Source organism: Mesorhizobium captivum (genome assembly GCF_033977165.1).
GTDB classification, from domain to species: domain Bacteria; phylum Pseudomonadota; class Alphaproteobacteria; order Rhizobiales; family Rhizobiaceae; genus Mesorhizobium; species Mesorhizobium captivum.
Map to the genome: position 1 here is coordinate 1 of NZ_JAVIJB010000033.1, position 56,516 is coordinate 56,516.

At 64.6% G+C, this 56,516-nt stretch carries 53 protein-coding genes (1 of these 53 running past the window's edge); 17 read left to right on the forward strand and 36 right to left on the reverse strand.

Annotation, left to right across the window (positions count from 1 at the left end; all coding sequences use genetic code 11):
- Positions 1 to 206 precede the first annotated feature (206 nt).
- The 15 genes from RFM40_RS24230 to RFM40_RS24300 all read right to left on the reverse strand — a co-directional run bounded on the left by RFM40_RS24230 (position 207) and on the right by RFM40_RS24300 (position 14,474).
- Positions 207 to 1,226, reverse strand: a complete 1,020-nt coding sequence (locus RFM40_RS24230; RefSeq protein ID WP_320278380.1) for a nucleotidyltransferase family protein — start codon at positions 1,224 to 1,226, stop codon at positions 207 to 209.
- 377 nt (positions 1,227 to 1,603) lie between these two features.
- Entirely contained in the window at positions 1,604 to 2,590 is a 987-nt protein-coding gene (gene dhaK / locus RFM40_RS24235) for a dihydroxyacetone kinase subunit DhaK (protein WP_320278381.1), read from the reverse strand.
- Between the two features lie 23 nt (positions 2,591 to 2,613).
- Positions 2,614 to 3,045 (reverse strand): hypothetical protein, encoded by a 432-nt coding sequence (locus RFM40_RS24240; protein ID WP_320278382.1) that lies wholly within the window; start codon positions 3,043 to 3,045, stop codon positions 2,614 to 2,616.
- 7 nt (positions 3,046 to 3,052) lie between these two features.
- On the reverse strand, positions 3,053 to 4,627 hold the full coding sequence (ptsP, locus tag RFM40_RS24245) for a phosphoenolpyruvate--protein phosphotransferase (protein WP_320278383.1): 1,575 nt from the start codon (positions 4,625 to 4,627) through the stop codon (positions 3,053 to 3,055).
- A 41-nt stretch (positions 4,628 to 4,668) separates the two neighbouring features.
- Positions 4,669 to 4,971 (reverse strand): HPr family phosphocarrier protein, encoded by a 303-nt coding sequence (locus RFM40_RS24250; RefSeq protein ID WP_320218493.1) that lies wholly within the window; start codon positions 4,969 to 4,971, stop codon positions 4,669 to 4,671.
- Between the two features lie 19 nt (positions 4,972 to 4,990).
- The gene (dhaM, locus tag RFM40_RS24255) at positions 4,991 to 5,380 is read right to left on the reverse strand and encodes a dihydroxyacetone kinase phosphoryl donor subunit DhaM (protein ID WP_126056833.1); all 390 of its coding nucleotides are present in this window, start codon (positions 5,378 to 5,380) and stop codon (positions 4,991 to 4,993) included.
- On the reverse strand, positions 5,380 to 5,979 hold the full coding sequence (gene dhaL, locus RFM40_RS24260) for a dihydroxyacetone kinase subunit DhaL (protein ID WP_320278384.1): 600 nt from the start codon (positions 5,977 to 5,979) through the stop codon (positions 5,380 to 5,382). The genes dhaM and dhaL overlap by 1 nt, the downstream gene beginning before the upstream one ends.
- Before the next feature lie 10 nt (positions 5,980 to 5,989).
- Positions 5,990 to 7,630, reverse strand: coding sequence for a dihydroxyacetone kinase subunit DhaK (locus RFM40_RS24265; protein WP_320278385.1), 1,641 nt, complete (start codon positions 7,628 to 7,630; stop codon positions 5,990 to 5,992).
- Positions 7,631 to 7,696: 66 nt separating this feature from the next.
- The gene (locus tag RFM40_RS24270; protein WP_320278386.1) at positions 7,697 to 8,710 is read right to left on the reverse strand and encodes an ABC transporter ATP-binding protein; all 1,014 of its coding nucleotides are present in this window, start codon (positions 8,708 to 8,710) and stop codon (positions 7,697 to 7,699) included.
- Complete coding sequence (locus RFM40_RS24275) at positions 8,703 to 9,809, reverse strand: ABC transporter ATP-binding protein (RefSeq protein WP_320278387.1); 1,107 nt, start codon at positions 9,807 to 9,809, stop codon at positions 8,703 to 8,705. The genes RFM40_RS24270 and RFM40_RS24275 overlap by 8 nt, the downstream gene beginning before the upstream one ends.
- Before the next feature lie 2 nt (positions 9,810 to 9,811).
- Positions 9,812 to 10,015, reverse strand: a complete 204-nt coding sequence (locus RFM40_RS24280) for a hypothetical protein (protein ID WP_320278388.1) — start codon at positions 10,013 to 10,015, stop codon at positions 9,812 to 9,814.
- A gap of 190 nt (positions 10,016 to 10,205) precedes the next feature.
- Complete coding sequence (locus tag RFM40_RS24285) at positions 10,206 to 11,156, reverse strand: carbohydrate ABC transporter permease (protein WP_320278389.1); 951 nt, start codon at positions 11,154 to 11,156, stop codon at positions 10,206 to 10,208.
- On the reverse strand, positions 11,153 to 12,100 hold the full coding sequence (locus RFM40_RS24290) for a carbohydrate ABC transporter permease (protein WP_320278390.1): 948 nt from the start codon (positions 12,098 to 12,100) through the stop codon (positions 11,153 to 11,155). Before RFM40_RS24290 ends, RFM40_RS24285 begins: the two co-directional genes overlap by 4 nt.
- Positions 12,101 to 12,208: 108 nt before the next feature.
- Positions 12,209 to 13,540 carry an ABC transporter substrate-binding protein gene (locus RFM40_RS24295; protein WP_320218502.1) on the reverse strand — a complete coding sequence of 444 codons (1,332 nt, stop codon included), beginning with the start codon at positions 13,538 to 13,540 and terminating at the stop codon, positions 12,209 to 12,211.
- Positions 13,541 to 13,775: 235 nt separating this feature from the next.
- Complete coding sequence (locus RFM40_RS24300) at positions 13,776 to 14,474, reverse strand: PIG-L deacetylase family protein (protein ID WP_320278391.1); 699 nt, start codon at positions 14,472 to 14,474, stop codon at positions 13,776 to 13,778.
- 23 nt (positions 14,475 to 14,497) lie between these two features.
- Between RFM40_RS24300 and RFM40_RS24305 the strand changes: the two genes are divergently transcribed.
- The 5 genes from RFM40_RS24305 (at position 14,498) to nhaA (ending at position 22,023) form a co-directional block, all read left to right on the forward strand.
- Positions 14,498 to 15,388, forward strand: a complete 891-nt coding sequence (locus tag RFM40_RS24305) for a DMT family transporter (RefSeq protein ID WP_320218504.1) — start codon at positions 14,498 to 14,500, stop codon at positions 15,386 to 15,388.
- Positions 15,389 to 15,436: 48 nt separating this feature from the next.
- On the forward strand, positions 15,437 to 18,010 hold the full coding sequence (gene hrpB, locus RFM40_RS24310) for an ATP-dependent helicase HrpB (RefSeq protein ID WP_320278392.1): 2,574 nt from the start codon (positions 15,437 to 15,439) through the stop codon (positions 18,008 to 18,010).
- A gap of 402 nt (positions 18,011 to 18,412) precedes the next feature.
- Positions 18,413 to 19,738, forward strand: a complete 1,326-nt coding sequence (locus RFM40_RS24315) for an ActS/PrrB/RegB family redox-sensitive histidine kinase (protein WP_320226206.1) — start codon at positions 18,413 to 18,415, stop codon at positions 19,736 to 19,738.
- Positions 19,739 to 19,948: 210 nt separating this feature from the next.
- On the forward strand, positions 19,949 to 20,512 hold the full coding sequence (locus RFM40_RS24320) for an ActR/PrrA/RegA family redox response regulator transcription factor (protein WP_320226193.1): 564 nt from the start codon (positions 19,949 to 19,951) through the stop codon (positions 20,510 to 20,512).
- 320 nt (positions 20,513 to 20,832) lie between these two features.
- Entirely contained in the window at positions 20,833 to 22,023 is a 1,191-nt protein-coding gene (gene nhaA, locus RFM40_RS24325) for a Na+/H+ antiporter NhaA (RefSeq protein ID WP_320278393.1), read from the forward strand.
- A gap of 273 nt (positions 22,024 to 22,296) precedes the next feature.
- Here the strand turns inward: nhaA and RFM40_RS24330 are convergent, their stop codons facing one another.
- Complete coding sequence (locus RFM40_RS24330; protein ID WP_320278394.1) at positions 22,297 to 22,797, reverse strand: MmcB family DNA repair protein; 501 nt, start codon at positions 22,795 to 22,797, stop codon at positions 22,297 to 22,299.
- Between the two features lie 108 nt (positions 22,798 to 22,905).
- Between RFM40_RS24330 and RFM40_RS24335 the strand changes: the two genes are divergently transcribed.
- Positions 22,906 to 23,154 carry a hypothetical protein gene (locus tag RFM40_RS24335; RefSeq protein WP_320278395.1) on the forward strand — a complete coding sequence of 83 codons (249 nt, stop codon included), beginning with the start codon at positions 22,906 to 22,908 and terminating at the stop codon, positions 23,152 to 23,154.
- A gap of 105 nt (positions 23,155 to 23,259) precedes the next feature.
- On the opposite strand, the gene RFM40_RS24340 is transcribed toward RFM40_RS24335, so the two are convergent.
- The 3 genes from RFM40_RS24340 to cueR form a co-directional block, all read right to left on the reverse strand.
- Complete coding sequence (locus RFM40_RS24340; RefSeq protein ID WP_320278396.1) at positions 23,260 to 23,403, reverse strand: DUF1330 domain-containing protein; 144 nt, start codon at positions 23,401 to 23,403, stop codon at positions 23,260 to 23,262.
- 39 nt (positions 23,404 to 23,442) lie between these two features.
- On the reverse strand, positions 23,443 to 23,559 hold the full coding sequence (locus tag RFM40_RS33855) for a DUF1330 domain-containing protein (RefSeq protein ID WP_488259961.1): 117 nt from the start codon (positions 23,557 to 23,559) through the stop codon (positions 23,443 to 23,445).
- A gap of 86 nt (positions 23,560 to 23,645) precedes the next feature.
- Positions 23,646 to 24,035 (reverse strand): Cu(I)-responsive transcriptional regulator, encoded by a 390-nt coding sequence (cueR, locus tag RFM40_RS24345; RefSeq protein WP_292425038.1) that lies wholly within the window; start codon positions 24,033 to 24,035, stop codon positions 23,646 to 23,648.
- Between the two features lie 226 nt (positions 24,036 to 24,261).
- Here cueR and RFM40_RS24350 point away from each other — a divergent pair, with 226 nt between their 5' ends.
- Entirely contained in the window at positions 24,262 to 24,879 is a 618-nt protein-coding gene (locus RFM40_RS24350; protein WP_320278397.1) for a L,D-transpeptidase, read from the forward strand.
- Positions 24,880 to 24,998: 119 nt separating this feature from the next.
- Here RFM40_RS24350 and RFM40_RS24355 read toward each other — a convergent pair whose 3' ends face one another.
- From RFM40_RS24355 to RFM40_RS24380, 6 genes are all read right to left on the reverse strand, one after another.
- On the reverse strand, positions 24,999 to 25,568 hold the full coding sequence (locus tag RFM40_RS24355) for a NifU family protein (RefSeq protein ID WP_059189708.1): 570 nt from the start codon (positions 25,566 to 25,568) through the stop codon (positions 24,999 to 25,001).
- 145 nt (positions 25,569 to 25,713) lie between these two features.
- Positions 25,714 to 28,035 carry an amylo-alpha-1,6-glucosidase gene (locus RFM40_RS24360; protein WP_320278398.1) on the reverse strand — a complete coding sequence of 774 codons (2,322 nt, stop codon included), beginning with the start codon at positions 28,033 to 28,035 and terminating at the stop codon, positions 25,714 to 25,716.
- Positions 28,036 to 28,169: 134 nt separating this feature from the next.
- Positions 28,170 to 28,661 carry a universal stress protein gene (locus RFM40_RS24365; protein WP_059189807.1) on the reverse strand — a complete coding sequence of 164 codons (492 nt, stop codon included), beginning with the start codon at positions 28,659 to 28,661 and terminating at the stop codon, positions 28,170 to 28,172.
- 138 nt (positions 28,662 to 28,799) lie between these two features.
- Positions 28,800 to 29,867, reverse strand: a complete 1,068-nt coding sequence (trpS, locus tag RFM40_RS24370; RefSeq protein ID WP_320228205.1) for a tryptophan--tRNA ligase — start codon at positions 29,865 to 29,867, stop codon at positions 28,800 to 28,802.
- 132 nt (positions 29,868 to 29,999) lie between these two features.
- Positions 30,000 to 31,604 carry a murein biosynthesis integral membrane protein MurJ gene (murJ, locus tag RFM40_RS24375; protein WP_320278399.1) on the reverse strand — a complete coding sequence of 535 codons (1,605 nt, stop codon included), beginning with the start codon at positions 31,602 to 31,604 and terminating at the stop codon, positions 30,000 to 30,002.
- Between the two features lie 46 nt (positions 31,605 to 31,650).
- Positions 31,651 to 34,455, reverse strand: coding sequence for a [protein-PII] uridylyltransferase (locus tag RFM40_RS24380; RefSeq protein ID WP_320278400.1), 2,805 nt, complete (start codon positions 34,453 to 34,455; stop codon positions 31,651 to 31,653).
- Between the two features lie 188 nt (positions 34,456 to 34,643).
- On the opposite strand from RFM40_RS24380, the gene RFM40_RS24385 reads away from it, so the two are divergent.
- The 4 genes from RFM40_RS24385 (at position 34,644) to RFM40_RS24400 (ending at position 39,396) form a co-directional block, all read left to right on the forward strand.
- Entirely contained in the window at positions 34,644 to 37,154 is a 2,511-nt protein-coding gene (locus RFM40_RS24385) for a heavy metal translocating P-type ATPase (RefSeq protein WP_320278401.1), read from the forward strand.
- Positions 37,155 to 37,197: 43 nt separating this feature from the next.
- Positions 37,198 to 37,587: a CopM family metallochaperone gene (copM, locus tag RFM40_RS24390; protein WP_320278402.1), complete on the forward strand. Its 390-nt coding sequence runs from the start codon at positions 37,198 to 37,200 to the stop codon at positions 37,585 to 37,587.
- A 109-nt stretch (positions 37,588 to 37,696) separates the two neighbouring features.
- On the forward strand, positions 37,697 to 38,542 hold the full coding sequence (locus RFM40_RS24395) for an aldo/keto reductase (protein WP_320278426.1): 846 nt from the start codon (positions 37,697 to 37,699) through the stop codon (positions 38,540 to 38,542).
- Positions 38,543 to 38,586: 44 nt separating this feature from the next.
- Entirely contained in the window at positions 38,587 to 39,396 is an 810-nt protein-coding gene (locus RFM40_RS24400) for an MBL fold metallo-hydrolase (RefSeq protein ID WP_320278403.1), read from the forward strand.
- Between the two features lie 9 nt (positions 39,397 to 39,405).
- Here RFM40_RS24400 and RFM40_RS24405 read toward each other — a convergent pair whose 3' ends face one another.
- The 3 genes from RFM40_RS24405 to mutS form a co-directional block, all read right to left on the reverse strand.
- On the reverse strand, positions 39,406 to 39,975 hold the full coding sequence (locus RFM40_RS24405; RefSeq protein ID WP_320278404.1) for a TetR/AcrR family transcriptional regulator: 570 nt from the start codon (positions 39,973 to 39,975) through the stop codon (positions 39,406 to 39,408).
- A 5-nt stretch (positions 39,976 to 39,980) separates the two neighbouring features.
- Positions 39,981 to 40,445, reverse strand: a complete 465-nt coding sequence (locus RFM40_RS24410; RefSeq protein WP_320228212.1) for a nuclear transport factor 2 family protein — start codon at positions 40,443 to 40,445, stop codon at positions 39,981 to 39,983.
- Positions 40,446 to 40,537: 92 nt separating this feature from the next.
- Complete coding sequence (gene mutS / locus RFM40_RS24415; RefSeq protein WP_320278405.1) at positions 40,538 to 43,276, reverse strand: DNA mismatch repair protein MutS; 2,739 nt, start codon at positions 43,274 to 43,276, stop codon at positions 40,538 to 40,540.
- 240 nt (positions 43,277 to 43,516) lie between these two features.
- Here mutS and RFM40_RS24420 point away from each other — a divergent pair, with 240 nt between their 5' ends.
- A complete protein-coding gene (locus tag RFM40_RS24420; RefSeq protein WP_320278406.1) occupies positions 43,517 to 45,796 on the forward strand; it encodes an NADP-dependent malic enzyme in 2,280 nt (759 codons plus the stop codon).
- 86 nt (positions 45,797 to 45,882) lie between these two features.
- Here RFM40_RS24420 and RFM40_RS24425 read toward each other — a convergent pair whose 3' ends face one another.
- The 3 genes from RFM40_RS24425 to RFM40_RS24435 form a co-directional block, all read right to left on the reverse strand.
- The gene (locus RFM40_RS24425; RefSeq protein WP_320278407.1) at positions 45,883 to 47,016 is read right to left on the reverse strand and encodes a porin; all 1,134 of its coding nucleotides are present in this window, start codon (positions 47,014 to 47,016) and stop codon (positions 45,883 to 45,885) included.
- A 384-nt stretch (positions 47,017 to 47,400) separates the two neighbouring features.
- Positions 47,401 to 48,105 (reverse strand): antitoxin Xre/MbcA/ParS-like domain-containing protein, encoded by a 705-nt coding sequence (locus RFM40_RS24430; protein ID WP_320278408.1) that lies wholly within the window; start codon positions 48,103 to 48,105, stop codon positions 47,401 to 47,403.
- A 376-nt stretch (positions 48,106 to 48,481) separates the two neighbouring features.
- On the reverse strand, positions 48,482 to 49,474 hold the full coding sequence (locus tag RFM40_RS24435; protein ID WP_320228218.1) for an adenosine kinase: 993 nt from the start codon (positions 49,472 to 49,474) through the stop codon (positions 48,482 to 48,484).
- A 378-nt stretch (positions 49,475 to 49,852) separates the two neighbouring features.
- Between RFM40_RS24435 and RFM40_RS24440 the strand changes: the two genes are divergently transcribed.
- The gene (locus RFM40_RS24440; RefSeq protein WP_320218524.1) at positions 49,853 to 50,755 is read left to right on the forward strand and encodes a DMT family transporter; all 903 of its coding nucleotides are present in this window, start codon (positions 49,853 to 49,855) and stop codon (positions 50,753 to 50,755) included.
- A 65-nt stretch (positions 50,756 to 50,820) separates the two neighbouring features.
- Positions 50,821 to 51,516 (forward strand): sulfate transporter family protein, encoded by a 696-nt coding sequence (locus tag RFM40_RS24445; RefSeq protein WP_320278409.1) that lies wholly within the window; start codon positions 50,821 to 50,823, stop codon positions 51,514 to 51,516.
- Position 51,517: 1 nt separating this feature from the next.
- Here RFM40_RS24445 and RFM40_RS24450 read toward each other — a convergent pair whose 3' ends face one another.
- From RFM40_RS24450 to RFM40_RS24470, 5 genes are all read right to left on the reverse strand, one after another.
- Positions 51,518 to 52,324 carry an isocitrate lyase/PEP mutase family protein gene (locus tag RFM40_RS24450; protein ID WP_320228220.1) on the reverse strand — a complete coding sequence of 269 codons (807 nt, stop codon included), beginning with the start codon at positions 52,322 to 52,324 and terminating at the stop codon, positions 51,518 to 51,520.
- A gap of 80 nt (positions 52,325 to 52,404) precedes the next feature.
- A complete protein-coding gene (locus RFM40_RS24455) occupies positions 52,405 to 53,259 on the reverse strand; it encodes a hypothetical protein (protein ID WP_320228221.1) in 855 nt (284 codons plus the stop codon).
- A gap of 64 nt (positions 53,260 to 53,323) precedes the next feature.
- Positions 53,324 to 53,983 carry an HAD family hydrolase gene (locus RFM40_RS24460; protein WP_320278410.1) on the reverse strand — a complete coding sequence of 220 codons (660 nt, stop codon included), beginning with the start codon at positions 53,981 to 53,983 and terminating at the stop codon, positions 53,324 to 53,326.
- Entirely contained in the window at positions 53,983 to 54,468 is a 486-nt protein-coding gene (gene dut / locus RFM40_RS24465) for a dUTP diphosphatase (RefSeq protein WP_320228223.1), read from the reverse strand. The genes RFM40_RS24460 and dut overlap by 1 nt, the downstream gene beginning before the upstream one ends.
- Before the next feature lie 88 nt (positions 54,469 to 54,556).
- Positions 54,557 to 55,027: an Lrp/AsnC family transcriptional regulator gene (locus tag RFM40_RS24470; RefSeq protein ID WP_320218529.1), complete on the reverse strand. Its 471-nt coding sequence runs from the start codon at positions 55,025 to 55,027 to the stop codon at positions 54,557 to 54,559.
- Positions 55,028 to 55,143: 116 nt separating this feature from the next.
- Here RFM40_RS24470 and RFM40_RS24475 point away from each other — a divergent pair, with 116 nt between their 5' ends.
- The 3 genes from RFM40_RS24475 to RFM40_RS24485 form a co-directional block, all read left to right on the forward strand.
- Positions 55,144 to 55,398 (forward strand): DUF6356 family protein, encoded by a 255-nt coding sequence (locus RFM40_RS24475; RefSeq protein WP_320278411.1) that lies wholly within the window; start codon positions 55,144 to 55,146, stop codon positions 55,396 to 55,398.
- A 16-nt stretch (positions 55,399 to 55,414) separates the two neighbouring features.
- Complete coding sequence (locus RFM40_RS24480) at positions 55,415 to 56,212, forward strand: class II glutamine amidotransferase (RefSeq protein ID WP_320278412.1); 798 nt, start codon at positions 55,415 to 55,417, stop codon at positions 56,210 to 56,212.
- Positions 56,213 to 56,433: 221 nt separating this feature from the next.
- Positions 56,434 to 56,516, forward strand: partial view of a class II glutamine amidotransferase gene (locus RFM40_RS24485; protein ID WP_320278413.1) — the 5' portion only. 718 nt of this gene lie beyond the right edge of the window; only the first 83 of its 801 coding nucleotides appear in the window; it begins with the start codon at positions 56,434 to 56,436; its stop codon lies off the right edge, out of view.

Consider the following 56,516-nt stretch of genomic DNA (forward strand, 5'->3'; position numbering starts at 1 on the left):
TGCGCCAAGCCGCATGACCAGCTTCATGGCCGCCCCTTTTTGCAGAACTTGACGCACACAACCGACGTAGCCTTCATAGGACGGAGACATTTATGAGGGCTTCGGCCGGCGAAGGCCGGAGCGGAGCGTACGTTTGAGTACGTGAGCACCGGAAGCGCAGAAAATGCCTTCAGATGGCCGCAGGAGTGGAGTTTCCAAATGGGCTCTCAGGCCGGATAGGGCCTCGGCCGGGCGAGCCGCTGAACCCAACGGAAGGCGTCGCGGCTGAGGCGCGAGCGCATCTTGTCCCGGGAATTGACGCGAAGCAGCATGTTGCCGGTGATCAGCCATTTGGCGAGCCGTATCGACAGATCGGGCTTGATGCGGTTGGCGAGCTCGATCGCGTGTGGCTCGTCGAACAGGCGTCCGGTCACGTTGAGGACGGTCGCCAGTTCGAGCTCGATGCCGGTCATGCGCGCGGCCTCGAGCAGCCGCGCTTCCGCCTCTGGCGACTGCAGCGCGCGTACCCCCTGCAGCACGTCGACACAGAGCTGCAGCCGGTGGAATTTGTGGCCGCCGGCGGCGTGAACGATGGCGATGGTGAGTAGCGACGCCGGCGTATCGGTCTCGCCGCCGTCGATGACCTGCAGCTCACGAAAGCCGAGAGACAGGCGCCGCCGCATGCCGGTGTCGTGCACCAGATTGCCGTGCAGTTCGATCAGCAGGCTGGAATTCTCCTTCTCCAGCCATTTGAATTCCTGCAACTCATGCGATTGAGCCTCGCCACTGGCCAACTCGAAGCCGCATGCGGCGATCACGCCGTTGGCCGCGGCGATGCTGGCTGGATCGACCAGGATGTCGATATCGGTGAACGGCCGGTCGGCGGCATGGCGGTAGAGTTTTCGCGCGAAGACCGGACCCTTGACGATGCGGGCCGGAACGCCCTTCGCCGCCAGCGCCTTCATGATGCGGTCGCCGTGATATTGCAGCAGCATTGATTGCCCGGTCGCGATCGTCGCCTGGTCGCGCAGCTCGGAGAGCCTCTGCTGCAAGGCGGGATCTTCCGGCAGCTTGGCGTCGCCGATTTCCCGAAGTTTGCGCAACATGATCGGCAGCACGCCGTGGAACTCGGCATTGGCAAGAAGCGCCATAAGGGGCCCGGCCGACAGCGCCCAGGTTACCCGAGCCTGGGGGTCGGCAAAGGATAACAACAGCTTTTCATCGGCAGGCGAAAGAGGTGGCAGCATGAACCCGGTCGAAGCGTGGGCACTAGAGCGGTTCACCGTTTCACCGAAACGCTGAACCGCTCTATCTCTTTGTTTTTACGCAATTCCAGACGGAAAACCGTTACACACTTTTCCTGGAATTGCTCTAACAGACAATACTGCGAATATGTCTGCGGAAAAAGCATCGTGGAAAGTGGCGTAAGCCGGCGGAACCGGCCGCGAATTGACTTTGCGAGGGGTTTTCCTTCATTCTTGACCTGGATTCGGAGGGTGATGAAATGACCAGGAAGAAGTACGAGGCGCCTGTCCTGCGCAAGGCTGGGAAGCTGTCCAGCGTCGTGGCCGGTGCGCCGTCGAAGGCGGTTTAACATTACGCGGCTTCGGTCTGGCTGAAGCCGCTACATACCCCAGCGCAGCGCCGCCGTGTGAACCGGCGCATCCCATAGCGCCGTCATTTCATCGTCGAGCATGGTCAGCGTGATCGAGCAGCCGGCCATGTCGAGCGACGTCACATAGGAGCCGACCAGAGAGCGGGTCACCCTCACGCTGCTCCTCTCGAAGATTTTGCGGGCGCTGTTGTACATCAAATAAAGCTCCATCGACGGCGTGCCGCCGAAGCCGTTGACGAACAGCAGCGCCGGCCCCTTTGCCCGTCCGCCAAGATCGCCGAGGATCGCCGCGCAGATCTCCCCGGCGATGGCGTCGGCGCTCCTCAGTGAATCGCGCCGTCGGCCGGGCTCGCCATGGATGCCGACGCCGAACTCCATCTCGTTGTCGCCGATTTCGAAAGTCGGCCTGCCTGCCGCAGGCACCGTGCAGCTTGTCAGCGCCACGCCCATCGAGCGCGTCGCGCCGTTGACGCGATCGCCGAGCGCCTTGAGCTCGGGCAGCGCCATGCCTTGCTCGGCCGCGGCGCCGACGATCTTCTCCACCACCAGCGTGCCGGCAACACCGCGCCGGCCCGTGGTGTAGGACGAGTTCTCGACTGCGACGTCGTCATTGGTCACCACCTGCTGGACGCCTTCCGACATCTCGGCGGCCATGTCGAAATTCATCACGTCGCCTTCGTAGTTCTTGACGATGAACAGGCAGCCGGCGCCGGTGTCGACGGCCTGCACCGCCGCCAGCATCTGGTCGGGCGTCGGCGAGGTGAAGACCTGGCCGGGGCAGGCGGCGTCCAGCATGCCGTGGCCGACCAGCCCGCCATGCAGCGGCTCGTGGCCGGAGCCGCCGCCCGAGATCAGCGCAACCTTGCCCGGCTTGAGCTCCTTGCGGCGGACGAATTTGTGCTCCTCGCCGAGCGCGAGGATGTCGGAATGCGCGGCGACGAAGCCGTCGAGGCTTTCGGTCAGAACCGTGTCCACCGAATTCAAGAATTTCTTCATGGCAGTCCTCCCGATTGAGTCGCTTAGCCGCTGCCCTTGCCGGCGATACTGGTGATCTTCTGGATGAATTCGTTGATCGCCCGGTCGAGCGCGGCGTTTTGCTTGTCGTCGCCGAAATCCGGCACGATGAGCGAGACATGGCGCGTCTTGCGCGGACCCGAAGCCGCCGGCAGCTTGCCCGGATGCGCCTGGTGATAGGCGGCGAGGAACTGGTCGCGCTCGGCCGGGCTGAAATGGCAGACGGAAAAGATGGACGGCAAATGCTTCGACGGAATCGGGATCGAATAGGCCGGGCTTGAGATCTGCGTGACGAAGCTGCGGTGCTTGCCGAGCGCATCGGCAAGCCGCTGGCGCATGCCCGAAGGCCGCTGGTCGATGACCTGCGACAGGATCGTCTTGTAGGCGCGGATCGCATCTTCCGAGCCGGCTTCCTGTATCTTGGCTGCCTTGGGCATGCCGCGCTTATACCGAGACGTCCGCGATGGCCGCCTTGGCCATTGCAAGTTGCGCCGGCGCGACCGAAAGATCGCGCAGGCCGGCCTCGAGCAGCGCCGGAATGGCGGCCGGATCGCCGCCGGCATCGCCGCAAAGGCTGACCGGAATCCCTTTCTTCCGTCCGAAAGTGGCGACCGAAGCGATCAGTCGCAGGACGGCCGGGTGGCGGACCGAATTCAGATACCCGACGGCGGCATTGTCGCGTGCCGCCGCCATCACATATTGCGTCAGGTCGTTGGAGCCGACCGAGAAGAAGGCGACATTGGCGAAGGCTTCCGGCGCGATGGCGACAGCCGGCACCTCGACCATGATGCCGAGTGGCGGCAGCTTGTGCGTAACACCGCGCGTCGCGAGAGCGGCCTGCTCTTCGGCGAACAGCGCTGCGGCTTGGGCATACTCCTCGGCCGTGGCGATCATCGGAAACATCACCTTCAGATTGCCGTGTATGGCGGCGCGCAGCAATGCCCGGATTTGCACCCGGAATATCTCGCGCCGCGCGAGCGACAGCCTGATGCCGCGCAGGCCGAGAAACGGGTTGGTTTCCTCGACGGTGAAGCCAGGAACCGGCTTGTCGCCGCCGGCATCGACGGTGCGGATGGTCACCGGTTTTTCTCCGGCCCACTCCAGCACCTTGCGATAGGCCTGGTACTGCGTTTCCTCGTCCGGCAGCGTCCTGCCGAACAGGAACTCCGTCCGCATCAGGCCGACACCGTCGCAGGTATCGATGTCGATGCCGTCGACATCGGAAGGATAGGCAATGTTCACTTGCACCCGCACGGGGGTGCCGGCTTTGGTCACCGCCGGCTGGGTGAGAAAAGTCAGCGCCTTGCCCTGGCGCGCCGCGAAGGAGGAGGACGACTGCCGGAAGGCCTCGATCTCCGCCGGCGAGGGCGAAACCACGATGGCGCCATGCTCGGCGTCGAGCAGTGCGTTCCCCGTGGGTTTATCCGCAAAAGCGCCAAGCCCCACCACCATCGGCACGCCGCGCGAGCGCGCCAGCATGGCGACATGGCTGGCCGTGCTGCCGCCCTTGAGCGCGATGCCGCCGCCTCTGCTCCAATCGGTTTCGAGGAAGCGCGTCGGCGCGATGTCCACGCCATGGAGGATGGCGCCCAAAGGCGCAGCGGCCTCGCTGTCGTCGCTCAGCGCCCGCAGCACCTGGTCGCGGATGTCGCGCAGGTCGGCGGCGCGCGCGCGGAAATAGTCCTGGTCGGACGCCTCATAGCCGGCGATTTCGGCGTCCAGCGCCTGCCGCCAGGCAGCATCGGCCGGCTGCCCGGAGCTGATCGCCGCGAGGGCTGGACCGCTCAGCGCGTCGTCCTCCAGCATGGCGATGTGGAATTCGAGTATGCCGGCGGCGTCGCCATCGGCGGCTTCGATCAGCGTGGTCAGCCGGCTCACCGCCTTGCCGATCGCCGCCTTCAGCGCCGCTTTTTCCTCGGCCGCGCTCGCCTTGCCTCTATAGGCAGCCGGGGACTGGTCGAGGTCGAACAGCGGACCTTCGGCATAGCCGGCCGAGGCGGGAATACCCTCAATCCGCATGGCCCGCATTCCTTGCGGGTTCGAGGCCATATTCGTCGGTCTCAAGCGGACCGGGCATGGTCCCTGTCCTCGTCGAAGTCGCGCTGCACCAGGTCGACCAGCGCGCCGACCGCTTGCTCAGCGCCGTCACCTCGCGCCCTTATGTGCAGCACCGTTCCCTTCGGCGCCTTGGCCGCCATCACCTTGACGATGCTCTTGGCGTCGAACCAGGGGCCGTTGGCGGCGACGGCCACTTCCACCTCGGCCGCGAACGATTTGGCGAGCTTGGTGAACTTCACCGAAGGGCGCGCGTGCAGGCCCACCTCGTGGGTGATCAGAACCGTGGCTTCGGCGGATGCGGACATTCAGTCGGTTCCCGTTCACTCACGACGGCGACAATTCATGCGCCGTCGCCACCACTTCCTTCAGCGAGGCGCCGCCGGAGGCTTCCGTCGCCGCCATCACCGCGCCCTCGACGATCGGCGCGTTGCAGACGACTATTCTGTGGGAGCGCGGCTCGCCGATCATCTCGACCGCCATCTCGCTGTTGGTCTCGGCGCCGCCGAGATCGACCAGGATGGCGACGCCCGCTTCCGACCAGGCCTTGTCGATCGCGCCCATGATCGCCTCGACGCTGGTTCCGAGCCCGCCATGGCCGTTTCCGCCGCACCACGCAAGCGGCACTTCGTCGCCGACCATCTGGCGCACCATGTCGGCCGTGCCTTCGGCGACCAGCGGCGAATGCGATACGATGACGATGCCGACATTGCTCATCAAGAACCCTCGATCGCTTCAGCGACTGCGCGCACCAGCAACGCGGTCGAGCGCGCCCCGGCGTCCATATGCCCGATCGAGCGCTCTCCCAGGAAGGAGGCGCGCCCGCGCAGGGCCTTCATCGGCACGGTAGCCTCAGCCGCGTGATCGGCGGCGTCGGCGATTTCGTCAGCCGTCTTGCCTTGCGCAAGCGCCTCATACACCGGTTGCAGCACGTCGAGCATGGTTTTTTGCCCGGGCTGCGATTTGCCGCGCGCCGAAACCGCCTCGATCGCCTTGCTGAGCGCCGCCGTCAGCGCGCCTCGGTCCGGCGCTTGGGGCAGTTCCTTGCCGAGGGCCATGAACAGCGTGCCGAACAGAGGGCCCGAGGCACCGCCGACGGTCATCACCAGCTTGGTGCCGACCGCCTTCAGCGCGTCCGGCAGCGGTTTTGCCGCGATTGCGTCCTTTTCGGCGCGCACCGCCTCGAAGCCGCGCTTCATATTCAGCCCATGGTCGCCGTCGCCGATCGCCTGGTCGAGCGCGGTCAGCTCCTCGGCATGCGTTGCGATCGTGTCCGCCGCCGCCGCGATCAATCGTGAGAAATCGGATGCGGCCATCGCCTGTCCTTCAAGCCGGGGCGAACATGGCCGCCACGGCCGCGAACGCTTCGGCCACCGCAAAGGCGCCCGGATCAACTATGTCAAGCTGCCGGCCGATATAGGCGGAGCGGCCGGCCTTCGCCTTCTGGATCGCGGCGGTAGACTCGGCACCATGCCGCGCGGCCTTGGCTGCTGCCTCCAGCCCGTTCGCGTCGAGCGCTTTCAGCGCCGGCTCCAGCGCATCGACCATGGTGCGGTCGCCGACCTTGGCGCCGCCGTAAAAGGTCATGCGGTCGAGGCCGGCGAGCAGCGCCTTGCCGAGCGGCGCGCCGCCGCCGAGCGACTGCGCCGATGCTGTGAAGAAGATCGACAAAAGCACGCCGCTGGAACCGCCCATCGAGGTGCCCAGCGTTTCACCGATCGCGGCAAGCGTTTCGGCCTTGTCGGCAAGCGGCAGCGTGCCGATACGGTCGAGCACGCTGCGCGCGCCTGTCGTCACCGTCGACCCGGTGTCGCCATCGCCGGCCTTCGCGTCGAGGCCGTTCAGCGTCTCCTCTAGCGAGATCAGCTTTTCGCAGACGGCGGTGATCAGCCGCTCGGCGCCGGTGTCGCGGCTGGCCGCTCCGGCGGCATCGCGGCTTGCCGGTTTGGCCGCTGCCACCACAACCGGCGGGCTAACCGGTCTCGCCGGCAGCCAGGCATGCGGGCCGACCGGCGCCCGCAGCGCGGCTTCGCGCTCCGCGTCCAGCTTGATCAGCGACAGCGAGAAGCCGTTCATGTTGAGCGCGGTCATCAGATGCCCGGGACCCATCGTCATCGTCACTGACTTGGCCAGCGGCGAGGATAGCACCGCATTGGCGATGAGCGACATTTCGAGCGGCGGCACCGATCCGAGATTGTTGATCAGCAAGGCGTAACGGCTGCCGGCGTCGAGCCGCGCGGCGAGGCGCTCGGCCATGATCGCGACCAGCTTGCTGGCGCTCTGCAGGGCGATGCGTTCGACGCCTGGTTCGCCATGGATGCCGAGGCCGAGCTCGCCGTCGTCGGCGCCGAAGCGGTCTTCATGCGTCTGTCCCGGGATCGAGCAGGAGGAGAGCGAGATGCCCAGCGAAACAGTGTCTCTCGCCGCCGCGCGGGCCGCCGCGGCGACCGACGCCAGGTCATGCCCGGTTTCAGACAGATGCCCGGCGATCTTGTGCACGAACAGTGTGCCGGCGACGCCGCGCGGCTGCGCGATGTCGGGCAGTGCGATGTCGTCGCCGACGATCACCATCTCGACCGCAAAACCTTCGGCGCGCGCTTTTTCTGCGGCCAGCCCGAAATTGAGCCGGTCGCCGGTATAGTTCTTGACGATCAGCAGGCAACCGGCCGGCCCCGTCGTCGCGCGGATCGCCTGCAGCACCGCCTCGACGCTGGGCGAAGCGAAGATCTCGCCCGAGACGGCGGCCGTCAGCATGCCGGCGCCGACGAAGCCGGCATGCGAGGGCTCGTGCCCAGCGCCGCCGCCCGAAACGACGCTGACCTTCGTCTTGTCCCAGTCGGCGCGCAGCACGACCTTGACTTCGGGATAGCCGTCGAGGCGCGCCAACGTGCCTGCGCCTGCGGTCGCAAGAAAGCCGTCGAGCGCTTCGGTGACGATCGTCTCTTTGCGGTTGAAAAAGTGCTTCATGGATTTCGTCCAGTCCGTATATGCGGTCGTCAATCGGAATGTGGCGGATGCGAGAGTGCGAGCCGGCTACATCAGTCGTTGCCCGTCCAAGCCAAAATAAAGCGGCGAGCGGTAGCGGATGGTCACCCTGTCCCCCTTTTCGAGCGGCGTGTCGGGATCGGTGAGTGTTACCAGCTTCTTTGTTCCGACCGTCACATGCAGATGGTTCTGGTCGCCGAGATGCTCGACCCAGTCGACGACACCATCAGCATGACCATTCGCCGCCTTCTCGATCGACAGATGCTCGGTGCGCGCGCCGATCGTCGTCGTGCCGGTCGGCGCACCGCCGTCGGGCAGCAGCCCGGCCGGCAAAAGGTTGATAGCCGGCTGGCCGAGGCGGGCCGCGACATGAAGGTTTGCCGGCTCAGAATAGATGGCGCGTGGCGTGCCGATCTGCACCAGCACGCCATCGGAGAGGATGCCGATGCGGTCGGCCATGGTCATCGCCTCGATCTGGTCATGCGTGACATAGAGCATGGTGGCGCCGAGCTCGGACTGGATGCGCTTCAGCTCCAGCCTGAGGTCGGCGCGCAGCTTGGCGTCGAGCGAGGACAGCGGCTCGTCCATCAGGTAGATCGCGGGTTTCCGCACCAAAGCGCGGCCGATGGCGACGCGCTGCATCTCGCCGCCCGACAGCTTGGTCGATCGATTGCCGAGCTTGTGGTCGATGCGCACCATGCGCGCCACTTCCTCAACGCGGCGGCGGATCGCCTCTTCGGGGAAGCGCCGCGCCGGCGAACGCAGCGGAAAGGCGAGATTGTCGAAGACCGAGAGATGCGGGTAGAGCGAATATTGCTGGAAGACGAAGGCGGTGTCGCGCTCGGCCGGCGACAGCGTCGTCGCGTCGCGGCCGCCGATGCGGATCGCGCCGCTGTCCGGCCGCTCCAGCCCGGCGATCAGCCGCAGAGTCGTCGTCTTGCCGGCGCCGGTCGGGCCGAGCAGCACGACGAATTCGCCGTCCTTGATCTGCAGGTCGAGATTGCTGACCGCGACGGTCTCGCCGAAGCTTTTGGTCACGCCTTGAATATGGACGTCAGCCATGGCGCGCCTCCGCGGCCTGATCGTGCATGGCGGTTTTCACCGCGCGTCCAGTGCCTTTCTCGAACAGCGACAGCCGCGCGCTGCTCAACGCCAGCCCGACCTGCTCGCCGGGATTTAGATGGATGCCGGCCGGCACGCGGGCCTTGATGATGCCGTCCGCCGTCTCCACCGCGACGATCTGCGTGGTGCCGAGATATTCGGTGCCGTAGATCGCGCCGCGCAGCTTCGAGGCGTCGTCGAAGCGGATGTGCTCGGGCCGGATGCCGAGCGCCATGTCGGCGGGTGCCACGTCCTCGCGCACCTCCGGCACCGCGACCTTGGCGCCCTGCACGACGATCTCCTTCGCGCCCCTGGCGAGCCCGCCGCCGAAGCGCAGGAAATTCATCGGCGGCGAACCGATGAAGTCGGCGACGAACATCGTCGCCGGCCGGTCGTAGATTTCGCGCGGGCTTCCGAACTGCTCGATGACGCCGTGGTTCATCACCGCTATTTTGTCGGCCATCGACATCGCTTCCATCTGGTCGTGCGTGACATAGACGGTGGTGGCGTGGATGCGGTTGTGCAGTTCGCGCAGCTCATGGACCATGAGGTCGCGGAACTCAGTGTCCAAAGTGCCGAGCGGCTCGTCCATGAGAAAACATTTCGGCCGCCGCACGATGGCGCGGCCGAGCGCGACGCGCTGGCGGTCGCCGCCGGCAAGGCCGGAAACCGATTTGTCGAGCAAATGGTCGATGCGCAGCAGCCTCGCGGTCTCTTCGACCCGCTCGCGGATCTCGGCCGACGCCATGCCTTGCGCCAGCAGCGGGAAGCCGATGTTCTTGCGCACATTCATGTGCGGATAGAGCGCGAACAGCTGGAAGACGAAGGCGATGTCGCGCTCGCGGGCGCGGCGCATGGTGACGTCCTCGCCGCCGAGCAGGATCTTGCCGCCGGTCGGCAGTTCGAGGCCGGCGATCATTCTGAGCGTCGTCGTCTTGCCGCAGCCCGACGGCCCCAGCATGACGAAGAACTCGCCGTCCTCGACGACGAAATTGGAATCCTGCACGGCGACGAACTCGCCGAAGGCTTTTCTGAGGTTCTGAACACGGATCTCGGCCATGTCTATTCCGGGAATTTCGAGACGATGATGAACATGGCCGTGCCGGCGAGCATGGTGACGAAGGAATAGCTGTAGAGCGACAAGGCGAAAGGCTGGAACAGCATCAGGAAGCCGATGGCGATGATCGCGGTGGCGATGTTTTCCACAAGGCCGCGCCTTGCCCAACGAGGCCAAGAAGAGCGCTTGGAGACTATGGGACGGTTCATGCCGCGCCCCCTTCCTTCTCCCCGTTCACGGGGAGAAGGTGGCCCGAAGGGTCGGATGAGGGTCGGCGCAAACGCGCCAGACTAACGCAAACGTTGGAGCTGCCCCTCATCTGCCTGCCGGCATCTTCTCCCCATAAACGGGGAGAAGGGACGCTGCCGCAGCGTCGGTTCCATACTTGCTGAGAATTCATCATTTGCGCACCGCGCCGAAGGTGATGCCGCGCAGCAATTGCTTGCGGAGCAGGATGGTGAACACCAGGATCGGCACCAGGAAGATCGTCGTGCCCGCGGCCACCGCCGGCCAGTCCTGGCCGCCTTCGCCGATGATGGTCGGGATGAATGGCGGCGCGGTCTGCGCCGTGCCGGAGGTCAAGAGTGCCGCGAACGCATATTCGTTCCAGGCAAAGATCAGGCAGAAGATGGCGGTTGCCGCAATACCGGTCGTCGCTTGCGGCAGCACGGTGCGCCAGAAGGCCTGCAGCCGCGTATAGCCGTCGATCATCGCCGCCTCTTCATATTCGCGCGGGATCTCGTCGATGAAGCCCTTGAGCAGCCACACCGCGAGCGAGACGTTGACCGCGGTATAGAGCAGGATCATGCCGAGCGCGGTGTCGGAGAGGCCGATCTCGCGGTACATCAGGTAGATCGGGATCGCCACCGCGATCGGCGGCATCATGCGCGTCGACAGGATGAAGAACAGAAGATCGTCGGCCAAAGGCACCTTGAAGCGCGAGAAGCCATAGGCCGATAGCGTGCCGAGGAACACAGCGCAGAAGGTCGAGCCGAAGGCGATGATCAGCGAGTTGACGAAGCGCGGCAGGAAGTTCGACGGCCCGGCGATCACCATGTTGCGCTTGCGCACCGTCTCGTCGCAGAAGCCGGTCGCCGGCCCGAGCGAGTTGATGTATTCCGGCGTCTGGCGGGTTCTTGTCGTGAACAGGTTGCAGTAGCCCTCGATGCTCGGCTGGAACACGATCTTCGGCGGATAGGCGATCGAATCCGGCGGCGTCTTGAAGCTGGTGGCGAATATCCAGAGCAGCGGCACGATCGAGATCAGCGCGTAGCCGACGACGAGCGCGCCGGCGATCCGTTTCGAGTTCGCCGAAGGTGCGACGACGGAATGGGCGGTGGTCAGGCTCATCTCTGCTTCACCTTGTTGAGCGCCTTGACGTAGATGTTGGCGAGACCGAACACCGCGACGAAGAGGATGATGGCGAAGGCCGAGGAATAGCCGGTGCGCCAGCTTTCGAAGGCCTGCCGCTTCAGCGTGATCGAGGCGACCTCGGTGGTCGAGCCGGGCCCGCCGCCGGTCAAGAGATTGACCATGTCGAACATCTTGAAGTTCTCGATGCCGCGGAACAGCACCGCCAGCATGATGAAGGGCAGCGCCATCGGCAGCGTGATCGACCAGAACTGCCGCCAGTTGGAGGCGCGGTCGACCTCGGCCGCTTCATAGATGTATTCGGGGATGGAGCGCAGGCCGGCGAGGCAGATCAGCATCACGTAAGGCGTCCACATCCAGGTGTCGACGATGATGATCGCCCATGGCGCCAGCTCGACATTGGACAGCATCTGCACATTCGTCGGCGGGATGCCGGTGAGGAAGGAGACCGCATAGGCGAACAGCCCGATCTGCGGCTCGTAAAGGAAGCGCCAGAAATTGCCGACCACCGCCGGCGACAGCATCATCGGTACCAGGATGATCGTCGTCCAGAAGGCGTGGCCGCGGAATTTTCTGTCGATCAACCAGGCCAGCGTGAAGCCGATCACCGTCTGCAGAAGGATCGTCCAGAAGACGAAATGCGCCGTCGTCTGCATGGCGATCCAGATGTCCTGGTCGCCCAGGATGCGCCGGTAGTTGGCGAGGCCGAGATTCTTCACCACCTCGTTGGGACGGTTGGCGCGGTAATTGGTGAAGGAGAGATAGATCGCCCAGAACAGCGGGAAGATGTTGACTGCCAAAAGCAGAAGGATCGTCGGCGAAATGAACAGCCAGGCGAGGCCCTTGTCGCTGATGCCTCGGATCTTCTTGGCCAACGGCTCCGGTGTCGCCCGGGCAACATTGTCCGCGGTCCGATTGAGCATGGTTAGTCCTGCATCGGTCACTGGTCAGTCTCGGCGATGGAATTTATCTGAACTGCGTCCCGTGCCAAGGGCGGCACGGGACGCGTGGTCGCGCTCGGGAGGAGCCGCTCACATCTTGCCGTCGTCCTGGAACACTTGCGTCCAGTCCTTGACGAGGCCGTCCAGCGCGTCCTTGGCCGAGCCCTGGCCGGCGACGACATAGTCATGGAAGCGCTTCTGCGAGGCCTGCAGCAGCGGCGCGTAGCTCGGCTCCGCCCAGAAGTCCTTCACGATGGCCATCGAGTCGAGGAAGGCCTGCGCATAGGGCTGGCTGGACGGGAACTTCGGATCCTTCACGACCGAGTTGAGGCAGGAGTAGCCGCCGAGCGACCACCATTTGGCCTGCACGTCCTTGTTGGCGAACCACTTGATGTATTTCAGCGCCGATTCCTGCTTGTCGGAGTAGGAAACCACCGAAATGCCCTGGCCGCCGAGCTGCGCGAACTGGTCGCCGTCGGGCCCTTTCGGATTGACGAAGTAGCCGATTTTGTCGCCGCCGACATTCTCGTCCTTCTGCAGGCCGGGCCAGGTGAAGGCGAAGTTCATGTGCATCGCCACCTGTCCGGATTTGAAGGCGTCGACTCCTTCGCCCATGTAGCTATTGGAGGCCCCGGGCGGCGTGCAGCAATCATAGAGCGCCTTGTAGAATTCCAGCCCCTTTACCGACTTCTCGGAATTGACGAAGCCTTCCATCTCGTAGGGCTTCTTCGGATTCTCGTACTGGAAGCCGTAGCTGTAGAGCACGTCCATGGCACCCATGGTGATGCCTTCCGAGCCGCGCTCGGTGTAGATCGAGGCGCCGTAGACGGTCTTGCCGTCGATCTGCCGCTTCTGGAAGAATTCGGCGATCTGCTTCAGCTGGTCGAAGGTGGTCGGCGGGGCGAGATCCCAGCCATATTTTTCCTTGAACTCCTTTTGCAGCTCCGGCCGCGAGAACCAGTCCTTGCGATAGGTCCAGCCGACGACGTCGCCCATGGCCGGCAGCGCCCAGTAGTTCGGCGTGTTCTTCGGCCATTCCGAATAACCGACGACGGTCGCCGGCACGAAGTCGTCCATGCTGATCTTCTCCTTGTCGAAGAAGTCGTTCAGCTTGACGTAGTGGCCGTTCTCGGCGGCACCGCCGATCCACTGGCTGTCGCCGATGATCAGGTCGCAGAGCTTGCCGTGCGAGTTGAGCTCGTTGAGGAAGCGGTCGGCATAGTTGGTCCACGGCACGAACTCGAACTTCATGCCGATGCCGGTTTCCTTGGTAAAATCCTTGGACAGTTCCACGAGCGCGTTGGCCGGATCCCAGGCCGCCCAGCAAAGCGTCAGGTCTTCCGCATGCGCGACGTTCGAGACGGCGGTCGACGCGGTGATCGCCGAGGCCAGTCCCAACGCCAGTTTCCAGGTCGATTTCATGCCTTACCTCCCATTTGCGAAACACGTCCGGATGACGGTTTCAAAAGCCCCTCGACCCTCGCTCCTCCGAGGGCCTGAACATGACGCGCGATGCGCCGCCGATGTTTAGTAATTTGTTTAGTGATGCTCTTTTTACTAAACAACGCAAGCGAATTCGTTGCTGCGCCGCAGCATGGCGAAACGGGCAGTTGAAATCGTTGAAAAATAGTCGCCGGCCGATCCGGCCGGTCGCTTGTCAGCCGGCTTGCCTGACGATCTTCGTGCTCACCATGACCGGCCGGATAGCCGGCGCCGGCGGCAGCAATTCGCAGATGTCGGCGAAGTGAAAGACGGGCTCGAAGCGGAAGGCCTCGGCCAGCGCGCCGGGCGCGCCATTGCACTGGCCGGCGCGAAATTCGTTTTGCGTGCGCGCGCCGTCGACGAAGCGCTCGGGATCCTGCGAACGGTGCGCGCGGATCGCTTTCGCCTTGATGTCCCAGTGACGCGAGATCTCGACATAATGCGTCGGCGAAAAGCCCGTGCCGCCGAGCGTGTCGGCATGCAGCACCGGCACCGCGAAGGATGCCGCGATGCGCACGCCATCCGACAGCGCGCGGTGGTCGCCGTGATAATCGTTCGGCGCATGGGTGATCGCGAGATCGGGCTTCACCTCGCCGACCAACGCTTTCAGCGCGCCGATGAGCGCGGCGTCCGCAACCAGCGCCCCGTCGGGGAAGTCGAGGAAGCGCGGCGTGACATCGAGCAGGCCGGCCGCAACGGTCGCCTCTTTGCGCCGCGCCTTGGCAAGCGCCGCCGGATCGCCCTTGCCGCCCTTGGCGCCGTCCGTGGCTATCGCAAAAGTGAGCTCTGCGCCTAGCGCCGCATAGGCGGCCAGCGTACCGAACATGAATATCTCGATATCGTCGGGATGAGCCCCCAGCGCCAGTATCTTCACTTCTCTTCTCCCGGAATGGAAACGTGCCGAACGGAATCCTGCTCGCCCTGATCGCCTATGCAAGCTATTCATGCAGCGATGCCGTCATCAAGAGCCTGGGCGGGCAGTTCACGGTCTTCGAGATCGGCTTCTTCGTAACTTTATTTGCCGGCTGTTTCCTGTTCTTCACCCGTCCGGCCGATGAGCGCTGGCGCGACTTCTGGCGCACCAAACGGCCGTGGGCGGTGCAGGCGCGCGCCTGGGCGGGCATCGCGTCGGGCGTGCTCAGCGTCTATGCCTTCACCACCATCCCGCTGGCTGAAGTCTATGCGCTGATCTTCCTGGCGCCTTTGCTGGTGACCATCCTGTCGACCGTCATCCTGAAAGAGAGCGTTGGGCCTTGGCGGTGGCTTGCCGTCGTCGCCGGCTTTGCCGGCGTCATGCTGGTGGTGCGGCCAGGCTTTCGCGAATTGCATCTCGGCCATCTTGCCGCCTTCGCCAATGCCTTCCTCGCCGCCACTAGCGTCATCCTGATGCGCTCGCTCGCCCAGCAGGAAAGGCGCACGACGATCCTCGGCGCGCTGGTCGGCTATGGCCTGCTGTTCAACGGGGTCGGCACGGCCGCGACGTCGTTCTCGCTCCCCAGTGCCGGGCAACTGATTTGGCTGATGCTGGCCGGCATCTTCACCGCAGGTGGACAATTGCTGCAACTGCTTGCCGTCAAATATGCGCCGGCCAACCGGATCGCGCCGACGCATTATTCGCAGATCGTCTGGGCCGTGGTGCTGGGCGCGTTCTTTTTCAACGAATATCCGGACATGCTGACGATGGTGGGCCTGGCCGTCGTCGGCGCTTCCGGACTGCTCACCATGGTGCGTGAGGAAGTGCGGCTTGGCACGGTGCGCTGGAACCCGTTTACGAGGACAAGGCTCTGATTTGCTGAGCGGTTGCGCGCTGACCTTGGCCGCTGATATGCGGACGCCATGAAGACAGGATTTCTGCCGGAGCTTCCGGTTACCGCCGTGCTGCCGGCGCTCGGGCAGGCACTCGCCGAGCGCAACGGCGCCGTGCTGGTGGCGCCGCCCGGCGCCGGCAAGACCACGCTGGTGCCGTTGGCGCTGCTCGACGCGCCATGGCTGGGCGCGGGCCGGATCGTGCTGCTCGAGCCGCGCCGGCTCGCCGCCCGCGCCGCCGCCCGCCGCATGGCAGAGCTGCTCGGCGAGGAACCCGGCGGCATCGTCGGCTACGCCATGCGCATGGAGAACCGCACCTCGGCGCGGACAAAAATCCTTGTCGTCACCGAAGGCGTGCTCGCGCGCATGATCCTCGACGATCCCGAGCTGCCGGGTGTCTCGGCCGTGATCTTCGACGAATTCCATGAACGTTCGCTCGACGGCGATTTCGGCCTCGCGCTGGCGCTCGACGTGCAGGGGGCATTGCGGCCGGACCTGCGTCTGCTGGTCATGTCGGCGACGCTCGACGGCGCGCGCGTTGCGGAATTGTTGTCGGGCGCGCCGGTGATCGAAAGCGAGGGCCGCTCCTATCTGGTCGACATCCGCTATAACGAGCGGCCGGCCGGTGTGGCGATCGAGGACGCGATGGCCAAGGCGATCCGCGCGGCTTTAGCCACCGAGCAGGGCAGCGTGCTCGCTTTCCTGCCTGGCCAGCGCGAGATCGAGCGCACGGCGGAGCGGCTTCTTGGCAATCTCGGCGCCGATACCGACATTGTTCCGCTCTACGGTCAGCTCGACAACAGGACCCAGGACGCGGCCATCAGGCCGGCGCCCCCCGGCCGCCGCAAGGTGGTGCTGGCGACCTCGATCGCGGAAACCTCGATCACCATCGACGGCGTGCGCGTCGTCATCGATTCCGGCCTGTCGCGGCTGCCGCGCTACGAGCCGGCAAGCGGCCTGACCCGGCTTGAGACGGTGCGCGTCAGTAAAGCCTCCGCCGACCAGCGCGCCGGCCGCGCCGGGCGCACGCAACCCGGCGTTTCCATTCGGCTGTGGCGCGCCGAGCAGACGGCGGCGCTTCCCGCCTTCACGCCGCCGGAAATCCTCGAGGCCGACCTTTCCGGCCTGCTGCTCGACTGCGCCGCTTTCGGCGTCGCCGATCCGACGAGCCTCTCCTTCCTCGATCCGCCGCCGGGGCCGGCGCTCAACGAGGCGAGGGTGCTGCTCAAGGCGTTGCACGCCCTCGACGATGCCGGCCGGCTGACCGAAGCGGGCGCGGCGATGCGCAAATTGGCGCTGCCGGTGCGGCTCGCACATATGGTGGCGGAGGCGGTGAAGAGCGGCCAGGCGCTCGAAGCGGCGACGCTGGCCGTACTGCTCACCGAGCGTGGGCTGGGCGGCGACAGCGCCGATCTGGAACGGCGGCTGATGCGCTTTGGCGCCGAGAGATCGCCGCGCGCCAATGCCGCCCGGCAGCTTGCCGAGCGCCTGGCCAAACCCTCCCCCTTGAGGGGAGGGTCGGCGATCGCGCAGGGCGACGTTCAGCGCGAGAGCCGCGGCGGGGTCGCCGGTCGCGTGCCCGAACCGACCCCACCCCGAACCGCTGCGCGGCTCGACCCTCCCCTCAAGGGGGAGGGTAAAGGCGCTGGCGCGCTCCTCATCCATGCCTGGCCGGATCGTGTCGCCAGGGCTCGCGGCGAGCGCGGCCGCTTCGTGCTCGCCAACGGGTCGGGCGCGATGGTCGACGCCGCCGATCCCCTGGCCGGCGAAACCTGGCTGGTCGTCGCCGACCTTCAAGGCAAGGCGCAGAACGCCCGCATCACCGCCGCCGCGCCCGTCGACGAGGCCGATATCCGCGCGGCGCTCGCCGACCGGATCGAAACACGGCGCGAAATAAGCTTCGACCGCGAGCGGCGCGCCGTGCGCGTGCGCGAGTCCGCGCGGCTCGGCGCCATCACGCTCGCCGAGCGCATGCTGCCGGCGCCGTCGGGCGCCGACGCGGATCGGGCCATTCTGGATGCCTTGCGCGAGCACGGCCTGGCGCTGCTCGACTGGGGCAAGGAGGCCGAGACGCTCCGCCAGCGACTTGGCTGGCTCAATCGCGGCCTCGGCGCCCCCTGGCCCGATGTCTCGGACCAGGCGCTTCTCGACCGCCTCGAAGACTGGCTGCTGCCCTTTCTTGCCGGCGATGCTTCATTCGCGGCGATCAAGCCGGCCGCGCTCGCGGCCGGGCTGATGTCGTTGGTTCCACACGACCTGCAGCGCAAGGTCGACGCGCTGGCGCCGACCCATTTCGATGCGCCCTCGGGCAGCCATGTGCCGATCCGCTATGACGGCGAATGGCCGGTGCTTGCGATCCGCGTGCAGGAGCTGTTCGGCCTCGACCGCCATCCGGCGATCGCCAACGGCATGGTGCCGCTGACGCTCGAGCTGTTGTCGCCGGCGCATCGCCCGATCCAGACGACGCGCGACCTGCCGGGCTTCTGGCGCGGCTCCTGGGCGGAAGTGCGCACCGACATGCGCGGCCGCTATCCAAAACATGTCTGGCCGGAAAACCCGCTCCTTGCCGCCGCCACCAGCCGCGCCAAGCCGCGCGGGACGTAGGCTTGGGCAGGAGCTTTGACGGGCCGCTTGCGTTGGCGGACCGCATACGTTGACGATTGGCGTAAACGCGGATCGCCTCGTCATCCACGGGCGGAGCAAGGAGCGAAGCGACGCAGCGCAGACCCGAGGATCCATTCCGTGACTTCAAAGCGTTGCTACGATGCAGAACTCTGCTTCGCCGCACTTCACGGCCAAGGTAACGGAATGGATCCCAGGGTCTCCGCGACGGAGCTTCGCTCCTGCTCCGCCCTGGGATGACGAAGTTGGGACGCACCAACCAATCCCGAATGTTGACGATAGCGCATCGAAGCTAACGTTAGATCCCCGCCGCCAACGGGCTTCGGACCCGTCAATCCGGAGCGATACCTAGCGCTCTCCCTCCTGCGGCTGTAATCCTTGGCGATGATCAACATTCTGCGCGCGCCCGATACCCAGCAGAGCCAGCGGCTGCGGCTCAACACGCTGATCCGCCTGCGCTGGCTGGCCATCGTCGGCCAGAGCATCGCGGTGCTCGTCGTCGCCTATGGGCTGAAATTCCCGCTGCCGGTCTCGATGTGCTTCGCGCTCATCGCCTGCTCGGCCTGGATGAACCTCTGGCTGACCTTCCGCTATCCCGCCGCGCACCGGCTGACCCCGCTCTCGGCCTTCGTGATCCTTACCTTCGACAGCCTGCAGCTCGCCGGCCTGCTCTATATGACCGGCGGGCTGACCAATCCGTTCTCGGTGCTGCTCTCCGTCCCGGTCGTCATCTCCGCCGCGTCGCTGCCGCTGCGCATGACGGCCGTGCTGGGCGCGCTGGTCATCGTGGCGGCCACGCTGCTGGTGTTCTTCCATTTGCCGCTACCCTGGTACGAGGGCGCGCCGCTGCCGATGCCGTTCATCTATGTCGCCGGCATGTGGATGGCGGTGTTCGCCTCGATCGCCTTCACCGCCATCTATGCGTTCCGCGTCGCGGCCGAGGCGCGCCTGCTTGCCAACGCGCTCGCCGCCACCGAGCTGGTGCTGCAGCGCGAGCAGCATCTTTCAGCGCTGGACGGCCTCGCGGCAGCCGCCGCGCATGAGCTCGGCACGCCTTTGGCCACCATCACCGTCGTCGCCAAGGAAATGGAAAAGGCGCTCGGCGAGGATCCGAAATTCGCAGAGGACGTGAAGCTGCTGCGCTCGCAGAGCGAGCGTTGCCGCGAGATCCTGAAGCGGCTGACCAGCCTGTCCACGGAAGGCGAGGCGCATCTTTCACGGCTGCCTCTGACCTCGCTGGTCGAGGAGGTGACGGCGCCGCACCGCGATTTCGGCATCTCGATCCGGCTGCGTCCCGGCGAGCGCACCGGCCCGGAGCCGGTCGGGCAGCGCAGTCCCGGCGTCATCTACGGGCTCGGCAATCTGGTCGAGAACGCCGTCGACTTTGCCAGGAAGACCGTCACCGTCAGCTGGAACTGGAATAGCGAGGAGGTCTCCTTCTCCATCATCGACGACGGACCGGGCTTTCCGCCGGAGATCATCGACCGCATCGGCGAGCCGTATATGTCGACACGCCAGGGGACCGAGGCCGGCGGCGGCCTCGGCCTCGGGCTTTTCATCGCCAAGACCTTGCTGGAGCGCTCCGGCGCGACGCTCGACTTCCGCAATTCGAGCGGGATCGGCGAGGGCGCGGTGGTGCAGATCACCTGGCCGCGCGGCGTCTTTCTCAACCCCCAGCAGCTGTCCGGAACCATGTTCGACAATGCCTGAGCCTTGCGTCTGCTGCATGGCAGCTCTGTTGCCGGCTGTAAAAATTGGACATTGCTGTTGCAGAATTGTATCTGCGTAAAAGTAAGGCATGTCGCCCAAAACCGTGCAGCGGTTTTGGGATAACGACATGCCGGGAAACAAGAACTTGAAGAGCGTTCGCTACAATCTGTTTCGGCGCGGCGCGCTTTAAGTCGGTAGGATGCTGACGAAATGAGCGCGGACGAAACCACTGGCGCAATGGTTGAAGGCGAGGACACCTCGCTGCTGATCGTCGATGACGACAAGCCGTTCCTCACCCGGCTGGCGCGGGCCATGGAAACCAGGGGCTTCGCGGTCGAGACGGCGGAGAGCGTGGAAGAGGCAGTCGCCAAGGCGCGCGCCCATCCGCCGGCCTATGCGGTTGTCGACATGCGGCTGGGCGACGGCAACGGCCTCGACGTGGTCGCCGCCATCCGCGAGAAGCGCGACGATTCCCGCACCATCATCCTGACCGGCTACGGCAACATCGCCACCGCGGTGACGGCGGTGAAGCTCGGCGCCCTCGACTATCTGTCGAAGCCGGCCGATGCCGACGACGTCTTTGCGGCGCTCACCCGCACCGCGGGCGAGCGCGCGGCGCCGCCCGAAAATCCGATGTCGGCCGACCGCGTGCGCTGGGAGCATATCCAGCGCGTCTACGAAATGTGCGACCGCAACGTTTCCGAGACCGCGCGCCGGCTCAACATGCATCGCCGCACTCTGCAGCGGATACTCGCAAAGCGGGCGCCGCGGTGAACCAGCGTCGTCATCCTAGGGCGAAGCAGGAGCGAAGCTCCGTCGCGAAGACCCTAGGATCCATTCCGTGACCCCGGCCGAAGAACGCAGTGGAGCAGAATTCTGCACCGTTGGCACCGTTCCGATGTAACGGAATGGATCCTCGGGTCTGCGCCGCGTCGCTTCGCTCCTTGCTTCGCCCGTGGATGACGAAGGGGCGGCGTTTCAGCTAATTTTCGAAGCATGCGCCGCCGTGTAACTCGTAAGCCTTGCATCGCCACTGACGCTGCGCATCATTGGACTATAGGTTTCCGGCCAACAGGCTGGGTCAGGGAGGGTCCATGCGAGACGAGCGGCCGAAATCGATCCTTCGCGAATTCCTCGACGGCGAGGCGGCCGGCGGCATCATCCTGATGGCGGCAGCGGCGTTGGCGCTGATCGTTGCCAACTCGCCGCTCGCCGAAACCTATTTCGCCGTCCTTCACGCCTATCTTGGGCCGCTCAGCGTCTCGCACTGGATCAATGACGGGCTGATGGCGGTGTTCTTCCTGCTGGTCGGCCTGGAGATCAAGCGTGAGATGCTGGACGGCCAGCTTTCCACCTGGCCGCGCCGCGTGCTGCCGGGCATCGCCGCCGCCGGCGGCATGGTGGTTCCGGCGCTGGTCTATGTCTTGATCAACCGCGACAATCAGGCGGCACTCTCCGGCTGGGCGATCCCGACCGCTACCGACATCGCCTTCGCGCTGGGCGTGCTCTCGCTGCTCGGCAGCCGCGTGCCGGCCTCGCTGAAGGTGTTCCTCACCGCTTTGGCCATCATCGACGATCTCGGCGCCGTCATCATCATCGCGTTGTTCTATACCGGCGGCCTGTCGCTCGCCTATCTGGCGGCGGCCTTCGCGGCCATCGTCGTACTGATCGTGCTCAACCGTATGCGGGTGATGAGCCTCGTGCCCTATCTCCTGATCGGCGCGGTGCTGTGGGTGCTGGTGCTGAAATCGGGCGTGCACGCCACGCTCGCCGGCGTGGCGCTCGCGCTCACCATCCCGCTCGAGCGTTCTCCCGGCATCGGCCACGATCTGGAGCATTCGCCGCTGCACCGGCTGGAACACGGCCTGCACAAGCTCGTGCCTTTAATCGTCATCCCGATCTTCGGTTTCGCCAATGCCGGCGTCTCGCTCGGCGGCCTGAGCTTTGCCGCCTTGGTCGAGCCGCTGACACTGGGTGTTGCGGCGGGCCTTGTGCTCGGCAAGCTGGTCGGCGTGTTCGGCTCCTCGGCCATCGCCATCCGGCTTGGCCTCGCCGACCTGCCGGTCAATGCCGGCTGGCTGCATATGCTGGGAATCTCGCTACTCTGCGGCATCGGCTTCACCATGAGCCTGTTCATCGGCCTGCTCGCCTTCGCCAACGACGCGGCGCTTCAGGACGCGGTGAAGGTCGGCATCCTCACCGGCTCGCTGGTCGCGGCGCTGCTCGGCGCCGCCGTGCTGCTCACGGCGCCGGCGGCGGGTGGGGCGGAGGAGGACGTGGAATAGGGGCCGGGCCTCGACGCTCATTTCCTCGCCCCCGCGAAAGCGGGGGAGAGGTGGCCCGGCGAAGCCGGGACGGAGCGGGGGACGACCTCCGCGACGCCAAAGCCGATACAAGAAGGGGCGCAAAGCCTGTGCGATACGGAACCATAGAGGCAGCTTGATTCCCAAACGCCGCGCAGGCCCCTCTCCGACCCGGCTTCGCCGGGCCACCTCTCCCCACTCCGTGGGGCGAGGAACCCAAGTCCTGCGAAGCCGCCGCACCCGATCCGTCGAGGATTACTCGCTCTCGCCATCCAGCGCCGGCACCGCCACGCCGGCAAGCTCCGCCGCCAGCAGCCTGGCTGCGCCGGCGCGGGCGATTCTGAGCATCAGCGCCTTGCGCGTCGCGGCGGCCATGCGGTGCTCGGGCGCCTCGCGCAGGATCTCGGCGCCATAGCCGTCGGAGAGGATGAAACCGCACTCCTCGGGAAAAATCTGCTGCGGCACGCCGGGATGCGTGGCGAAGAAAAAGCGGTCGGAATGCAGCCGGTAGTCCGGCCATTTGCGATCGACGCGAAAATCCTCGATCGAGGATTTGATCTCGATGATCCAGATGTCGCCCTGCCGGGTCAGCGCCACGAGATCGGCGCGCCGGCCGGTGGCCAGGGACAGCTCAGGCAGCACATGCGCCCCCATTTCGGTGAGCAAGCGCTGCACGCCGCGCCGCACCAGCATGGCGCGCTCCGACTGGCGGCCGTCGATCAGCGGGTTGAGGGGAATCGGGGAAACGATAGGCATGGCAGCCACCATGCCAGATTTTGTTCACGGTTTGAACCCGTCTAAAGCGGGCGATTGTATATTTGACAAACCAAGCCATGCTGCCTATCGCGAATTCAGGGGGCAGCCATGGCCGACAACAATCAGTACTCGCCAATCATCAAGGGCATTTTTGTCGCGCAAATGCTCGTGGGCAGCGCTTTCGTTTGCTTTTGGCTATGGGCCGGGCAAGCCACAATTCCCAAGCACGGCGGCGGCTTTCAGGTGCTGGACCGTAGCGACGACCCCTTCCTTTACTGGCTTCTTCTGTTAAGCATTGCAGGCGCTCTGATAGCGCTGCCGCTCTGGCATCTCCACAAGGGATCGCCCAAGCGCTAGCGCGACCAACCCCAAACCACTGGACGAAATCAGCAAGGTGTCCATGCCCGTCGGCCGAAGGCCAACCGGTTTTGTGAAGCGGGTTACGCGCCCGATTGTAGAGCCTCACGCCGGCTCCCCGAGGTCCCCTTCGAAGATGAGAAGGACGCGGTTTGACGCCTGTAGCGCAAACCTCCGGGCTTCTTCGTAAGCCGGGTCGTCATAGCAGGCTTTGGCCATTTCCAATGACGGGAATTCGACGACCATCACGCGGCCGGCATCGCGCCTCTACCAGCAAAGGCGGTTCTTTCATGGATTGCTGCGCGCCTGATACTTCTCGCCGATGGGCTTCCACAGCCTGGCGTACTCGGCTTGCGCTTCCTGATCCGAAATCTCGGTGCCGATGATGAGCCAGTATCCCTTCACGGTGAAGCGCTCCTTGCCGCTAAAGTGTTGCTGGCTCGTGAGCTAAGATGAGGATCGGACGCTTGTCCAGATCCGGCACGATGCCATCAGGCAACCCCAGCCATATCGTCCAGTATCGGACACTCCGGCCTGTCATCGCCGTGGCAGGCGTGGATCAGCTTCTGCAGCGTCGCGCGCATCGACTGCAATTCGCGCACCTTTTCCTCGATCGCCCTGACATGGGCGCTGGCGATTTCGCGCACGTCGTGGCTGGCGCGGTCACGGTCCTGATAGAGCGCCATCAGCTGCCTGCAATCGTCGATTGAAAAGCCGAGGTTGCGCGCACGGCGCAGGAAGGCCAGCCGGTGGACGTCGTCGCCGGAATAGTCGCGGTAGCCGTTGTCGGCCCGCGCCGGCCGGATCAGGCCGATCTCCTCATAGTAGCGGATGGTCTTGGCCGGCAGGCCGGAACGCTCGGCGGCATCACCGACATTCATGGCGCTCTCCTTGGTCTCCGGCAGCACTTCCAGCCGCCCCATTGATTTTGCTTCACAATCCTGTGAGCCCTGTTGCCGAAATGCCGCAGTTCGGCACTTACCGGCAGGGAAGGTCTTGCATATAGGCAGTGCGCGCTTGGCAAGCAAAAGAAATGCCAGCATGAATGATGGCGACAAAGCGGCCGACTCGTGCCGCTGATATTTAGGCGGGGCGTCGGACCTATTCATGCGCTTGAAGTCTTTTGCAATCGTCGCTGCTCTTGCGCTCTCGACCGCGGTCAGCGGCTGCAGCACCATCGGCGGGCAATTGTTCAACAACAACTATGGCGCGATGACCGATGCCGGCTATCAGCTGCCGCGCATCCCGATCGAGAAGGTTCCGGCGCGCTACCACCGGCAGGAAGTGCGGTACGATACTTCGGAGAAGCCGGGCACCATCATCGTCGACACCCAGAACAAGTTCCTCTACTTCGTCGAGGGCGACGGCATGGCGATGCGCTACGGCATTGGCGTCGGCCGCGAGGGGTTCGAATGGCACGGCTCCGCCCATATCGCGCTGAAGCGCGAATGGCCGACCTGGACGCCGCCGGCGCCGATGATCAAGCGCCAGCCCGAACTGGCCAAATTCGCAGGCGGCATGGAACCGGGCCTGAAGAACCCACTCGGCGCGCGCGCCATGTATCTGTTCAACAAGGGCGGCGACATGGGCTACCGCCTGCATGGCAGCCCGGAATGGTTCTCGATCGGCAAGGCGATGTCGTCGGGCTGCATCCGCCTGATGAACCAGGACATTATTGATCTCTACGACCGCACTTCGGTCGGCGCCAAGGTCATCGTGTTGTGATCACGAGGGCCGAAGGCAAAAGCTTTCGTGCGCGGACCGTCTAGGCAACAACAAGACGTCCACAGACAGAAAACCGGGCTGTTGGGGCCCGGTTTTTTGTTTGTGCGTTTCTTGCTTGATCAGGCGACTTGCTCGACCTGTTGCACTTCCGGCACGAAATGACGAAGCAGGTTCTGGATGCCGTGCTTCAGCGTCGCCGTCGATGACGGGCAGCCGGCGCAGGCGCCCTTCATGTGCAGGAACACGGTGCCGTTCTCGAAGCCGCGGAAGGTGATGTCGCCGCCATCCTGCGCGACCGCCGGGCGCACCCTTGTGTCGAGCAGCTCCTTGATGGTCAGCACCAGCTCCTCGTCGGCCTTGTCGTAGAACTCGCCCGTCTGGCCGGCCTCGCTCGAAGGAGCCGCCGACGCCATGACAGGGGCGCCCGACATGAAATGCTCCATGATGGCGCCGAGGATCGCCGGCTTCAGGTGCTGCCAGTCGGGACCGTCCTTGGTCACGGTGATGAAGTCGTAGCCGAAGAAGACGCCGGTGACGCCAGGAATCTCGAACAGCCGGCCGGCCAGCGGCGAGGCCTCGGCTGCCGTTTCGGCGTCGCGGAAATCGGCGGTGCCTTGCACGAGCACTTCCTTGCCGGGCAGGAACTTCAACGTCGCCGGGTTCGGCGTCGATTCGGTCTGGATGAACATGGGTATCTCCAAGCCCTTCCCGGGCCGATAGTTTGGAATAATTCTAAATAGGCTCTATCGGCTGGACATTCAAGCGAAACGCGTCGCCCGAACGTCTGGCTGGCGGAATGTTTTTGCCTGGCGAAGCGCTCCAGCCATGGCGCACCTATCCTCCGACTTCCACGCTGAGTTGTCCACTCGTCTTCTGGATGTTCACCTCGGCCCCGTCGGCCGTCCGCCTGAATTCGAGATCGGCACTTGCCTCGCCGACGCGCAGCCCGCGAAGCACGATGCGGTTGACGAAATCGGGCAGCCGCGGCCGCACGATCCGAAGCTTGCCTGCGAGGGCATCGGGTTCCAGGCCGAGGCAGGTGGTCACCATGAATGGCACCGCGCCGGCCGCCCAGGCTTGCGGGTGACAGGCCACGGGATAATGCACCGGCACCTGAAAATCCTTGCGCGGAAAGCCCGCCATCGCCTCGGGCAGCCGATGGTGGCGGAAGTGCATGGCTGCCTCGGCAATTGCAGTGAAGATACGCAGCGCCGCATCGTCCTCGCCATAGCGTCGGCAGCCGGCTGCCAGCAATGCGTTGTCGTGCGGCCAGACGGTTCCGAGGTGGTATCCCACGGGGTTGTAGCGTCGCTCCACGGTCGAAAGCGTGCGCACGCCCCAACCGTTGAACATGTCGTCCTGCATCAGCCGCCGCACCGTTCGGCGGCCCTTGCCATGATCCGCGATGCCGGTCCACAACGCATGCCCGGGATTCGAGGAAACGACCGCGACCTGGCGGCCACGCGCTTCGAGCGCCAGCGCAAAGGCGCCCAGGTCTTCGCACCAGAAGTCGTGGTTGAACCGTGTTCGAAGCCGTTCGGCCTCGCCGCGAAGCTCTTTGGCGCGATCGCGCTCGCCAATGCGTTCGTAAAGGTAGGCGACGGCATGTTTGGCGGCAAACACATAGCCCTGCGCCTCGACAAGCGCGATCGGCGGCTTGGCGATGCTGCCGTCGGTCCTGACGATCGCGTCGGCCGAATCCTTCCATCCCTGGTTGACGAGGCCGCTCTCCGATATGGTCCGATATTTGAGATAGCCTTCGCCATGATTGTCTCCGGCCTTGGCGATCCAGCCCAAAGCCCGTTCCACCGGCTCCTGCAGTTCGCGAAAGAGTCCCAGGTCGCCTGTCCACGCAACATAGCGGCCGAGAAGCAGCAGGAAGAGCGGGGTCGCGTCCACGGTGCAGTAGAACCTGGCATGCGGGACATTGCCTGCGCGAGCGAGCTCGCCGACGCGCAGCTCATGCAGGATCTTGCCGGGCTGCTCCTCTCGCCATCGATCCGTTCGACGTCCCTGATAGCTGGCAAGAAGGCGCAGCGTCTGGGCGGCGATCTCCGGCTGAAAGGCGAGCATCTCATGCGCGACGACCAGGCTGTCTCGCCCGAAAAGGGCGACGAACCAAGGCACGCCGGCGGCGAAGTATTGCCTGTTGCCAAAATCCGATCTGAGCACCGCGAGGTCGCGCAGCGAGCGGTCCATGATGCTGTTGAGCAGCAGGCTGTCGCTGTCGAATTTCGTATGTTGCTCCAGCCATTCTTCGGTGTCCGCCTGAACCTTCCCGGCAAAACCGTCGAGAGCGAACGTCGGGTGTTGGCTCAACTGCCCGGCTTCTGGCCCTTCTGGCAGCTCCTTCACTTCTATGGTGATTGCGATGGTGCGCTTTTCGCCCGACGGCACATCGAACCGGAACTCGGCCGTCGTCTTGTGCATGGCATCGGGTGCCGGCGAGAAGACGATTGTTGCCGTTCTGCGAACGTGATCGGCGCCGTGATAGACAAAATGCAGCCTGCCCTCCCGCCAGACGGGCCGCTCGGACCTGCCGAGATATTTCGGCACCAGCCCGCGCACGTTGAAAATGTCCTCGAAACCGGCGCCGAAGTGCAGGGCGAGCGGAAAGCCATGCGACCCGTTGCCGGAATTCTGGATAGTCAGAACCTCCCGCACGCATGCTTGCTCCGCGTCCAGAATGCGCTCCCAGCGGATGCCGAGCTCGTCCTTGGGGATCAGTCGCCCGCCATCGCAATGGAGGTCAGGATTGGCCAATTCGAAAAGCGCGGCGTAACCCTTTTGCGCAGTCGAAGCCAGCACGATCGGGGGCAAGCCGCCCAATGTCATCTCGTAGCCGCCGAGGAAGCGGCAGTCGTGGAAATAGAGCCCGAAGCCGTGCCCGCCTTTCAGGGGAATCTGCGCGTCGGAAGCGACGACATAGTAGAGATCGAGATTCTTCACGGTAACCGCGCCGGCTATGCTGTCCACCATGGCCGGATGGCCCTTGGCCAGCACGCGGCGCTTGCGCTCCTGCTGCGCATGAGGCGTCTGCCGGGCTCTTTCCTGGGATCGCGCTGCCTGCGAGCGGGGCTGCACCGATGGTCCGGTCGCCTCGCCTTGATGTGTCGACTTTTTGCTTCGGCTTGCCCCGCGCTTCGGTTTGGCCATCAGCCCTCCATTGGAATATCGCCTGTATGACGATTCCAAAATGGCGCGCTGCAAAGCCAGGCCAAGGGGCCGCAATATGGATGCGGCCGCATCAATATGTGTTATGCGAGTGCTTGCCTCGGAACCGCCGCCGGTCAGGCCAGGCTCTCGATTTCCTCGTCGGAGAGGTTCTGCGGCACCACGGTGACCGGGATGGGGAAGGCCGCGCCCCGGCCGGCCACGGCGCTCACCAGAGGTCCCGGACCTTCCTTGCCGGCGCCGGCCGCCAGCACCAGGATGGCGATGTCCTGGTCTTCCTCGATCAGCTTGTGGATTTCTTCCGTCGGTTTGCCTTCGCGCACCACCAGCTCGGGCTCGATGCCGACCTTCTGGCGCGCCTTGTTGGCGTAGCTATCGAGCGCCGCGCGCGCGGTTGCGTTCGCTTCCTCGCGCATGATCTTCTCGACCCCCAGCCAATGCTGGAAATCGTCCGGCTCGATCACATAGAGCAGCACCAGCACGCCGCTGGTGCTCTGTGCCCGCTTCGAGGCGTAGGCGACGGCGCGCTCGCATTCGGGCGTGTCGTCGATGATCGCCAGGAACTTGCGGCGATGGCCGGCTTCGCGGCTGAGGCGTTTAGAGACCATGTCTATCTGCTCGGTATCAATTCGGCCGCAATCTGCCACCGCCACGGACCGGCGGCAAGCCGCCGGCTGGGATGGCGATGCCCCGGACCGGCGCAAGCCGGCTGGGCACGGCGATGGAAGTCAGCGAGGCAGGAGCGATCAGTCCTGCAGCAGGCCGATAATGTCGCGCACCGTCTTCATCGTGCCCTCGGCGATCGCGCGGGCGCGGTCGCCGCCATCCTTGAGCACGGCATCGACATAGGCGCGGTCGCCTTCGATGCGGCGCATCTCGGAAGCGATGGGCGCGAGCTTCTCCACCGCAAGGTCGGCGAGCGCCGGCTTGAATACCGAAAACTGCTGGCCGCCATATTCCTTCAGCACATCGGCCTTCGAGATTTCGGCAAGGCCGGCATAGATGCCGACCAGGTTTTCCGCTTCCGGCCGGCTCTCCAGCCCGTCGACTTCGCTCGGCAAGGCTTCCGGATCGGTCTTGGCCTTGCGGATCTTCTTCGAGATGGTGTCGGCATCGTCCGTCAGGTTGATGCGCGACAGATCCGACGGGTCGGACTTCGACATCTTCTTCGAGCCGTCGCGCAGGCTCATGATGCGCGCCGCCGGGCCGCCGATCACCGGCTCGGTGATCGGGAAGTAGCCGTTCACCGTCTCCTCGCCTATCCTCATCTCGACGCCGACGCCGAGCGCCGCAATGCGCTCGGAGAAGTCGTTGTTGAATTTTTGCGCGATGTCGCGGGTCAGTTCCAGATGCTGCTTCTGGTCCTCGCCCACCGGCACATGGGTGGCGCGGTAGAGCAGGATGTCGGCCGCCATCAGGCTCGGGTAGGCGAGCAGGCCGAGCGAGGCGTTCTCGCGGTCCTTGCCGGCCTTGTCCTTGAACTGCGTCATCCGGTACATCCAGCCGATGCGCGCCACGCAGTTGAAGATCCAGGCAAGCTCCGCGTGCTGCATGACCCGCGACTGGTTGAAGACGATGTGCTTCTTGGGGTCGATGCCGGAGGCGAGGAACGCCGCGGTGATCGACCGCGTCTGGTCGCCGAGATCCTGATAGACGAGCTGCGCCGTCAGCGAATGCAGGTCGACGACGCAGTAGATGCAGTCGGATTGTTCCTGGAGGGCGACGAATTTCTTGATGGCGCCGAGATAATTGCCGAGATGCAGATTGCCGGTCGGCTGGACGCCCGAAAAGACGAGTGGCTTGAAGGCGGACATGAGTTCCTCATGGCTTGTGGAGGGCCGTTTCGCGCGCGGCGAAAGTCTTTCGACGGCGGGCTTATGGACCAATGCAACCGCCAGAGCAAGAGCTTGCTCGGCAGCGAACGCCGTGGCGGAAAGTCTGGCTGACTACTCGTCGAGACTGGGTTTGGATGCAGCCCCGTTCTTACCCGAGCCGCGCTTGACGTTCCTCCGGATCATGCCGAAATCGGCGCCGCCAGTGCCGAAGGCGGCGATGAAGTAGAGCGCAGCACCGCCGGCGACCAGCGCCAGCACCGTCGTTGCTTTCACGACCAGCGGTGACCCAGGTCCGATCTGCGTCGCAAAATGGCGCTCCGCGAAGTAAAGCGCCGCGGCCATGATCACCGCCGACAGCACCAGTCGTGGAATGCGCTTGAGCAACGGGATGTCGCGGCCCCAATGGCCGCGCCTTATCAGCATGCCGAGCAGCATCAGCGCGTTGACCCAGCCGGCGACGGCCGAAGCGACCGCGATGCCCGGCGCACCCATCGACGGGAATAAGGTGAGCGCGGTGGCGACGTTAACGCCGACCGAGATGGCGGCGAAGACCATCGGCGTGCGCGTGTCCTCGCGTGCAAAATAGCCGGGGGTGAAGGCCTTGATCAACACGAAGGCCGGCAGGCCGAGGCCGAAGATCGCCAGGATCGAGGCGACGATCGGGGTCGAATGGTTGGCGGCGAACGCACCGCGCTCATAGACCAGCCGCACGATCGGTTCCGACATCACCCAGAGCGCCGCCGCCGCCGGCAAGGTCATGAACAGCGTGAACTCGACCGAGCGATTCTGCAAATTGGCCGCCTCGATCAGGTTGCCAGATTTCAGCGCCCGCGACAGTTCCGGCAACAGCACGATCGCCACCGCAACGCCGACGACGCCGAGCGGCAGCTGGTAGATGCGGTCGGCATAGGCAAGCGACGACACGGCGCTGTTCTGCCCCGAGGCAATCGCCGTGCCGATCAGCTGGTTGATCTGGGTGATGCCGCCGGTGATCGCGGCCGGCAGCGCCAGGATCAGGAGCCGCTTGACGTTCGGCGTCATTTTCGGCCGGCGGAAGCCGATCGAGATACCGGCATGGCGCACCGCCACCCAGACGATGGCGAGCTGCACGATGCCCGCCGCCAGCACGCCCCAGGAAAGCCCGAAGCCGACATCATGCGCGTCCAGCCCGTGATACCAGGCATAGGCAAGCACGCCGATCAGGATGATGTTGAGGAAGGCGGGCGCGATCGCCGCCGCGAAATAGCGGCGCAGCGAGTTCAGCATGCCCGCCATCATGGCGCCGAGCGACATGCAGATCAGATACGGGAACATGATCGTCGCAAGCCGGACCGTCGTCTCGAACTTGCCCGGAATGCCGGCGAAGCCCGGCGCCACCAGGTAGCGGACGATCAAAGGCATCGCCAGCTCCATGGCGATGGTCAGCGCCAAGAGGGCCGAGAACAGCACGCCGAACACTTCCTCGGAAAAGCGCTTGGCGCCGTCGGTGCCGTGCGTCTCGATCTCCTTGGCGAACAGCGGCACGAAGGCGGCGTTGAAGGCGCCTTCGGCGAATAGGCGGCGGAAGGTATTGGGAAACTGGAAGGCGGCGTTGAAGGCGTCGGCGACCGGCCCGGTGCCGAGGGCCGCCGCCATCAGCATCTCGCGGCCGAAACCCAGCGCGCGGCTCATCAGCGTGCCGGAAGCGACGGTGGCGAATTTCTTGACAAGGCTCATGCGGTGGATGACTGCCTGCGCAATTGCGTCAAATGGATGGTGATGGTCACTCGGCGGCCGCCGCCTTGGCCTTGCCGTTGCGTTCGGGCACGTTGCCTTCCAGTGTGTCGATCAGCCGTTTGTGGATGGTGGCCGTCCGCGTCGGGCTATCGATCTTCTGTCCGGTGAGGTCGGTGACATAGAACGTGTCGATGACCTTCTCGCCGAAAGTGGTGATGTGCGCCGAGGCGATGTCGAGCGACAGGTCGGACAGCGCACCGGTGATCTCGGAAAGCAGGCCCGGCCGGTCCAGCCCCTCGATCTCGATCACGGAAAAGCGGTTCGACAGCGTGTTGCGGATCTCGGCGCGCGGCTGAATGCGGAAGGCCTTGGCGCCGCGCTTCGGCTTGGTCCGCTTCTCGATCATCTCGGGCAGCCAGCTCTTGCCTGACAGCACATCCTCGATCAGCCGGCCGACGCGCTCGGCACGCCGCCGTTCGTCCTCGTCGCGGTCGAATTCTCTGGAGATCAGGATGGTGTCGAGCGCCCGTCCGTCCGAGGTGGTGAAGATCTGCGCGTCGACGATGTTGCCGCCGGCCGAGGCACATGCGCCGGCAATCACCGAAAGCAGGCGCGGATGGTCCTGCGCCAGCACCGTAACCTCGGTCACCGCCTCGAACTCATGCGTCTTCACCATCGTGGCAAGCTTCCTGCCGGCCGCATCCGCCTCGCGGATGAATTCGGCGTGCCGCAACTGGTCGGGCAGGTCGACGGCGAGCAGATAGTTTTCGTAGTGCTGGGCGACATAGCGCTTGCGCTCCTTCGCCGGCCAGGCGGCCAGCGCCTCGGCCAGCTGCTCGCGCGCCGCTGCTGTGCGCTGGGCGCGCGAGACCTCGGAGAAGCCGCCGGTCAAAAGCAGCTCGGTCTCGAAATAGAGCGTGCGCAGCAGCTGCCCCTTCCAGCCGTTCCAGACGCCCGGCCCGACGCCCCTGATGTCGCAGACTGTGAGGATCAAGAGCAGCTTCAGCCGCTCGACCGACTGCACGATCGATGCAAAGTCCTCGATCGTCTTGCGGTCGTTGAGGTCGCGCGTCTGCGCCGTCATCGACATCACCAGGTGGTTCTCTACCAGCCAGGCGACGGTCTCGGTGTCGGCCGCCGACAGTCCCATATGCGGGCAGATGCGCCGCGCGATCCTGGCGCCGGCTTCCGAATGGTCCTCCGGCCGGCCCTTGGCGATGTCGTGCAGCAGCACCGCGACATAGAGCGCCTCGCGACTTTTCTTCAACCCCGGCATCAACGAGTGCGACAGCGGATGCACTTTCGCGCCGTCGCCGCGCTCGATCTCGGCCAGCACGCCGATGCAGCGGATGAGATGCTCGTCGACCGTATAATGGTGGTACATCGAGAACTGCATCATGGCGACGATCTTGCCGAAGTCGGGGATCAGCTTGCCGAGCAGTCCCGCCTCGTTCATGCGCCTGAGGTTCAGCTCGGCATTGCGATCCGAGGTCAGGATGTCGAGGAACAGCCGGTTGGCCTCCTCGTCTCGCCTCAGCGACTTGTTGACCAGGCCGAGCGAGCGGGTGAGCAGCTTAAGCGCGTCCGGATGGAACTCCAACCCGTGCTTGTCGGCGAACCAGAACAGCCTCAGCAGATTGACCGGATCGCGCTCGAACACCGTGTCGTCGGCGATGTTGATGCGGTGGTTGTCGACAATGAAATCGCTTGTGCCGGCAAGCTTGCGCTTGCGCCGCGAGAAGGTGAGGAAGATGCGGTTGAAGCCGGGCACATGCTTGGCCTGCTCCTCCTCGAGCGCAGCGCAGAAGATGCGGGTGAGGTCGCCGACATCCTTGGCGACCAGGAAGTAGTGCTTCATGAAGCGCTCGACCGCCGACAGGCCGGGATGCGTGGTGTAGCCCAGCCGCTCCGCGATCTCGCGCTGGATGTCGAAATGCAGCCGCTCTTCCGCCTTGCCGGTGAGGAAATGCATGTGGCAGCGCACCGCCCACAGGAAATCCTCGGCCTTCTGGAATTCACGATACTCGGCCTCGGTGAAGACGCCTTTCTCGACCAGCTCCTCGCCGGTGCGGACGCGGTAGAAATACTTGCCGATCCAGAACAATGTCTGCAGATCGCGCAGGCCGCCCTTGCCGTCCTTGACGTTGGGCTCGACCAGATAGCGGCTCTCGCCTGCCTTGGCGTGGCGCTCGTCGCGCTCGGCGAGCTTGGCCTGCACATATTCCGGCCCCGTCGTGCGCACCACTTCATGGTCGAAGCGGGTGAGCAATTCGTCATAGAGCTTGCGTTCGCCCCAAAGGAAGCGGGCCTCCAGGATCGAGGTGCGGATGGTGATGTCGGTGCGCGACAGCCTCAGGCATTCCTCGATGTTGCGGGTGGCGTGGCCGACCTTCAGCCCCATGTCCCACAGCATGTAGAGCATGTATTCAACGATCTGCTCGCCCCACGGCGTCTGCTTGTAGGGAAGCAGGAACAACAGGTCGATGTCGGAGCCCGGCGCCAGAGTGCCGCGGCCATAGCCGCCGACCGCGACGACCGCCATGCGCTCGGCCGCCGAGCGGTTCTTGACCCGGTAGACATGGGTCGCCGCGAAATCGTAGAGCGCCCGGATCAGCTCATCCATCAGATGCGACAGCCGCTCGGCGCAGGCATTGCCGCCGCCATCCTCCTTCAGCATCGCCTCGGCGTTTTTTCGTCCTTCGCCAAGCCTGCCCTTGAGCAGCTGGAGAACGGCCGTGCGCGTGGCCTTGCCGGAGCCGTCGCCGGCGCTTGCCGCCGTCAGCGCCGTCATGTCGCGGCACAAGGCGTCGGCGTCGATGATTTCGTCGAGTTTCAGGGGGATCTTTGCCATTTCGGCGGCGTCTATAGCGTGTTTTCGCGGCGCTGTGTATGGGGCGGACGAACGCGCCTGTATAGTATGGGAGGAGCACGATCTGCGGCCGCCCGGCCAATTTTCCAAAAATCGAAACCGGCCCTTGACCTTCCAGTTACTGGAAGGACTACCTCCGCCTCAATTCGAGAATTCCGAGGCATTTGATCATGAGCCATTCCGACCATAACCATCATCATGCGCATGGCGCAGCCTGCTGTTCCGCAAAGAGTGCCGCACCTGCAGCCGAAGCGGTGGTCCGCGATCCGGTCTGCGGCATGACGGTCGATCCGGCCGCCGGCAAGCCGACGGCCGAGCATGCCGGCCGGACCATTCATTTCTGCAGCGAGCGCTGCCGCACGAAGTTCCAGGCCGAGCCGGATAAATATCTGACGGCCACAGATCCCGTCTGCGGCATGAATGTCGACCGCGCCAGCGCAAAGCATTTCATCCGCCACGAAGGCCAGGGCTTCTATTTCTGCTCGGCCGGCTGCCAAGGCAAATTCGAAGCCGAGCCGGCAGAATACCTTGCTGGCCGGCCCGCACCGCAGCCGATGCCGAAGGGCACGCAATACACCTGTCCGATGCATCCCGAGATCATCCGCGACAAGCCCGGCGCCTGCCCGATCTGCGGCATGGCGTTGGAGCCGATGGGCGTGCCGACCGGCGACGAGGGGCCGAACCCCGAACTGGTCGACTTCACCCGGCGATTCAGGGTGAGCGCGGTGCTCTCGCTGCCCCTCCTCGTCATCGCCATGGTGCCGATGCTGGGCGTGAGCTTCGAAAGCTTCATCGACGGCCGCACGAAAACATGGGCAGAGCTGGCTCTGGCGAGCCCGGTGGTGCTGTGGGCGGCGTTTCCGTTCTTCCATCGCGGCTGGGAGTCAGTGCTCAACCGCAGCCCTAATATGTGGACGCTGATCTCGCTCGGCGTCGGCGCTGCCTATCTGTTCAGCCTTGTCGCGACGCTGTTCCCGGATGTCTTCCCGCATCAGTTTCGCGGCCATGACGGCACCGTGCCGGTTTATTTCGAGGCGGCCGCGGTCATCGTCGCGCTGGTGTTCCTCGGCCAGGTGCTGGAACTCAGAGCCCGCGAACGCACGGGCTCGGCCATCCGCGCCCTGCTCGACCTTGCGCCGAAGACGGCGCGCCTGATCGGCGCCGACGGTTCCGAGAACGACGTGCCGCTCGACAGCGTCCAGGCCGGCGACCGGCTGCGCATCCGCCCCGGCGACGCGGTCCCGGTCGACGGCATCGTGCTGGACGGCCGGTCTTCGATCGACGAATCCATGATCACCGGCGAACCGCTTCCGGTCGAAAAGACGGAAGGCGATCCTCTCACCGGCGGCACGCTGAACAAGAACGGCTCGCTGATCATGCGCGCCGAGAAGGTCGGCGCCGAGACCACGCTCTCGCGCATCGTCGAGATGGTCGCCAAGGCACAGCGCTCGCGCGCCCCCATTCAAGGGCTGGCCGACCGCGTCTCCTTCTATTTCGTCCCGGCGGTCGTGCTGGTGGCGATCATCGCCTTCATCGCCTGGGCGGTGTTCGGCCCCGAACCCAGCCTGATCTTCGCCACCGTCTCGGCGGTTTCGGTGCTGATCATCGCCTGCCCGTGTGCGCTGGGCCTCGCCACGCCGATGTCGATCATGACCGCGACCGGGCGTGGCGCACATGCCGGCGTGCTGATCAAGGAAGCCGCTGCCTTGGAGCGCTTCGCTTCCGTCGACACGCTGATCGTCGACAAGACCGGCACCTTGACCGAGGGCAGACCGAAGCTGACCGACGTCGTCGCGGCCGAGGGTATCGACGGGAATGACCTGCTGGCGCTCGTCGCCACCCTTGAAAAAGGCTCGGAGCATCCGCTCGCCGAGGCAATCGTTGAGGGTGCCGCAGAACGCGGCGTCAAGCTTGCCGATGCCGCAGACTTCGAGGCGATCACCGGCAAGGGCGTTGCCGGCACGGTGTCCGGCAGGAAAGTTGCGCTCGGCAATGCGGCGATGATGGCCGATCTCGGCGTCGACACCGCAACGGTTTCCGCCGAAGCAGAGACGCTGCAGGCCGAAGGCAAGACGGCGATGTTTGTCGCCGTCGACGGCAAGCTCGCCGGCTTCGTTGCCGTCGCCGACCCCGTCAAGGCAACCACGGCCGTAGCGATCAAGGCGCTGCATGGCAAGGGCTTGAGGATCATCATGGCGACCGGCGACAACGAGCGCACGGCAAAAGCGATCGCCCGCAGGCTCGGCATCGACGAGGTTCGCGCCGGCCTGCTGCCGGATGAGAAGGGCGCGCTGGTCGAGGAGTTGCGCGCCAGGGGCGCCGGCGTCGCCATGGCTGGCGACGGCGTCAACGACGCACCGGCGCTGGCTGGCGCCGATGTCGGCATCGCCATGGGCACCGGCGCCGATGTCGCGGTCGAAAGCGCCGGCATCACGCTGGTCAAGGGCGACCTCAACGGCATCGTCAGAGCCCGCACATTGGCCCAGGCGACGATCCGCAACATCCGCCAGAACCTGTTCTTCGCCTTCCTCTACAACGTGCTCGGCGTGCCGGTAGCTGCCGGCGTGCTCTATCCGCTCACAGGCACGCTGCTGTCGCCGATGATTGCGGCGGCGGCGATGAGCCTGTCGTCGGTCTCGGTCATCAGCAACGCGCTTCGGCTGAGGACGTTGAAACTCTGAGCAACGTCCCCAGATACGAAAATCCAACCATAAGGAGACCTGAATGACCCTGGCCAAGAAGATCATGCTGCTGTTGATGGCGGCGGGAATGCTGTTAGCGGTGTTCCTCGAAAGCGTTCCGGCGCAATCCGAGGAGATGAAGCACGACATGTCGGGCATGGCGATGGGCGCGGACAGCCCCGCCACCGTTGGCTACAAGGCGGCGATGGACAAGATGCACAAGGACATGATGCTCAACTACACCGGCGATGCCGATGCCGACTTCGTCCGCGGCATGATCCCGCACCATCAGGGCGCGATCGACATGGCCAAGGTGGTGATCGCCAACGGCAAAGACCCGGAAATCCGCAAGCTCGCCGAGGGCGTGGTCAAGGCGCAGGAAGCCGAGATCAAAGAGATGCAGGACTGGCTTGCCAAGCATCCGATGAAATAATTTCCCGCGTCGGGAATCCGGGCGAAGGCGAGGACTTCGCTCTGGATTTCCGGCCTTGGCTGTGCTGCGATCCGGCTTCACGCGGAGCAGGCCCATGTCCTCCAAGCCCATGTCTTCTGAAATCAGAACCACCACTCTACCGTCAGGCGAAGCTGTTCCGGTGTTGGGTCAGGGCACGTGGAAGATGGGGGAGGATCGCCGGCGCCGCGCCGATGAGGCCGCGGCGCTGAAGCTCGGGCTGGACCTCGGCATCACGCTGATCGATACGGCGGAAATGTACGCCGGCGGCGGTGCCGAGGAAGTGGTTGCGGAAGCCATCGCCGGGCGCCGCGACGAGGTCTTTCTGGTTTCCAAGGTGCTGCCGACCAACGCCTCGCGCGCCGGCGTGACGCGAGCCTGCGAGAACAGCCTGAAACGGCTCGCCACCGACCGCATCGATCTCTATCTGCTGCATTGGCCGGGCAGCGTGCCTTTGGCCGAAACCGTCGAGGCCTTCGAGGCCTTGAAGACGGCCGGCAAGATCCGCCATTGGGGCGTCAGCAATTTCGACACCGACGAGATGCAGGAGCTGGTCGGCCTGCCCTCCGGCGGCAACGTCCAGACCAACCAGGTCCTCTACAATCTCTCGCGGCGCGGCCCGGAATTCGATCTTGCGCCCTGGAGCCTTGAGCGCGGCATCCCCCTGATGGCCTATTCGCCGGTCGAACAAGGCGTGCTGGCGCGCAACGCCAAGCTTGATGCGATCGCCGCCCGCCATAACGCGACGGCCGCGCAGATCGCCCTTGCCTGGGTGATGGCGCAGAAAGGCGTCATCGCCATCCCGAAGGCCAGCCGGCAGGAGCATGTCCGCCAGAACGCCGCCGCGCTCGACATCAAGCTGACGGCGGAGGACTTCGCCGAGCTCGACCGCGCCTTCCCGCCGCCAACGCGAAAGCGCGGCCTGGAAATGATCTAGCCGAAAACCTCACGTCAAAATGTGCGGTTGAAAGAGAGCAAGCGTTGGAACGAATCTCAACCGGACCGTATCACACGACCTACAAGGTTGGAGACATCAGGGTCACGTCGCTGCGCGACGGCTATGTCGACATGCCGACCGGACGACTGCGCCAGCCGGGAGACAGGACATTCGGCGGTGACCTTCCTGCGCAGGTATCGCTCGTCGACGGTGCGCTCAGGCTGTCCGTCAACGCATTCGCGATCGACGACGGTCATGAAATCACGCTGATCGACACAGGGTCCTCGAATGCCTGGCACCCGACGATGGGGCTTCTGCCGCAGGCGCTGAGCGAGGCGAAGATCGCCGTCGATCGGATACGCAGCATTGCCTTCACCCACACCCATCTCGACCATATCCACGGGCTCATCCTTCCGGACGGTCGGGACGGTTTCCCGCAGCTCGCCCGCTTGCTTGTCCCGCGGCCTGAACTCGACATGTTCAGGTCGGAAGCGAGATTGAGCCGCTTCCATGATCGAGCGCAGCCTTTGGACCCGGGACAGCGCCTGAGCGCGAGTATCGAGGCGATCGCCACCCCGGGCCATGAAATCGGCCATACCTGCTTTCGTGTCACGAGCCGCGGCGAAACATTGTTGGTCTGGGGCGACCTCGTGCATGTGCCGTCGCTTCAGTTCGATCGGCCGGAGGTCGCATGGGAATTCGACGGCGACCAGGAGCAGGCGCGGGCTAGCCGGTTGCAGATATTGGCCCTCGCCGCCGACAACGCCTATTGCGTTGCGGGAGCACATCTCGATTCACCGGGCGTCGGCCGGATTTCCCGAACCGAAACTGGCTTCCGCTTCGAACCCCTGTAGGAACCGGGGCTAGATCTTAGCCGGTAGCCCAAGCCGCATCCGCAGTCGCCGCAAGGCCCTTGAAAATACGTCGAGGTCATTGGCGGCGCGGGCAAGCGTAAGTGCACCCTGGATGGCGGCGACGGTTTCCTCGGCTAGCTCGCTGGCCTCGCCCGGTCGGTGCCCGGATCGCGCGAGCGCCTCGGCGAGACGGGTGACCCAGCGGCCGAAATAGTCCCTTATTTGGCCGGCGAAGAGGTCGCGCGATTCATCCAGCGCGAAGGCGCCGATGAGGCAAACCCGGCGCCCCGAGCGGAAGTAGCTGTCCGTCGCCTCGAACATGTGCTCGATCCCGGCCTGCGGATCGGTGCTGTCGCGCAGAGGTGAAAAGACATTGTCCTCGAACCAGCCGTCGATATGGGCAATGACGGCTCTCGCAATCTCCTCCTTGCCGCCGGGAAAGAAGTGGTAGAGGCTGCCCTTGCCGAGCCCCGCCGCCTCGCCGATCAAGGACAGGCTGGCGCCTTCGTAGCCATGCTCGCGAAAAACCTCGGCGACGAGCACCAGCAGCTGGTCGCGATCCGGAGCGATGCGCCGCACCGGCCTTAGAGCCCGAGTTCCGAAAGGCCGGGATGGTCGTCCGGTCGGCGGCCGAGCGGCCAATGATACTTTCGTTCGTTTTCAGCGATCGGCAGGTCGTTGATGCTGGCGACGCGGCGGCGCATCAACCCGGCCTCGTCGAATTCCCAATTCTCGTTGCCATAGGAACGGAACCAGTGGCCGCTGTCGTCGCGCCATTCATAGGCGAAGCGCACCGCGATGCGGTTTTCGTTCCAGGTCCACACCTCCTTGATCAGGCGATAGTCCAGCTCTCGCGCCCATTTGCGCTTGAGGAAATCGACGATCTCGCCGCGGCCCGAGATGAATTCGGCCCGGTTCCGCCAGATGCTGTCCTCGGTATAAGCGAGCGAAACCCGTTCCGGGTCGCGGCTGTTCCAGGCATCCTCAGCAAGCCGCGCCTTTTGCGCTGCCGTTTCAGCCGTGAAGGGCGGCAATGGCGGACGGCTCATGGAAATCTCCTGTCGCTTTCGGTTATCGATAAGCGACATTGTACCGAACGGTACAATGAGTCAACAGCGAGACTGGCGGTCAAAGATTGAGGCTATTGCCTCGTCGCCAATCCCTTCAGCCGATAGAGCGCTTCCAGCGCCTCGCGTGGCGTCATCTCGTCCGGATTGATCGTGCCGAGCGCATCGCCCAGCGCATCCTTCTTTGCCGGCTTCGGCGCCTCGCGTTTTACCGCCACCGAAAACAGCGGCAGGTCGTCGACAAGCCGGTTGGTCTTGCCCGAAACCTCGCCTTCCTCGAGCTGGTGCAGCACTTCCTTGGCCCGCGCCACCACCGCTTCCGGCAGGCCGGCGAGCCGCGCCACCTGCACACCGTAGGAACGGTCTGCAGCACCCTTGCCGACTTCGTGCAGGAAGACGACGTCGCCTTCCCATTCCTTGACCCGCATGGTGACGTTGGAGAGCCGGGAAAGCTTGCCGGCCAGCGCCGTCATTTCGTGGAAATGGGTGGCGAAGATCGCCCGGCAGCGGTTCTTCTCATGCAGATATTCGACCGCCGCCCAGGCGATCGACAAGCCGTCGAAAGTCGCGGTGCCGCGGCCGATCTCGTCGAGAATGACCAGCGCCCGCTCGCCCGCCTGGTTGAGGATCGCCGCCGTCTCGACCATTTCGACCATGAAGGTCGAGCGGCCGCGCGCCAGATCGTCCGAGGCGCCGACGCGCGAGAACAGCCGGTCGACGACGCCGATATGGGCGCTCCGCGCCGGCACGAACGAGCCGGTCTGGGCAAGGATGGCGATCAGCGCGTTCTGCCTGAGGAACGTCGACTTGCCGCCCATGTTGGGGCCGGTGAGCAGCCAGATGGCGCCCGCCTTCGCTCCGCCTTCAGGCGAGAGGTCGCAGTCGTTAGCGACGAACGGGCCCTCGCCCGAACGCCTCAGCGCCTGCTCGACGACCGGATGCCGCCCGCCGGAAATCTCGAAGGCGAGGCTGGCATCGACGGCCGGCCGGCACCAGCCTTCGCTCTCGGAAAGCAGCGCCAGCGCTGACGACACGTCGAGCACGGCGAGCGCCTCGGCACCGGCGCGGATGCTGTCGGCATTGCTGACCACCTCCGCCGTCAGCCGATCGAACGCGGCAAGCTCGATGCTGAGCGCCCGGTCGGCGGCATTGGCGATCTTCGATTCCAGCTCCGCCAACTCCGTCGTCGTGAAGCGCATGGCGTTGGCCATGGTCTGGCGGTGGATGAAGCGCGCCTTGGCGGCATCGCTGCCGGTCATGATCGAGTGATGGTTGGCCGTCACCTCGATGTAATAGCCGAGCACATTGTTGTGCCGGATCTTCAGCGAGCGGATGCCGGTCTCCTCGATCAGCGAGCGCTCCAGCCCGGCGATCACTTTGCGCGACTCGTCACGCAATGCCCGCATCTCGTCGAGCTCGGCCTGATAGCCGCTGCGCACGAAGCCGCCGTCGCGCTTGATCAGCGGCAATTCGTCGTCAAGCGCCTCGCTGAGGTGGCGGGCGAGCGCCTCGGGCAAGGCCTTGATCGCGGCAAACGCCGCGGCGAGCTCGGCGGGCAGGGCCGTCGTCGCGAACAGCGCGGCGATCGCGCCCGCCGCCTCGAAGCCGGCGCGCAGCGCGCCGAGGTCGCGCGGGCCGCCACGGTTGAGCGCCAGCCGGGACAGCGCCCGCGGCATGTCGGCGACGCTCTTGAGATTTGCCCGCAATCCTTGGCAAAGCCGCGTCTCGGCGCGGAAGAACGATACCGAATCCAGCCTTGCCGAAATCGCCGCCGGATCGGTCAGCGGCGCCATCAGCCGGTCGGCGAGCAATCTTGCCCCGCCGCCGGTCACCGTGCGGTCGATCGCCTTGAACAGCGAGCCGTCGCGGCTGCCGGACAGCGTGCGCAGCAGCTCCAGATTGGCGCGCGTCGCCGGATCGATGAACAGCGTCGAGCCGCTCTCCTCGCGCTCGGGCCGCGACAGCGGCGGCCGCTCGGCTTTCTGCGTCTTCTCGACATAGGCAATGGCGCCCGAGATCGCCGACAGTTCGGCGCGCGAGAAGGCGCCGAAACTATCGGGCGTCGCCACCTCGAAGAAGCGGGCGATGCGCCCCGTCGCCGATGCCGAATCGAACAGTGACGGCGGCTGCGGGTTGGCGACCCGGCCAAGCACGTCGAAGACCGGCCGCAATTCCGGATCGTGGAAGACCGGCTCGGCGACGATCAACTCGCGCGGATCGACGCGGAAGATGTCGGCAAGCAGCCGTTCGGCCGTGGTTTCAGCCACGCGGAACGCGCCCGTCGAGATGTCGATCCAGGCAAGCGCGAAACTGCCTTGGCTGGCCGCATTGCCGCCCTTCACCCGGCCCAGCGCCATAAGAAAGCTCGATTCCGAGGGCGCGAGCAGCTTGTCCTCGGTGATGGTGCCTGGCGTGACCAGCCGCACCACGTCGCGCCGCACCACCGATTTCGAGCCGCGTTTCTTGGCTTCCGCCGGGTCCTCGATCTGCTCGCACACGGCAACGCGAAAACCTTGCGCGATCAGCTTCTGCAGATAGTCGTCCGCCGCGTGCACGGGCACGCCGCACATCGGAATGTCGTGACCCTGGTGCTTGCCGCGCCGGGTCAAAACGATGCCGAGCGCCTGGCTTGCCTTTTCGGCGTCGTCGAAGAACAGCTCGTAGAAATCGCCCATGCGATAAAAGAGCAGCGAATCCGGGTTCGCCGCCTTGATCTCGATATACTGCTCCATCATCGGCGTGACGCCGCCCATGGCTGGCGTCGATGGCGTCGTCTCCTGGGCGTCGGGATCGGTCGGCATGTGCATGTTCATTTTGGAACGCTAGCAGATGTGACAGCCCGGTTTAATGCCGGGCGCTCGAAAAGCAGGGGAAAGCGCCAGCCATGCTGCCAGCCGGCCGCCAGTCGAGCCTCGGCAATGCACGGGTGTTCCGCGTTGAAGCAGCTTTGCCCGGCTTGGCGGTTTACAGCGGCCGCGTGTAGTCTTAATCCGGAAACTCCATAAAAAGCACCCGTCCCAAGCGGTGCCTCAGGCGAGGAAATCAAAAGCATCATGGCCAGGAAAACCGAAAGCAGCGGGCCCTCCGTCAGCGCGCAGGAGGCGCTCGAATTCCACGCCATGGGGCGTCCAGGCAAGCTGGAGATCGTTGCCACCAAGCCGATGGCGACGCAACGCGATCTCAGCCTCGCCTATTCGCCGGGAGTCGCCGTCCCGGTGCGCGCCATCGCGGAGGACCCGAGCCGGGCCTTCGACTACACCGCGCGCGGCAACATGGTAGCGGTCATCTCCAACGGCACCGCCATTCTCGGCCTTGGCAATCTCGGCGCGCTGGCCTCGAAGCCGGTGATGGAAGGCAAGGCGGTGCTGTTCAAGCGCTTCGCCGACGTCGATTCCATCGACCTCGAAGTGGCGACCGAGGACGCCGACGAGTTCATCAACTGCGTGCGCTTCCTCGGGCCTTCCTTCGGCGGCATCAACCTCGAGGATATCAAGGCGCCGGAATGCTTCATCATCGAGCAGCGGCTGCGCGAGCTGATGGACATTCCCGTCTTCCACGACGACCAGCACGGCACCGCCATCATCTCTTCCGCCGGGCTGATCAACGCGCTGGAGATCACCGGCCGCGACATGAAGACCACGAAGATGGTCTGCAACGGCGCGGGCGCGGCCGGGATCGCCTGTATCGAATTGATGAAGGCGATGGGTTTTTCGCCGGAAAACATCATTCTGTGCGACACCAAGGGCGTGGTCTTCCAGGGCCGCACCGAAGGCATGAACCAATGGAAGTCGGCGCACGCGGTCAAGACCGAGGCGCGCAGCCTCGCCGAAGCGCTGGACGGCGCCGACGTCTTCCTCGGCCTTTCCGCCAAGGGCACGCTGACCCCCGCCATGGTGCAGTCGATGGCCAAGAACCCGATCATCTTCGCCATGGCCAATCCCGACCCGGAAATCACGCCCGAGGAAGTGGGCGAGATCCGCACCGACGCCATCATGGCAACCGGCCGCTCGGATTACCCGAATCAGGTCAACAACGTTTTGGGCTTCCCCTACATCTTCCGCGGCGCGCTCGATGTCCGGGCCACCACCATCAACGAAGAGATGAAGATTGCCGCGGCGCGCGCCCTGGCCGAGTTGGCGCGCCAGGACGTGCCGGACGACGTCGCTGCGGCCTATCAGGGCAACCGGCCGAAATTCGGCCCCAATTACATCATTCCCGTTCCGTTCGATCCGCGCCTGATCTCGGCGATCCCGCTGGCGGTGGCCAAGGCCGCGATGGACTCCGGCGTCGCCCGCAAGCCGATCCTCGACCTCGACCGCTATGCGCAGGAGTTGTCTGCCCGTCGCGATCCGATCGCGTCGACCCTCCAGCGCATCTATGACCGCGTGCGCCGGCAGCCCAAGCGCATCGTCTTCGCCGAGGGCGAAGAAGAGCAGGTGATGCGCGCCGCCGTCTCCTATGTGAACCAGAAGCTCGGCACCGCGATCCTGCTCGGCCGCGACGACGTCATCAAGGAGAATGCCAGGAATGCCGGCATCGACCTCAACAAGCAGGGGCTCGAGATCATCAATGCCAGGCTGTCGCGCCGCAACGGCATCTACACCGACTATCTCTACGAGCGCATGCAGCGGAAGGGCTACCTGTTCCGCGACTGCCAGCGCCTGATCAACAACGACCGCAACCATTTCGCCGCCTGCATGGTGGCGCTGGGCGACGCCGACGGCATCGTCACCGGCGTGACCCGCAACTATTCCACCGCGCTTGACGACGTGCGCCGCGTCATCGACGCCAAGCCCGGCCACCGCGTCATCGGCGTCTCGATCGTGCTTGCGCGGGGGAAAACCGTGCTCGTTGCCGACACGGCCGTGCACGACATGCCGAATGCCGAGCAGATCGCCGATATCGCTGAGGAGGCCGCCGGCTTTGCCCGCCGCATGGGCTACGAGCCGAGGATCGCGATGCTTGCCTACTCGACCTTTGGCCACCCGCAGGGCGAGCGCTCGGAGCGGGTGCAGGAGGCGGTGCGCATCCTCGACAAGCGCCGCGTCGACTTCGAATATGACGGCGAGATGGCGGCCGACGTGGCGCTGAACCCGCGCGCCATGGCGCAATATCCGTTCATCCGGCTGACCGGCTCGGCCAATGTGCTGGTGATGCCGGCCTTCCACTCGGCCTCGATCTCGACCAAGATGCTGCAGGAGCTCGGCGGCTCGACCGTCATCGGCCCGCTGTTGGTCGGCTTGAACAAGCCGGTGCAGATCGTTTCGCTCAACGCCAAGGATTCAGACATCGTCAACATGGCGGCGATCGCGGCCTATACGGCGGGGAATTGAAAGGGCGCGTCAAACTTTGCCAGGGACAAACAAAAAGGCCCGCGGCGACCACGCCGCGGGCCTTTTCATTAGGTTGTGGACTTCGATCAGAACGAGCGCTGGAAGCGGACGATGCCACCCCAGCTGTTCTTCTTGTCGGCCTTTGTAAAGTTGAAATCGTCGGCGTCGCCGAACTTGCCGTCGTGGACATAGTCAACTTCGGTCGTGATCGTGAAGCCGGGAACGATCGTATAGGCTACGTTTGCCGCAACGGCGGCATTCTTGGCGTCGTCGGCCGAAACCTGGAGGTTGAAAGCCGCCTTGTCGGTGAACTTGTAGGTGCCGCCACCCCAGACCGCCCAGTTGCCGCCCCACGGCTTGTAGAATCCGCGGCCACGCGCCGGGATAGCCCAGCTGCCGTCGTTGAAGTTGTCGTCAGTGCCGTAGCCACCCATGATGAACAGCGACAGTTCCTTGGTGACGTTGACGTCCAGGCGAACCTTGCCGGCCACTTCCTCGTAGGAGCTGTCATAAGCGACGACACCGGTGATCGCACCCCAGTCGCCCTTGTACTTCAAGCCGCCGACGACATTGGGAACGTAGCTGTCGATGGTGCCGTGAATGGCGGTGGAGCCCGTGGTGTCGGAACCTTCTTCGAGCGAGATCACGCCCGAGATGCCGCTGCCGGCATCGAAGTAGTAGCTGACGACGTTGGTGTCCTTGATGCCGTAAGGAATGATGGTGTCCTGGATGACGTTGCCGGCATAGCCGATGAACTGGTCGTAAGGCGTTTCGTCCTTACCGACGCGCAGGCCGCCAAGCTGGATCCAGGCGAAGCTCAGCGTCGGGCTCGAGGTCGGGCCGCCATTCTTGAAGTTGAATTTGGTCTCGGTGTAGGTCTTCAACGTGCCGAGCTCGGTTTCCTGGCCGGTCCAGGTCTTCAGATTGAAGCGGGCGTTCTTGTTCCAGGAGTCCTGGGCGTCACCGTCCTCGTGATCGGTGGCCGTGCGACCGTCGAACGAGCCGACATCGCCCACGCCAGCGTCATAGCGGACATAGCCACCGACGCGCAGGCAGGTCTCTGTGCCGGGGATGTAGAAGTAACCTGCGCCATAGACGTCGCAGATCTTGACGTATTCGGCCGGTTCCGGCTCGGCGACGGTGACCGCGTCGGCGGCGCGGGCGCCCGAAACTGCGATCAGCGCCGCAGCGGAGCCGAGTAGAAGGCTCTTGATGTTCATTTTCTTGAATCTCCAGTCAAAGGTTCAAGACAGGTCTGCGCATGCCTTGCCGGCTCTGCCGCCCCGTCCCCATCGTTGAAGAAGTCGCGCACCGGCGTCGCTTCTTCGCCCTCGACATGGCCTAATCGGCATTCGTTCACAACAGAGATTGTGTCTGAAAAGCGTCTTTTGGAATCTTACCAAGGTCTTGTTGCGCAAATATCACGTCACATATTTGAAAAGAATGGCACATATTGCACAACATATACGTAATGCACGCAATTTTAAGCTGAGAGATGTGCCGAATGTGCCGTTTATTACAGTTTTACGACGGAAAGATAGCCGGATAATATTTCCGGACGCAGTGTTCCAAAAAGCGCAAAACCACCTTGAAAAGGCGGGGGATCAGGACAAGCTGCGCGCGACGCGAACGACGTCCTCGATCATATCTTCGCGCAGCATTTCGATGGGGATGCGGCCATCCAGTTCGGTGGAGGGCCGGGTCAGCCAGAACCAGGCCAGCCTCGGATTGCTGATCGCCGCCAATACCTCGCTTATGCCCGGAGCAGGCCTGCCGTCGACGAACTGGGCGAGCGGGAAGACATGTTTGCGGCCGCCCTTGCGAAGCGCGACGACCTCGCCACGTCTTTGCCAGCGATGCAGCGTCGAGCGGGGTATGCGGAATGTCTCTTCCAGATAGGTCGACCCGGCAACCTCGCCGGCCCAGTCTTCGATGAGCATCGACTGGAGCTCAAAGGCTCGCTCGGCCAGCGGCCGGGAAGCAGGCTTGGCAGGCCCGATCGTCGGGCCTTCGCCCGGACTGTCGGCACCCGATTGGTCGGCGCGCGCGATCCTTTCCGCCATCGAGCGGAAAAACTCGGACGTCAGCTCGGTCCAGCCGCCTTTGACGGAGCTGATTGCAAGCCGCTGCGCCTGCGGCAGGAAGGGAAGGGCGGCGGCAACCGCGCCAGCCATCGCGCTGGCGGAAACCAGGGCCTCCGCATCCAGCAGGACGCCATGCTGCGTCAATGCCTGTCGCACGGCCTCGGCCACCAGGCCGGCCAAGGCCTCTTGCGAAATTCCCTCAGGCGGATTCTGAAATCTGGTCATGCATCTGTCTTGCGCGCCGCGCTCCTCCCTTAGCCGCGGCGTTTTTTGAACGGCTACAACGGAAAGCGGCAATCGCAACGGCAACAGACGCAGCGACCGTAAAGGTTGCTGTCTTGCATGTGGCACCCCAACTGCTGCGGACGTCCCGAAATGTCAGTCGCGGAACGCCCAGATTGCCTGTAGGAGCGATCTATGACAGCCGCGCGACAAATGGCGTTCTTCCCTTTTCCCTTGTGGGAGAAGGTGTCGCCGAAGGCGACGGATGAGGGGTGTTCCAGCTTGACGCCAGCTTACCCCTCACCCGGATTGCCAACCGATTTGCGAAGGGCAAATCGGGGCAATCCGACCTCTCCCACAAGGGGAGAGGTAAGAGGCGCTAAATCAGCCCGGCCTGTTCCGCTTCGCGGCGCAGATTCTGGCGCGGGCGCGGACCGATCTGCTGGATCACCAGCCCGGCCGCCAGCGAGCCGAGATCGCCGCAATCCTGGAGGCTGCGGCCGGCCGTGTAGCCATAAAGAAAGCCGGCGGCATAAAGGTCGCCGGCGCCGGTCGTGTCGACCAGCTCCTTGATGGTGGTCGCCTGGATGGTGACGGTCTCGTTGCCGCGCACGATCACCGAGCCTTTTTCCGAGCGGGTGACGGCGGCGATCTTGCAATCCTTGCGGATCGCAGCCAGCGCGTCCTCGAACGAAGCGGTCTGGTAGAGCGACTTGATCTCGTGGCTGTTGGCAAAAACGATATCGACCGTGCCCGAGCGCATCAGATCCAGGAACTCGTCGCGGTAGCGGTCGACGCAGAAGGAATCCGATAGTGTCATCGACACTTCCCTGCCGGCGGCATGCGCGAGCCGCGCGGTCTGCCGGATCGCTTCCTTGGCGCGCGGCGGATCCCACAGATAGCCTTCGAAATAGGTGACCTTGGCGCCGGCGGCCTTGTCGGCCTCAACGTCCTCCGGCCCGAGCTCGATGCAGGCGCCGAGATAGGTGTTCATCGAACGCTCGCCATCCGGCGTGACGAAGATCATCGAGCGCGCCGTCGGCGGCTCGCCCTGGAGCGGCCTGGTGTCGAAGGCCACACCCTGGGCATGGATATCGTGGGTGTAGATTTCGCCGAGCGCGTCGTTCGACACCTTGCCGAAGAAGGCGGCGCTGCCGCCGAAGCTCGCGACACCCGCCGCCGTGTTGCCAGCGCTGCCGCCCGAAGCTTCGATCGCCGGCCCCATGCGGCTGTAGAGCAGCTCGGCGCGCCGGGTGTCGATGAGGTTCATCGCGCCCTTGATGATGCCGTTGGTTTCGAGAAAGGCCTCGTCGCACTGCGCGATGATGTCGACAATGGCATTGCCGATGCAAAGCACGTCATATTCCGGCATCAATGTCTCCGCCAACGAGTACCGGCTTTCTGCCATGCCGGCCGGGCGCGGGTCTAGCGGCTTGCAACCGCTTTGCCTACCCCGAAAATCGGCGCCTTTTACTGGCGCGCCGGCCTCGACCGGGTTTGTTCGCCGGCTGCGGCAGTGTTCGCATCGAACTGGCCCATATCAGTCACGCCCTTGACGGCTATGGTTTCACCGACATTGAAACATTTCCGCTTGGTCTTGAGCTAGAGCAATTCCAGGAAAAGTGTGAGCGGTTTTCCGTCCGGAATTGCGTAGAAACAAATAGTTAGAGCAGTTCGGCGTTTCCGTGAAACGGTGAACTGCTCTAGAAGCGGATCGTTCCGGCAACAGGCTGAAGGCACGAACCACAAGATGTCCGAGAAGACCGAAATGACCACCGAACTGGCGCTGCTCGGCGTGCTGGCGGTGTTGTGGGGGGCCTCCTACACTTTCATCAAGATCGGCGTCGAGACGATTCCGCCGATAACCTTCATCGCCGGACGCACGCTGATCGCCGGCGGCATTCTGCTTGGCCTCATCCGCTGGCGCGGCCTTGCCATGCCGCGGGATGCGGTGAACTGGCGCCGCTTCATGTTTCAGGCCTGCCTGAACAGCGTCATCCCGTTCACGCTGATCGCCGCCGCCGAGCGCTCGATCGACGCCGGCCTTGCCACGATCCTCAACGCGACATCGCCGATCTTCACCTTCCTGCTGACGGCGCTGATCACCCGCCACGAACCGGTGACGCTGCGCAAGCTGGTCGGCGTCGGCGCCGGCATTGCCGGCATTTGCCTGATCGTCGGAACCGAGGCTCTTGGCGGACTCGGCCATCAATTGTGGGCACAGCTTGCCGTCATCGCCGCTACCGTCAGCTATGCCGGTGCCGCCATATTCGGCCGCAACTTCAGGGGACTCGATCCGATGCTGCCGGCGGCCGGTTCGATGATCTGCGGCGCCGCGATCCTGATTCCCTTGAGCCTCGTCTTCGACCGGCCGTGGACATTGACGCCATCGACGGCATCGATCCTTGCCCTTCTAGGGCTTTCGGTCTTCTCCACCGCGCTCGCTTTCTCGATCTTCTTCCGCCTCATTCACACGCTTGGTTCGGTCGGCACGACCTCGCAGGCCTATCTGCGCGTGCCGATCGGCGTCGGCATCGGCGCCCTCTTTCTGGGTGAGAGCCTTGGGCCGACGGCCTGGCTCGGCATGGCTTTCGTCGTCGTCGGCGTCGCCGCCATGACCATTCCGGCTCGTCAGGCCAGGCTCGCTCGGTAGTTGCGCCGGCCGCCAGGCCCGCCTATCTCGGAAGCGTCTTTCTCGATGAGGGGATTGGAACTCCTGTGATCCTAGACGCCGCCCGCGCCGCCGCCAGCCAACTGTTCTCGCCCGAATTCCGCTCTGTCTTTCTGAAGACCCTGGGCCTGACGCTGCTGGCGCTGGTGGCGCTGTGGTTCGGCATCGAAAGCCTGATCGAATGGCTGGCATGGCCATGGCTGCAGACGCTTGTTCCCGGGTTGCCCTCCTGGGCCGGATGGCTGGGCGGCATCATCGCCGGCATCATTCTGGCCGTTGGGATGGCGCTGCTCATCGCGCCTGTGACGGCAATCATCGCCGGCCTTTTCCTCGACGACGTCGCCGAGGTGGTCGAGCGCACCGACTATCCGGGCGATCCGCCCGGCCGCGCCATGCCGGCGCTGCATTCTCTGGTGCTGGCGATAAAATTCTTCGGCGTCGTCATCCTCGGCAACATCGTCGCGCTGCTTCTGCTTCTGGTGCCGGGCATCAACATCGCGGCCTTCTTCATCGTCAACGGCTATCTGCTCGGCCGCGAGTTCTTCGAATTCACCGCCATGCGTTTTCGCCCTGAAGCCGAAGCCAAGGTGCTGCGCCGCAAATATGCCGGCACGGTGTTCCTGGCCGGACCGCTTATTGCCGTCTTCCTTGCCGTGCCGCTGCTCAATCTTTTGACGCCGCTTTTCGCGGCCGCCATGATGGTGCATCTGCACAAGGCGGTGTCCGCGCGCGAACGGGTCTGACCTACTCAGTGCCGCCGCTGCGGAACAGTGCCTGCAGCTTGCCGAATGGCATCGCGGCGCGGGTGAAGCCGAAGGTGCCGTCCTGCTGGATCTCGCGAGCCGCCGTTTCCAGCATGCCATAGGCGAAATTCGTCAGCCATGGCCCGAGCGAGACGCGTTTGACGCCCGCCTGCGCAAGATCAGCGATAGTGAAGCCGGGCCGCGCCATGACGTTGACCGGCTTGGACACCGCCGAGCAGACCGTCCGCACGGTCTCCGCATCGCTCAAGCCCGGTGCGTAGAGCACATCCGCGCCGGCTTGCTCGAAGGCCTGCAGCCGCTTGATCGTGTCGTCGAGGTCGGTCTTGCCCCACAGGAAATTCTCGGCCCGCGCGGTGAAGACGAAATCGCGCTTGAGCGCCCGGGCCGCTTCGACGGCCGCGGCGACGCGTTCGACGGCATGCGAGAAATCGTAGATCGGATTCCCGGGGTCGCCGGTATGGTCCTCGATCGAGCAGCCGGCAAGGCCGGCGGCTTCGGCCGCGAAGATGGTTTCGGCCGCCTGCTCGGGGCTGTCGCCCTTGCCGCGCTCGAGGTCGGCCGAAACCGGCAGGTCCGTTGCAGCCGTCACTTCGCGGCAATGGTGGATCATGGCATCGAAGGTTACGGCGCCGTCGGGCAGGCCGCGCGAGAAGGCAAAGCCGGCGCTGGTCGTGGCCAGCGCCTTGAAACCGAAAGAAGCCAGAAGCTTGGTCGTGCCGATATCCCAGGGATTGGGCATGACGAAGGTGGAGGCGTGCAGATCGCGAAAAATCTTGCCCTTGTCCATGGCGGGTCCTCAATCGTGATCGGGGTTGTGACGGGAAATCTATCGCGCGGACCGGGGCCGGGCAAATGAATGCGTTTCGTTCAGAAGCGTTTCTCGTTTTCTGCTGACAATTTCTCGAAGGCGTCGGAATCCGCGACGTAGCGCGACTTGGATGCATCCCAATGATAGGTGACCGAAATGTCGTGCGACGCGGCTTGGGGTGCCGCTTCCTCGCAGCTTTCCCCGCTCGGCGCCGTGGCATCGGTTACCGTCGCCTTGATCGCCGCGTGGGGTTTTTCGTCGCCTTGCGTCTGGAACGTCAGGTCCTGCGTGCGCTTGTAGGCACAGACATTCTCGTCGAAGGTGTTGATCCGATCGATCGGTTCGAAACGGTCGTCGCGGACCAGGATCAGCATCGTGCTGACATAGCCCTGGTTCGAATTGAAATGCATGCTCATGGTGATGAGCGCGTCGTCGCCGGGGCCGAGCGCGAGCTTGCCGGGATCGCGAAAATAGCTGTTCCGGTCGGTGGCGACATTGGTGGCGTCGAGCAGCCTCGGCTTGCCCGCAAGATCGTAGAGCGCCAGCACCGCAAACCCTTCGGCGCTGTCTTGCGCCTGCCCGAGGTCGAAAAGCATGGTCAGCCGGTCCTTGCCGCCGGCCTTGACGGGAAGAACGGCGGCATTGGGCAGGTTGATGCTCTCTGGCGGCGAGCCGCCCTCATCGCCGCCGATTATATGGCGCATCTCGATCGGCGCGCTTCCCTTGTAGAAACCGTCATCGCCGGCGGCGAGATCGGGAACGACCATTTTTGCAAGGTCGAGATAGGTAACGTCCTGATGCCCGGGAATGGCGCGGTTCAGCTCAGGAAAGCTGACGGCCTGTGCGTCCGCCGCCGCCCACAGGCATGGCAGCAGTAAGCACGCAAGCATGAGACGGGATAAGACGGAAATCATCGAAAGCGCCCCTCGAAGGCGCTCACGCTAGCACGATGCGTTGCAGCGCGCAGCCGGCGCGGTATCAGTGGATCGGCACCAACCCGGCCAACTCCCGCATGTCGTCGAACAGGATGCCGCCGGCCGCGGCCAGGCCGGCGGGGTCGGAGAACGGATCGGCGTAGTAGGAAAACACGCGCATGCCGGCGGCGATGCCGGCCTGGGTGCCTGCGACGCTGTCCTCGATGACGATGCAGTCGGCCGGCGCGAAACCCATCGTCGCTGCCGCGTGGAGGAAGAGATCGGGGAACGGCTTGCCGCGCGAGACCATGGTCGAGGAGAACATGGCGTGTTCGAACAGCGGCAAAAGCCCGGTCTGGCCGAGCGTGATATGCATCTTCGAGACCCGCGCCGATGAGGCGACGCAATAGGCGATGCCGGCGGCACGCAGCTTCTCGATGAAGTCGCAGACGTGAGGGATAGTCTCGACGCCATGTGCGAACAGGTCCGGCAGGCCGGCGTTCCATCGCTCGACGAAATCGGCGCCGAGCCTGACCTCGGTCTCCGCTTCGATCTCCTTTTGCACCGAGGCCATGCTACGGCCGGAAAAATGCTTGCGGCAATATTCGAAGGTCGTCTCGAAACCGGCGGCATTCAGCCATTCGGCAAGGCGACGATTGGCAAGGTTCTCGGTATCGACCAGGACCCCGTCGCAGTCGAAGATGACCAGCTTTGGAACTCGCATTACGCCGTGCCGGTCGACCCGAAACCACCGGCCCCGCGCGTCGTGCCGCCCGCCAGCGCACGCTCCTCGCTGGCGACCTGCGTCACTGCGGCAAACACGATCTGGGCGATCCGCATGCCGCGCGTCACGGCAAAATCCTCATCGCCCAGATTGATCAGCAGCACCTTCACCTCGCCGCGATAGTCGCTGTCGATGGTGCCGGGTGTGTTGAGGACGGTGAGCCCATGCTTGAAGGCAAGCCCGGAGCGCGGCCGGACCTGGCCTTCCATGCCTTCCGGGATTTCCAGGATCAGCCCTGTCGGCACCAGCGCGCGTTTCCCGGGCAGGATCAGCTGCGGCCGGTCTTCCGGCACCGCGGCGCGCAGGTCCATGCCGGCGGCGCCCGCGCTTTCATAGCCGGGCAGCGGCAAGCCCTCGCCATGCGGAAGCCTGACGAAACCGACGGTGGGGCCGATGACGGAGGAAGGATAGACAGCGGTGCGCATGAGCCCATTCCTATCGACGCGAATGCCGATTCGGTCAACTCGTCGGCAAGCCTATCAACGGCTTTCTTTGAGCGCGGTTCCGGTAGCGTTAGCGCAGCTCTACCGGAACGATGGTCGTCTCCTTGATCTCTTCCATCACGAAGGAAGCGGAGACGTCCGACAGCGCCACCTTGGCGATCAGTCGCTGGTAGAGCCGGTCATAGGCTTTGACGTCGGCGACTCGGGCTCTCAGCACATAGTCGAGGTCGCCGGACATCCGATAGACGCCGGTGATCTCGGCAAAGCCGGTCACCGCCGCACGGAATTTCTGCAGCCAGTCCGGGTCGTGGTTCGACGTGCGGATCAGGATGAACACGGAGAGGCCGAGCCCAAGCTTGTCGGCATCGACCAGCGCCACGCGCCCGGTGATGACGCCGTCCTCCTCCAGCCGCTTGACGCGCCGCCAGCAGGCGTTGCGCGACAGCGCCACGCGCTCCGACAGCTGGTCGACCGAAAGCGTGCCGTCGCGCTGCAGCTCAGCCAGCAATCTTCGATCAATTTCGTCGATATCGGATGCCATTATTGGGATGAATGTCCCAAAACAAGGCTGAACGCAAGGACAAGTTGGGATCGATGAACCTTCGGCGCGTGGCAGGATACCCAGCATCGGGGCTCATCCCGGCAGGAGGGACCACCATGACGACGCGGCTTACGGCACTCTTCACGTCTCACCCGGAAAAGGTCGGCGAGACCTATTTCGGTCACATGGCCTTTGCAGCCTGGTTCTGCTCGCGCCTGTCGATGGCCGCGGGCGCTGCGCTCGTTCACGCTTTCTTGCCATTTCTGTTCGAGACTACGGCCAGCCGAATCGTTCGCGAGCTCTATGAGCGCACGCACAACAGAGGCGCACACGCGGTCAAGGAGCCGACGACTCAGTTGGACCGCGCCTGATAGATGGTGGAATGCGATGTGCCGGTGGGCGGCCTATCTGGGTGAAGCGGTCTTCCTCGAAGACATCATCACCGCGCCCTGCCACTCGCTGATCGCCCAGAGCCACTGTGCCCAGGAGGCCAAGTCGCCCACCAATGGCGACGGCTTCGGCCTTGCCTGGTATGGCGACCGCCCCGAGCCCGGCCTCTATCGCGACATCCTGCCGGCCTGGTCGGACCCCAACCTGAAAAGCCTCTGCCGGCAGATCAAGTCCGGCCTGTTCCTCGCCCATGTGCGCGCCTCGACCGGCGGCGCCACCAGCCGCATGAACTGCCATCCCTTCATCTCCGGCCGCTGGTCGTTCATGCATAACGGCCAGATCGGCGGTTTCGAAAAGATCCGCCGCGCGTTGGAGAATTCGCTCTCCGACGAAGTCTTCGACCAGCGCGAAGGCACCACCGATTCCGAACTCTTTTTTCTTCTGATGATCGACGAGGGTCTGTCCACTGACCCGCAAGGCGCGGTGTCGCGCGGCGCCAGTCGCGTGCTGGAAGCCTCGCACCGCGCCGGCATCGAGCCGTCGCTGAAACTCACCGCCGCCTTTTCCGATGGGCAGGCGCTCCACGCCGTGCGCTACGCCACCGACGATCATGCGCCGACGCTCTACACCGCCGCCTTCCGCAACGGCGGCCGCTGCGTCGTCTCCGAGCCGTTCGACCGCGACGGCGGCGAGTGGCAGGCGATCCCGCCGTCGAGCTTCGTTACCATGACCGGGGACGGCACCAGCATCCGCCCGTTTGCCCCTGTGGCGAGCAAGCTGGCACTGGTCGGCTAAGCGCGATCTCAACCCGCCGACAGACCTACGACCTGGGGGTCGGGCCAGTGGCGCGACGGATTGCCGGCGTCTTCTGGACAATCTTCGGCAAAGGATCAGCAAAACATCAGCCCGACGTAAGGACGCCAAACCGTCCTCCTGTCATCTGTGGCGCCTTACGGAGCCGTGAATGGATTTCATTCGCGGCCTCGATTTGATGCGCAAAAGAGGATGACTGAACAATGTGCAGATGGGCCGCCTATCTCGGCGAAGCAATCTTCCTGGAAGAGATCGTCACCGCGCCCTGCCACTCGCTGATCGTTCA

Coding starts and splice junctions, on each gene's coding strand:
- RFM40_RS24230 (WP_320278380.1), bottom strand. CDS start 1,226: ATGCTGCCACCTCTTTCGCCTGCCGATGAAAAGCTGTTGTTATCCTTT.
- dhaK (WP_320278381.1), bottom strand. CDS start 2,590: ATGAAGAAATTCTTGAATTCGGTGGACACGGTTCTGACCGAAAGCCTC.
- RFM40_RS24240 (WP_320278382.1), bottom strand. CDS start 3,045: ATGCCCAAGGCAGCCAAGATACAGGAAGCCGGCTCGGAAGATGCGATC.
- ptsP (WP_320278383.1), bottom strand. CDS start 4,627: ATGCGGATTGAGGGTATTCCCGCCTCGGCCGGCTATGCCGAAGGTCCG.
- RFM40_RS24250 (WP_320218493.1), bottom strand. CDS start 4,971: ATGTCCGCATCCGCCGAAGCCACGGTTCTGATCACCCACGAGGTGGGC.
- dhaM (WP_126056833.1), bottom strand. CDS start 5,380: ATGAGCAATGTCGGCATCGTCATCGTATCGCATTCGCCGCTGGTCGCC.
- dhaL (WP_320278384.1), bottom strand. CDS start 5,979: ATGGCCGCATCCGATTTCTCACGATTGATCGCGGCGGCGGCGGACACG.
- RFM40_RS24265 (WP_320278385.1), bottom strand. CDS start 7,630: ATGAAGCACTTTTTCAACCGCAAAGAGACGATCGTCACCGAAGCGCTC.
- RFM40_RS24270 (WP_320278386.1), bottom strand. CDS start 8,710: ATGGCTGACGTCCATATTCAAGGCGTGACCAAAAGCTTCGGCGAGACC.
- RFM40_RS24275 (WP_320278387.1), bottom strand. CDS start 9,809: ATGGCCGAGATCCGTGTTCAGAACCTCAGAAAAGCCTTCGGCGAGTTC.
- RFM40_RS24280 (WP_320278388.1), bottom strand. CDS start 10,015: ATGAACCGTCCCATAGTCTCCAAGCGCTCTTCTTGGCCTCGTTGGGCA.
- RFM40_RS24285 (WP_320278389.1), bottom strand. CDS start 11,156: ATGAGCCTGACCACCGCCCATTCCGTCGTCGCACCTTCGGCGAACTCG.
- RFM40_RS24290 (WP_320278390.1), bottom strand. CDS start 12,100: ATGCTCAATCGGACCGCGGACAATGTTGCCCGGGCGACACCGGAGCCG.
- RFM40_RS24295 (WP_320218502.1), bottom strand. CDS start 13,540: ATGAAATCGACCTGGAAACTGGCGTTGGGACTGGCCTCGGCGATCACC.
- hrpB (WP_320278392.1), top strand. CDS start 15,437: ATGAAGACAGGATTTCTGCCGGAGCTTCCGGTTACCGCCGTGCTGCCG.
- RFM40_RS24315 (WP_320226206.1), top strand. CDS start 18,413: ATGATCAACATTCTGCGCGCGCCCGATACCCAGCAGAGCCAGCGGCTG.
- RFM40_RS24320 (WP_320226193.1), top strand. CDS start 19,949: ATGAGCGCGGACGAAACCACTGGCGCAATGGTTGAAGGCGAGGACACC.
- nhaA (WP_320278393.1), top strand. CDS start 20,833: ATGCGAGACGAGCGGCCGAAATCGATCCTTCGCGAATTCCTCGACGGC.
- RFM40_RS24330 (WP_320278394.1), bottom strand. CDS start 22,797: ATGCCTATCGTTTCCCCGATTCCCCTCAACCCGCTGATCGACGGCCGC.
- RFM40_RS24335 (WP_320278395.1), top strand. CDS start 22,906: ATGGCCGACAACAATCAGTACTCGCCAATCATCAAGGGCATTTTTGTC.
- cueR (WP_292425038.1), bottom strand. CDS start 24,035: ATGAATGTCGGTGATGCCGCCGAGCGTTCCGGCCTGCCGGCCAAGACC.
- RFM40_RS24350 (WP_320278397.1), top strand. CDS start 24,262: ATGCGCTTGAAGTCTTTTGCAATCGTCGCTGCTCTTGCGCTCTCGACC.
- RFM40_RS24355 (WP_059189708.1), bottom strand. CDS start 25,568: ATGTTCATCCAGACCGAATCGACGCCGAACCCGGCGACGTTGAAGTTC.
- RFM40_RS24360 (WP_320278398.1), bottom strand. CDS start 28,035: ATGGCCAAACCGAAGCGCGGGGCAAGCCGAAGCAAAAAGTCGACACAT.
- RFM40_RS24365 (WP_059189807.1), bottom strand. CDS start 28,661: ATGGTCTCTAAACGCCTCAGCCGCGAAGCCGGCCATCGCCGCAAGTTC.
- trpS (WP_320228205.1), bottom strand. CDS start 29,867: ATGTCCGCCTTCAAGCCACTCGTCTTTTCGGGCGTCCAGCCGACCGGC.
- murJ (WP_320278399.1), bottom strand. CDS start 31,604: ATGAGCCTTGTCAAGAAATTCGCCACCGTCGCTTCCGGCACGCTGATG.
- RFM40_RS24380 (WP_320278400.1), bottom strand. CDS start 34,455: ATGGCAAAGATCCCCCTGAAACTCGACGAAATCATCGACGCCGACGCC.
- RFM40_RS24385 (WP_320278401.1), top strand. CDS start 34,644: ATGAGCCATTCCGACCATAACCATCATCATGCGCATGGCGCAGCCTGC.
- copM (WP_320278402.1), top strand. CDS start 37,198: ATGACCCTGGCCAAGAAGATCATGCTGCTGTTGATGGCGGCGGGAATG.
- RFM40_RS24395 (WP_320278426.1), top strand. CDS start 37,697: ATGTCTTCTGAAATCAGAACCACCACTCTACCGTCAGGCGAAGCTGTT.
- RFM40_RS24410 (WP_320228212.1), bottom strand. CDS start 40,445: ATGAGCCGTCCGCCATTGCCGCCCTTCACGGCTGAAACGGCAGCGCAA.
- mutS (WP_320278405.1), bottom strand. CDS start 43,276: ATGAACATGCACATGCCGACCGATCCCGACGCCCAGGAGACGACGCCA.
- RFM40_RS24420 (WP_320278406.1), top strand. CDS start 43,517: ATGGCCAGGAAAACCGAAAGCAGCGGGCCCTCCGTCAGCGCGCAGGAG.
- RFM40_RS24425 (WP_320278407.1), bottom strand. CDS start 47,016: ATGAACATCAAGAGCCTTCTACTCGGCTCCGCTGCGGCGCTGATCGCA.
- RFM40_RS24430 (WP_320278408.1), bottom strand. CDS start 48,105: ATGACCAGATTTCAGAATCCGCCTGAGGGAATTTCGCAAGAGGCCTTG.
- RFM40_RS24435 (WP_320228218.1), bottom strand. CDS start 49,474: ATGCCGGAATATGACGTGCTTTGCATCGGCAATGCCATTGTCGACATC.
- RFM40_RS24440 (WP_320218524.1), top strand. CDS start 49,853: ATGTCCGAGAAGACCGAAATGACCACCGAACTGGCGCTGCTCGGCGTG.
- RFM40_RS24450 (WP_320228220.1), bottom strand. CDS start 52,324: ATGGACAAGGGCAAGATTTTTCGCGATCTGCACGCCTCCACCTTCGTC.
- RFM40_RS24455 (WP_320228221.1), bottom strand. CDS start 53,259: ATGATTTCCGTCTTATCCCGTCTCATGCTTGCGTGCTTACTGCTGCCA.
- RFM40_RS24460 (WP_320278410.1), bottom strand. CDS start 53,983: ATGCGAGTTCCAAAGCTGGTCATCTTCGACTGCGACGGGGTCCTGGTC.
- dut (WP_320228223.1), bottom strand. CDS start 54,468: ATGCGCACCGCTGTCTATCCTTCCTCCGTCATCGGCCCCACCGTCGGT.
- RFM40_RS24470 (WP_320218529.1), bottom strand. CDS start 55,027: ATGGCATCCGATATCGACGAAATTGATCGAAGATTGCTGGCTGAGCTG.
- RFM40_RS24475 (WP_320278411.1), top strand. CDS start 55,144: ATGACGACGCGGCTTACGGCACTCTTCACGTCTCACCCGGAAAAGGTC.
- RFM40_RS24480 (WP_320278412.1), top strand. CDS start 55,415: ATGTGCCGGTGGGCGGCCTATCTGGGTGAAGCGGTCTTCCTCGAAGAC.